The organism is Streptomyces sp. NPDC036815, assembly GCF_055609205.1.
The window spans coordinates 230,687-288,357 of the sequence record NZ_JBVJPW010000009.1 but is presented as its reverse complement, the minus strand read 5'-3'; the positions used below and the strand labels follow the sequence as shown (position 1 = coordinate 288,357).

At 69.3% G+C, this 57,671-nt stretch carries 38 protein-coding genes, 1 tRNA gene and 1 pseudogene (2 of these 40 running past the window's edge); 19 read left to right on the top strand and 21 right to left on the bottom strand.

The window, feature by feature from the left end:
- The 3 genes in view from ACZ69I_RS20670 to ACZ69I_RS20660 are tightly spaced (at most 15 nt apart) and all read right to left on the bottom strand, a layout consistent with a single transcriptional unit that may run on beyond the window.
- Positions 1-164: the 5' end (the start) of an acetate--CoA ligase family protein gene (locus ACZ69I_RS20670; RefSeq protein WP_470833752.1), read on the bottom strand. The gene continues 1,993 nt to the left of window position 1, outside the view; only the first 164 of its 2,157 coding nucleotides appear in the window; it begins with the start codon at positions 162-164; its stop codon lies off the left edge, out of view.
- Complete coding sequence (frc, locus tag ACZ69I_RS20665) at positions 165-1,394, bottom strand: formyl-CoA transferase (protein WP_470833750.1); 1,230 nt, start codon at positions 1,392-1,394, stop codon at positions 165-167.
- 15 nt (positions 1,395-1,409) lie between these two features.
- Positions 1,410-3,110: a thiamine pyrophosphate-binding protein gene (locus tag ACZ69I_RS20660; RefSeq protein WP_470833749.1), complete on the bottom strand. Its 1,701-nt coding sequence runs from the start codon at positions 3,108-3,110 to the stop codon at positions 1,410-1,412.
- Between ACZ69I_RS20660 and ACZ69I_RS20655 the strand changes: the two are divergent.
- The 3 genes and pseudogenes from ACZ69I_RS20655 to ACZ69I_RS20645 all read left to right on the top strand — a co-directional run.
- Positions 3,028-3,867 (top strand): annotated as a pseudogene (locus tag ACZ69I_RS20655) (ATP-grasp domain-containing protein); the annotation flags it as partial. The gene ACZ69I_RS20660 and the pseudogene ACZ69I_RS20655 sit on opposite strands and share 83 nt — an antisense overlap.
- Positions 3,830-4,666, top strand: coding sequence for a succinate--CoA ligase subunit alpha (locus tag ACZ69I_RS20650; RefSeq protein ID WP_470833747.1), 837 nt, complete (start codon positions 3,830-3,832; stop codon positions 4,664-4,666). The pseudogene ACZ69I_RS20655 and the gene ACZ69I_RS20650, both read left to right, overlap by 38 nt.
- Positions 4,667-4,720: 54 nt before the next feature.
- The gene (locus ACZ69I_RS20645) at positions 4,721-6,319 is read left to right on the top strand and encodes an aldehyde dehydrogenase family protein (protein WP_470833745.1); all 1,599 of its coding nucleotides are present in this window, start codon (positions 4,721-4,723) and stop codon (positions 6,317-6,319) included.
- A gap of 136 nt (positions 6,320-6,455) precedes the next feature.
- Here ACZ69I_RS20645 and ACZ69I_RS20640 read toward each other — a convergent pair whose 3' ends face one another.
- Positions 6,456-7,799, bottom strand: a complete 1,344-nt coding sequence (locus ACZ69I_RS20640; protein WP_470833744.1) for a DUF2254 domain-containing protein — start codon at positions 7,797-7,799, stop codon at positions 6,456-6,458.
- Between the two features lie 138 nt (positions 7,800-7,937).
- Here ACZ69I_RS20640 and ACZ69I_RS20635 point away from each other — a divergent pair.
- Positions 7,938-8,025 (top strand) — tRNA-Leu (locus ACZ69I_RS20635).
- Between the two features lie 247 nt (positions 8,026-8,272).
- Here the strand turns inward: ACZ69I_RS20635 and ACZ69I_RS20630 are convergent.
- Positions 8,273-10,168, bottom strand: coding sequence for a hypothetical protein (locus ACZ69I_RS20630; RefSeq protein WP_470833742.1), 1,896 nt, complete (start codon positions 10,166-10,168; stop codon positions 8,273-8,275).
- Positions 10,165-11,169, bottom strand: coding sequence for a hypothetical protein (locus ACZ69I_RS20625; protein WP_470833740.1), 1,005 nt, complete (start codon positions 11,167-11,169; stop codon positions 10,165-10,167). The genes ACZ69I_RS20630 and ACZ69I_RS20625 overlap by 4 nt, the downstream gene beginning before the upstream one ends.
- 21 nt (positions 11,170-11,190) lie before the next feature.
- Here ACZ69I_RS20625 and ACZ69I_RS20620 point away from each other — a divergent pair, with 21 nt between their 5' ends.
- Positions 11,191-11,511: a helix-turn-helix domain-containing protein gene (locus ACZ69I_RS20620; protein WP_364992296.1), complete on the top strand. Its 321-nt coding sequence runs from the start codon at positions 11,191-11,193 to the stop codon at positions 11,509-11,511.
- A 211-nt stretch (positions 11,512-11,722) separates the two neighbouring features.
- On the opposite strand, the gene ACZ69I_RS20615 is transcribed toward ACZ69I_RS20620, so the two are convergent.
- Positions 11,723-12,244 (bottom strand): hypothetical protein, encoded by a 522-nt coding sequence (locus ACZ69I_RS20615; RefSeq protein ID WP_470833739.1) that lies wholly within the window; start codon positions 12,242-12,244, stop codon positions 11,723-11,725.
- A 280-nt stretch (positions 12,245-12,524) separates the two neighbouring features.
- Between ACZ69I_RS20615 and ACZ69I_RS20610 the strand changes: the two genes are divergently transcribed.
- Positions 12,525-13,292: an IclR family transcriptional regulator gene (locus ACZ69I_RS20610; protein ID WP_470833737.1), complete on the top strand. Its 768-nt coding sequence runs from the start codon at positions 12,525-12,527 to the stop codon at positions 13,290-13,292.
- A gap of 24 nt (positions 13,293-13,316) precedes the next feature.
- Here the strand turns inward: ACZ69I_RS20610 and ACZ69I_RS20605 are convergent, their stop codons facing one another.
- Positions 13,317-13,763, bottom strand: a complete 447-nt coding sequence (locus tag ACZ69I_RS20605) for an NUDIX hydrolase (RefSeq protein ID WP_470833859.1) — start codon at positions 13,761-13,763, stop codon at positions 13,317-13,319.
- An 845-nt stretch (positions 13,764-14,608) separates the two neighbouring features.
- On the opposite strand from ACZ69I_RS20605, the gene ACZ69I_RS20600 reads away from it, so the two are divergent.
- The 8 genes from ACZ69I_RS20600 (at position 14,609) to ACZ69I_RS20565 (ending at position 33,954) form a co-directional block, all read left to right on the top strand.
- Entirely contained in the window at positions 14,609-16,729 is a 2,121-nt protein-coding gene (locus ACZ69I_RS20600) for an AIPR family protein (protein WP_470833736.1), read from the top strand.
- Between the two features lie 260 nt (positions 16,730-16,989).
- Positions 16,990-19,131, top strand: coding sequence for a methylation-associated defense system DNA methyltransferase MAD2 (gene mads2, locus ACZ69I_RS20595; protein ID WP_470833734.1), 2,142 nt, complete (start codon positions 16,990-16,992; stop codon positions 19,129-19,131).
- Positions 19,128-20,552, top strand: coding sequence for a methylation-associated defense system restriction endonuclease subunit S MAD5 (gene mads5 / locus ACZ69I_RS20590; protein WP_470833733.1), 1,425 nt, complete (start codon positions 19,128-19,130; stop codon positions 20,550-20,552). Before mads2 ends, mads5 begins: the two co-directional genes overlap by 4 nt.
- A complete protein-coding gene (gene mads6, locus ACZ69I_RS20585; protein WP_470833731.1) occupies positions 20,552-24,871 on the top strand; it encodes a methylation-associated defense system protein kinase MAD6 in 4,320 nt (1,439 codons plus the stop codon). The genes mads5 and mads6 overlap by 1 nt, the downstream gene beginning before the upstream one ends.
- Complete coding sequence (gene mads7, locus ACZ69I_RS20580) at positions 24,862-26,529, top strand: methylation-associated defense system protein MAD7 (RefSeq protein WP_470833730.1); 1,668 nt, start codon at positions 24,862-24,864, stop codon at positions 26,527-26,529. The genes mads6 and mads7 overlap by 10 nt, the downstream gene beginning before the upstream one ends.
- Complete coding sequence (gene mads8, locus ACZ69I_RS20575) at positions 26,526-32,207, top strand: methylation-associated defense system ATP-binding protein MAD8 (RefSeq protein WP_470833728.1); 5,682 nt, start codon at positions 26,526-26,528, stop codon at positions 32,205-32,207. The genes mads7 and mads8 overlap by 4 nt, the downstream gene beginning before the upstream one ends.
- A gap of 108 nt (positions 32,208-32,315) precedes the next feature.
- The gene (locus ACZ69I_RS20570; protein WP_470833726.1) at positions 32,316-32,885 is read left to right on the top strand and encodes a hypothetical protein; all 570 of its coding nucleotides are present in this window, start codon (positions 32,316-32,318) and stop codon (positions 32,883-32,885) included.
- A gap of 178 nt (positions 32,886-33,063) precedes the next feature.
- Positions 33,064-33,954: a DUF429 domain-containing protein gene (locus ACZ69I_RS20565; RefSeq protein WP_470833725.1), complete on the top strand. Its 891-nt coding sequence runs from the start codon at positions 33,064-33,066 to the stop codon at positions 33,952-33,954.
- Positions 33,955-33,970: 16 nt separating this feature from the next.
- Here ACZ69I_RS20565 and ACZ69I_RS20560 read toward each other — a convergent pair whose 3' ends face one another.
- On the bottom strand, positions 33,971-36,628 hold the full coding sequence (locus tag ACZ69I_RS20560) for a phospholipase D-like domain-containing protein (protein WP_470833724.1): 2,658 nt from the start codon (positions 36,626-36,628) through the stop codon (positions 33,971-33,973).
- Positions 36,625-38,115 (bottom strand): hypothetical protein, encoded by a 1,491-nt coding sequence (locus ACZ69I_RS20555; RefSeq protein ID WP_470833723.1) that lies wholly within the window; start codon positions 38,113-38,115, stop codon positions 36,625-36,627. Before ACZ69I_RS20555 ends, ACZ69I_RS20560 begins: the two co-directional genes overlap by 4 nt.
- A gap of 485 nt (positions 38,116-38,600) precedes the next feature.
- Between ACZ69I_RS20555 and ACZ69I_RS20550 the strand changes: the two genes are divergently transcribed.
- Entirely contained in the window at positions 38,601-39,908 is a 1,308-nt protein-coding gene (locus ACZ69I_RS20550; RefSeq protein ID WP_470833858.1) for a hypothetical protein, read from the top strand.
- Between the two features lie 409 nt (positions 39,909-40,317).
- On the opposite strand, the gene ACZ69I_RS20545 is transcribed toward ACZ69I_RS20550, so the two are convergent.
- The 7 genes from ACZ69I_RS20545 to ACZ69I_RS20515 form a co-directional block, all read right to left on the bottom strand.
- Positions 40,318-41,010, bottom strand: a complete 693-nt coding sequence (locus ACZ69I_RS20545) for a GntR family transcriptional regulator (RefSeq protein ID WP_470833721.1) — start codon at positions 41,008-41,010, stop codon at positions 40,318-40,320.
- A gap of 143 nt (positions 41,011-41,153) precedes the next feature.
- A complete protein-coding gene (locus tag ACZ69I_RS20540; RefSeq protein WP_470833719.1) occupies positions 41,154-42,158 on the bottom strand; it encodes a proline racemase family protein in 1,005 nt (334 codons plus the stop codon).
- Positions 42,159-42,273: 115 nt separating this feature from the next.
- Positions 42,274-43,194 carry a dihydrodipicolinate synthase family protein gene (locus ACZ69I_RS20535; protein ID WP_470833717.1) on the bottom strand — a complete coding sequence of 307 codons (921 nt, stop codon included), beginning with the start codon at positions 43,192-43,194 and terminating at the stop codon, positions 42,274-42,276.
- Positions 43,191-44,870, bottom strand: a complete 1,680-nt coding sequence (locus tag ACZ69I_RS20530) for an FAD/NAD(P)-dependent oxidoreductase (protein WP_470833715.1) — start codon at positions 44,868-44,870, stop codon at positions 43,191-43,193. The genes ACZ69I_RS20535 and ACZ69I_RS20530 overlap by 4 nt, the downstream gene beginning before the upstream one ends.
- Positions 44,851-45,174, bottom strand: coding sequence for a (2Fe-2S)-binding protein (locus ACZ69I_RS20525; protein ID WP_470833714.1), 324 nt, complete (start codon positions 45,172-45,174; stop codon positions 44,851-44,853). Before ACZ69I_RS20525 ends, ACZ69I_RS20530 begins: the two co-directional genes overlap by 20 nt.
- 108 nt (positions 45,175-45,282) lie before the next feature.
- Entirely contained in the window at positions 45,283-46,422 is a 1,140-nt protein-coding gene (locus ACZ69I_RS20520) for an NAD(P)/FAD-dependent oxidoreductase (protein WP_470833857.1), read from the bottom strand.
- A 153-nt stretch (positions 46,423-46,575) separates the two neighbouring features.
- Entirely contained in the window at positions 46,576-47,322 is a 747-nt protein-coding gene (locus ACZ69I_RS20515) for a helix-turn-helix domain-containing protein (protein ID WP_470833712.1), read from the bottom strand.
- A 294-nt stretch (positions 47,323-47,616) separates the two neighbouring features.
- On the opposite strand from ACZ69I_RS20515, the gene ACZ69I_RS20510 reads away from it, so the two are divergent.
- Entirely contained in the window at positions 47,617-48,792 is a 1,176-nt protein-coding gene (locus ACZ69I_RS20510) for an MFS transporter (RefSeq protein ID WP_470833856.1), read from the top strand.
- Between the two features lie 160 nt (positions 48,793-48,952).
- On the top strand, positions 48,953-51,286 hold the full coding sequence (locus tag ACZ69I_RS20505; protein ID WP_467673429.1) for a collagenase: 2,334 nt from the start codon (positions 48,953-48,955) through the stop codon (positions 51,284-51,286).
- Positions 51,287-51,355: 69 nt separating this feature from the next.
- Here ACZ69I_RS20505 and ACZ69I_RS20500 read toward each other — a convergent pair whose 3' ends face one another.
- Positions 51,356-52,876 carry a glycoside hydrolase family 3 protein gene (locus ACZ69I_RS20500; protein ID WP_470833711.1) on the bottom strand — a complete coding sequence of 507 codons (1,521 nt, stop codon included), beginning with the start codon at positions 52,874-52,876 and terminating at the stop codon, positions 51,356-51,358.
- 271 nt (positions 52,877-53,147) lie between these two features.
- On the opposite strand from ACZ69I_RS20500, the gene ACZ69I_RS20495 reads away from it, so the two are divergent.
- Together ACZ69I_RS20495 and ACZ69I_RS20490 are read left to right on the top strand one after the other, a co-directional pair.
- Complete coding sequence (locus tag ACZ69I_RS20495) at positions 53,148-54,149, top strand: zinc-dependent alcohol dehydrogenase (protein WP_470833710.1); 1,002 nt, start codon at positions 53,148-53,150, stop codon at positions 54,147-54,149.
- Positions 54,146-55,102, top strand: coding sequence for a Gfo/Idh/MocA family protein (locus tag ACZ69I_RS20490; protein WP_470833854.1), 957 nt, complete (start codon positions 54,146-54,148; stop codon positions 55,100-55,102). The genes ACZ69I_RS20495 and ACZ69I_RS20490 overlap by 4 nt, the downstream gene beginning before the upstream one ends.
- A gap of 12 nt (positions 55,103-55,114) precedes the next feature.
- Here the strand turns inward: ACZ69I_RS20490 and ACZ69I_RS20485 are convergent, their stop codons facing one another.
- The 3 genes in view from ACZ69I_RS20485 to ACZ69I_RS20475 are tightly spaced (at most 24 nt apart) and all read right to left on the bottom strand, a layout consistent with a single transcriptional unit that may run on beyond the window.
- Positions 55,115-55,975, bottom strand: coding sequence for a phytanoyl-CoA dioxygenase family protein (locus ACZ69I_RS20485; RefSeq protein ID WP_467673423.1), 861 nt, complete (start codon positions 55,973-55,975; stop codon positions 55,115-55,117).
- A 24-nt stretch (positions 55,976-55,999) separates the two neighbouring features.
- Positions 56,000-57,115, bottom strand: coding sequence for a hypothetical protein (locus ACZ69I_RS20480; RefSeq protein ID WP_470833709.1), 1,116 nt, complete (start codon positions 57,113-57,115; stop codon positions 56,000-56,002).
- Positions 57,116-57,122: 7 nt separating this feature from the next.
- On the bottom strand, positions 57,123-57,671 hold the final stretch of the coding sequence (locus tag ACZ69I_RS20475) for a hypothetical protein (RefSeq protein ID WP_470833707.1). The gene runs 624 nt beyond the window's last position; 549 of the gene's 1,173 nt are visible here — the last part of the coding sequence; its start codon lies beyond the right edge, outside the window — the gene reads right to left on this strand; it ends in the stop codon at positions 57,123-57,125.

The following is a 57,671-nucleotide window of genomic DNA, read 5'->3' as shown; positions in this document are numbered from 1 at the left end:
GAGACCGCCTCGTCGACGTCGGTGGCGAGTTCCTCGCCCGGTACGGCGATTCCGTACGCGTCAGCGAGCACCTTGCCCTCGGGGGCGGTGAGCGCCGTACGGCCCTCGGCGCGCACCGCGTCGAGGAGGGCGCGCACCGCCCGCAGTCGGTCGTCGGCCCTCACTCAGATCACCCCGTTCGACTTGAGCAGGCGCAGTTCCTCGTCGCCGAGGCCGAGCTCGCCGACGAATACCTCTTCGTTGTGCTCGCCGAGGAGCGGCGAACTGACCATGTCCACGGGCGAGTCGGAGAGCTTCAGCGGCGAGCCGACGGTGGTGAAACTTCCGCGCTCGGGGTGCGGGACCTCGACCACCATCTCGTTGGCCACCAGGGAGGCGTCCTCGATGATCTCCTTCGTGGAGAGGATCGGACCGCAGGGGATGTTGCGGGCGTTGAGCTGCTCCAGGACGTCCCACTTGGGCAGCGCCGAGGACCACTCCTCGATGAGCTGGAACATCTTGCCGAGCTTGGGGAGCCGCGCCTCGGGAGTCGCCCAGTCGGGGTCGTCCGCCAGTTCCGGGCGCCCGATGAGCTCCGTGATCGGCTGCCAGCCCACGGGCTGCACGATGACGTACACGTAGTCGTTCGGGCCGCCGGGCGCGCACCTGACGGCCCACCCGGGCTGGCCGCCGCCGGACGCGTTGCCGGAGCGCGGGACCTCGTCCCCGAAGTCCTCGTTGGGGTACTCCGCGAGCGTCCCGTGCGCCAGCCGCTGCTGGTCGCGGAGTTTGACGCGGCACAGGTTCAGCACGGCGTGCTGCATGGCGACGCTCACGCGCTGGCCCCGGCCGGTGCGCTCCCGCTGGAAGAGGGCGGCGAGGATGCCCGCGACGGCGTGGATGCCGGTTCCGGAGTCCCCGATCTGGGCGCCCGTGGCGAGCGGCGGGCCTTCCTCGAAGCCGGTGGTCGCCATGGAGCCGCCCATGGCCTGGGCGACCACTTCGTAGGCCTTGAAGTTGGTGTAGGGGCCCTCTCCGAAGCCCTTGATCGAGGCGTAGACGATGCGCGGGTTGATCTCCTGGACGCGGTCCCAGGTGAAACCCATGCGGTCCACGGCGCCGGGGCCGAAGTTCTCCACCATCACGTCGGATCGCCGGATCAGCTCCGTCAGGAGCTCCTTGCCGCGCTCGGTCTTGGTGTTGAGGGTAATGCTCCGCTTGTTGCAGTTGAGCATCGTGAAGTACAGCGAGTCGACGCCGGGGAGGTCGCGCAGCTGTTTGCGTGTGATGTCCCCGGAGGGTGCCTCCAGCTTCACCACGTCCGCGCCGAGCCAGGCGAGCAGCTGGGTGGCCGAGGGGCCGGACTGGACGTGCGTCATGTCGAGGACGCGAATGCCTTCAAGAGCCTTGCTCATGGCCGTCGGGGCTCCTCACTTGTACATGGTCTGGTTCATGGTTCCGGGGGCGTACGCGTCGGGGTCGACCCACACGTTGATCAGCGAGGGCTTGCCGGACTCGCGGGCGCGGCGCAGTGCGGGGGCGATGTCGGCGGGGTCGCGGACTTCTTCGCCGTGCCCGCCGAGCATCCGGGCGAACTGGTCGTAGGGGACGTCGCCCAGGGTGTTGCCGACGCGCTCGCGCTCCTGGCCGTACTTGGCCTTCTGGCCGTAACGGATCTGGTTCATCGAGGAGTTGTTGCCGACGATCCCGACGAAGGGGAGGTCGTAGCGCACCAGCGTCTCGAAGTCCCAGCCGGTGAGGCTGAAGGCGCCGTCTCCGAAGAGGGCCACCACTTCCTTGTCGGGTCGGGCCTGCTTGGCGGCGAGTACGAAGGGGATGCCCACGCCGAGCGTGCCGAGGGGGCCCGGGTCCATCCAGTGGCCCGGCGACTTGGGCTGGACGACCTGGCCCGAGAAGGTGACGATGTCGCCGCCGTCGCCGATGTAGACGGAGTCTTCGGTAAGGAAGTCGTTGATCTCGCTCACGAGGCGGTACGGGTGGATGGGGGAGGCGTCGGACTTCAGGCTCGGCAGACGCTTCTCGATCGCGGTCTGTTCGGCGGCGCGCAGCTCGTCGAGCCACTCCTTGCGCCGGGCGGCGCCGCCGTTGCCGTATCCGGGGAACGCGTGCCCGGAGGCGGCCTCGGTGACCGACTTGAGGATGAGTCCGGCGTCTCCGACGATGCCGAGGTCGATGTCGCGGTTCTTGCCGACGGTGCGGTAGTCGAGGTCGATCTGGACGACGGTGGCGTTCGGCGAGAGCCGCTTTCCGTATCCCATGCGGAAGTCGAAGGGAGTGCCCACGATGACGATGAGGTCGGCGTTGGAGAAGGCGTAGCGCCGTGAGAGCTGGAAGTGGTGCGGATCTCCGGGCGGCAGCGTGCCGCGGCCCGCGCCGTTCATGTAGGCGGGCACGTTGAGGGTGCGCACGAGCTCGACGGCGGCCTCGGTGCCCCGGGTCGTCCACACCTGGCTGCCGAGCAGGATCGCGGGCTTCTCGGCGTGCACGAGGAGGTCGGCGAGCTTCTCGACGGCATCGGGGTCGCCGGCCGAGCGGGTCGACGCGCGGTACCGGCCGGCCTCGGGGACCCGCGCCTTGTCGACCGGCACCCGGGCGTCGAGCACATCGCGGGGGATCTCCAGGAAGGAGGGCCCCGGGGCGCCGTGGTAGCACTCGCGGAACGCCATGGACACCATGTCGGCCGCGCGCGCCGTGTCGGGCACCGTCGCGGCGAACTTGGTGATCGGCGTCATCATGTCGACGTGCGGCAGGTCCTGGAGGGAGCCCATCTTGTGCTGTGTGTGGGCCCCTTGGCCGCCGATCAGGAGCATGGGGGACTCCGCGCGGAAGGCGTTCGCGACGCCGGTGACGGCATCGGTCGTGCCGGGGCCCGCGGTCACCACCGCACAGCCCGGCTTGCCCGTGATGCGGGCGTAGCCGTCGGCCGCGTGGGCGGCGACCTGCTCGTGGCGCACGTCGACGACATCGATGCCCTCGTCGACGCAGCCGTCGTAGATGTCGATGATGTGGCCGCCGCAGAGGGTGTAGATGACCTCCACGCCCTCCGCTTTGAGTGCCTTGGCGACCAGGTGTCCACCGGAGATGTCGTTCGGGCTGTTGTCGTCGGGCATGGCGAAGTCCTGTCCCTTCGTAGGGGAGTTGGAGCGCGCTCGCACGCTTTCGGGGCGCCCTCTCGATAGATTGCATACAGTCGACGAATACTGTATGAAGCTTGTTATCCCGCATTCGGTGGGTGGTGTCCAGGGGGCGTGCGGCACTTTCGGGGGTCTGGGGGCCGCATCCGGACAGACACAGTGGTCAGGAGCCGAAATGGATCTTTTCGAGCACCAGGCAAGGCAACTCTTGGCAGAACACGGCGTCTTGGTGCCGCGCGCGGAGATCGCCGGCACGGCCAAGCAGGCACGCGCCTGCGCCGAACGCCTCGGCGGCCCAGTCGTCGTCAAAGCCCAGGTCAAGACCGGAGGTCGCGGCAAAGCGGGCGGCGTGAAGCTCGCCGCGGACCCTGCGGCCGCCGAGATCACGGCACGTCAGATCCTCGGCATGGACATCAAGGGCCACACCGTACGGAGGGTGATGACGGCCGAATCCGTAGACATCACGGACGAGTTCTACGTCTCCTATGTGCTGGACCGCGCGGCCGGATGCTTCCTCGCGATCGCCTCGGCCGAGGGTGGCATGGACATCGAGGAGGTGGCGGCGAGCCGCCCCGAAGCGGTGGTGCGGGTCCCGATCGCCCCGGCGGAAGGGGTCACACGGGCCAAGGCCGCCGAGATCGCCGCCGCCGCGGGGCTCCCTCCCGAAACAGCCGCCACACTGGTCAGACTCTGGTGTGTGCTGGTCCGCGAGGACGCCCTCCTCGTCGAGGTCAACCCGCTCGTCCGCACCGCCCAGGGGGAGATCGTCGCCCTGGACGGAAAGGTCACACTCGACGACAACGCCCGCTTCCGCCAGGAACGGTGGGGCGCCGACCAGGAGAGCCACGACGAGGAACTGGAAGCGGCAGCCGCCGCCAAGGGCCTCACCTACGTGCGCCTTCACCAAGGCAGCCGTCCACGACGCGGCCGACGCCGGCATCGGCCTCGCCGTCGTCATCACCGAAGGCGTCCCCGTCCACGACTCCGTCGGCTTCCTCGCCTACGCGAAGGAACGCGGCACCCGCGTCATCGGCCCCAACTGCCCCGGCCTGATCACCCCCGGACAGTCCAACGCGGGCATCATCCCCGCCGACATCACCAAGCCGGGCCGCCTCGGACTGGTCTCGAAGTCCGGGACGCTCACCTACCAGCTCATGTACGAGCTGCGCGACATCGGCTTCTCCACCTGTGTGGGCATCGGGGGCGACCCCGTCGTCGGCACCACCCACATCGACTGCCTGGGCGCCTTCGAAGACGACCCCGACACCGAACTCGTCGTTCTCATCGGCGAGATCGGCGGTGACGCAGAGGAACGCGCCGCCGCGTACATCAAGGCGTCCGTCACCAAGCCCGTCGTGGCCTACATCGCCGGATTCACCGCGCCCGAAGGCAAGACGATGGGCCACGCCGGCGCGATCGTCTCGGGCCCCTCGGGCACCGCGCAGGCCAAGAAGGCGGCCCTGGAGGCCGTCGGCGTACGCGTGGGCGACACCCCCACCGAGACGGCGCGGCTCGTGCTCGACGTCCTCTGACGCCCCTCCCCGTCCCTCTCGCCCCGACCGTGCACCGTGAGCGGAGACAACCGGATGACACCCCTGAGCCCCACCCCTGACCCGCACACCACTACTGGCCTGCGCACCGCCCCTGACGCTCCCGTCCTCAAGGCAGGCACCGCCTGGACCGACGCCTGGCGCCGCTGCCTCGCCGTCGCCCCCGAGGCCTTCCGCGACGACCGTGTCCTGAACCTGTGGAACGGCACGTGGCAGGCCGACGGACGGACCCTGCCCGCCACCAGCCCCGTCGACGGCACCCCCATCGCGGGCCCGCCCCGGCTCGACGCCACCGCCGCCCGCCGGGCCGTGCGTGCCGCGCTCGACCAGCACCGCGCCTGGCGGCACATCGCTCTGACCGAGAGGCGTGCCCGTGTCGCCGCGACACTCGACTCCCTCACCCGGTACCGGGAGTTGCTCGCGCTGCTCCTCGTCTGGGAGATCGGCAAGCCCTGGCGGCTGGCCACGGCAGACGTCGATCGGGCCATCGAGGGTGTGCGCTGGTACGTCGAGGGCATCGAGCCGATGGTCGAGGGCCGGGCCCCGCTGGACGGCCCGATATCCAACATCGCGAGCTGGAACTACCCGATGAGCGTGCTCGTTCACACCATGCTGGTACAGGTACTGGCAGGGAACGCGGCCGTCGCCAAGACCCCGACCGACGGCGGTGTCGCCTGCCTCACCCTGGCCTGCGCACTCGCCGCCCGCGAGGGACTTCCCGTCACCCTCGTCAGCGGCAGCGGCCGCGAGCTGTCCGAAGCTCTCGTGCGCGCGCCGGAGATCGGCTGCGTCTCCTTCGTCGGCGGCCGAGACACGGGTGCAGCGGTGGCCACGGCGGTCGCCGACCTCGGCAAGCGGCACATCCTCGAACAGGAAGGACTGAACACCTGGGGCATCTGGAACCACAGCGACTGGGACGCACTCGCCGCGCTCGTCCCGAAGCTCTTCGACTACGGCAAGCAGCGCTGCACCGCGTACCCGCGCTTCGTCGTCCAGCGCTCCCTCTTCGACGAGTTCCTCACCGCCTACCTCCCGGCGGTCCGTACCGTACGCGTCGGGCACCCGCTCGCCGTGGCGCACTCCGGAGACCCGTTCCCCGAGCTCGACTTCGGACCGTTGATCAACGCGGCCAAGGCCAAGGAACTCGCCGACCAGGTCGCCGAGGCCGTCGACCGGGGCGCCGTCCCGCTGTACCGCGGCGCGCCTGCCGAGGGACGCTTCTTGCCGGGCCAGGACACGGACGCGTACCTCCACCCCGTCACCCTCCTCAACCCGCCGCCGTCCTCACCGCTGCACCACGCGGAGCCGTTCGGCCCCGTCGACACGATCCTCCTGGTCGACACCGAGGCGGAACTGCTCGCCGCGATGAACGCGTCGAACGGCGCGCTCGTCGCCACGCTCTCCACCGACGACCCCGATACGTACGAACGTCTCGTACCCCAGATCCGCGCCTTCAAGACCGGCCGCGGCAAGCCTCGCTCGCGCGGTGACAGGGAGGAGCTGTTCGGCGGGTTCGGCGGGTCCTGGCGCGGTGCGTTCGTGGGTGGCGAGCTGCTGGTGCGTGCCGTCACCCGCGGCTCGGCGGGAGAAGAGCCGCAGCCGGGAAACTTCCCGAGCGATCACCGCTTGGTGTGACGGCGGTGACGGTCATGGCATCCGGGACACCCATGAGATCTGCGGCATTCAGCTGACGGCCGGCGCACAGCCCGCATCGCCCGCGATGCCGTGCGGAACCGGTCCCTGCGGAACCGAACCCCGCGGAACCCGCGCGTCAGCCGATTCCCTGTCGGTCCGGCGTCAGCGCGAACGTGCGATCCGCCGCTTCCGGCACCGAGCGCTCCACCGACTGCGCGAGGAGCTCCTGGTGCCGCAGCAGCGGCTCGCGCCGTTCCGTGGGAGCGAGGAGGAGGAGATCGTCGAGACCGGCCAGCATGCGCCGGGTCACCTGGGGATTACCGAGTGCACACCCCCTGATCTCGGCGAACCCCAGATCCACCAGAGCGGTCCAGTCCGGCACCGACTGGACGAGCCGCAGTGCCCCGCGCCCGTCGCGGTGGCCGAGCGCGCCCAGCGGGTACGGGGCGATCGAGGCCAGGAACTGCACGATGCGGTCCAGCGCCTGCACGGCGGTCGTGGGGTCGTTCACCGCGGGGGACAGGGCCCGCAGCGCGATGTCGGACAGCTGTCGCAGGCCGAAGCCGAGATCCTGGTGGAAGGTCCGCTCGACGCCCACGTACACGGTGTAGCCGAGCGCCCGGCGCGAGGGCGCGGCGCCACCGTGCACCGTGAACACCGGCGTCCCCGGCACCACGAAGTCGCCGATCCGCGGGATCAGCCGCAGGACGACACCCTGGCGCCGGGCCGCCCGCACGGCCCGCGCGATGTTCACGTCCCGCAGCACCCCGGCCCTGCCCTGATGCGTGATCCGGGCGGTCTCCGGCCCGAGCTGCCCGGTGTCGACCGGCAGCTCCGTGGGCTGTTTCACGGCGACCCGGAACGATTCGCGCGCGATCCTGTCGATCACGAAGCCGATCCGCATCATCCGGACCGTCCCGTTCACGTACGCCACGAACAACAACAGGCTCAGCAGCACCATCGCCATCGCGAGCACGGACTCGATCAGTGGGACGCTCGTCAGGAGCCGGACGTCCTGCTCGCTGTCGAACGACGTGAGGGTCAGCAGGGAGAAGAGGAACGTCGCCATGAACACGGTGAGCGTGAGCTTGGTGATGCGGGACCGGACGTAGAGCCGCACCACGCGGGGGCTGAACTGGCCGCTGGCCATTTGCACGGCCACCAGCGAAATGCTGAAGACGACACCGATGAAGGTCATCATGGCGCTGCCGATGGTGCTGATCACCGCCTTGGCGTCGTCGGCGATGCCCATCAGGTTCTTGATCGCGTCGTAGTCACCGTCGTTCCGCAGCGTCGCGACGATCTCGGCGTCCAGCTCCGACGCCGCCCACCACAGAAGCATGGCTCCTAGCAGTCCCGCGGTCGGCGCGAACCACATGGTGTCCCGCAGGTGCTCGCGCAGCGGGGACAGCATCCGGGGGCGGCGCCGCTTCATCTCGCCGAGCGCCCCAGTGGCACCGGTAATCAACCCGTCACTCATGGTGAGACTCTAGGCGGGCGTGCGCGGGGCACCGTGCATCTCGCGGTCGGCGGGCGGATACGCAGGTGAAAGGCACTCCGAAACCTTGGTATTGTTGTCCATGTCGCCGCGGGGAACACCCCGAGCGACAGACACCTTGTCCGGGTGGCGGAATGGCAGACGCGCTAGCTTGAGGTGCTAGTGCCCTTTATCGGGCGTGGGGGTTCAAGTCCCCCCTCGGACACCAGCAGGGACGTTCACGAGATCGTCCTCGATACGTTCACGAATTACCGGTTGAGTCACATGACTCGCCGGTTTTTCGTCGTTCCTGCGGCCTTCGGGTCGTGTGATCGGCTCGGTGAGGGGTTGGTGCGGTGGCGGTCCGGGTGCTGCACCTCTCACCTGCGGAAACAGGACATGCCTGCGCGACGGCTGGTGGCCGTGGCGTAGGCATGTGGGGTTTTCAAGGGGTGGGGTGGGGCGGCGGGGGTGCGTCACTCACGTGGCGGAGGCTTGTCCTGCCCGGCCGGAAGCGGTTCCGACCGGGGTGGGTCGGCGGGCTGGACGCTTTGGGGTGCGGTACGCGGCGTGCTGATTCGGCGCGGCTGGATGCCTTGGTCGCGGCGGAACCGTTCGATGGCTCTGAGATTCGCCACGAAGATGATCACGGCGTTGAGCAGTGTCTGCGCGACGCGGCCGTGGGGCAGGCGAAACTGGGGGTTGTCGATGCTATCGAGTGCGGACTTCTTGAGGTTGCCGTTGCCGCCCTCGTTCTGGCTGCGCAGCCCGGACCAGGCCTCTTGCCACAGAGGGGTGAACAGGGCGTATTTCTGCCGCCACTTGGCCAACACGGTGCCTGGGACAGTGATGCTCTTCCCAGCGCAGATGTCGGGGTAGGTGCTGGTGTCCCGCTTAGGCTTGGGGATGGTGGGCAGGGCAGCTGGAGTGCGGACAGTGGGGGCGTCGAGGTCGACGATGGTGGACGGTCGCGGTTGGGGACGGCGGTAGCAGGTGACCGTGGCGTGTGGTCCGAGGGCCGGGCACTGTCGACGCTGGTCACCTGCGGGGCCGTACTCCTTGACCTTGGCCTGGAAGTCCTTTCGGGACTGGATCAAATTGGGTGCGTGGGCGCGGTCCTCGTCCGTGCGGCTGTTGATGTAAGTGGTGCCTGCGGTGACGAGCGGAGTGGGCATCATCGGGCAGTAGAACTCGCCGCCGACCAGCTCCATGCCTCGGAACTGTCCTTGCCGGTCGACCTTGTCGTCGTTGTAGTGCTTCACCGCGCTGAGGCCGAGCTTGAGCAGCTGCAGATGCAGGTTGTGGGGCTTGGCCTGGGAGATGCCACGGTCAGCGCAGAAGAGGTCTTTGACCATGCCTCGTTCGAAAGCCGGTTGGATGGCGCGGAGGGCCGCCGGCCCCGGTTCGGTGCCCGGGGTGTGGAGGATCATGCCGAGACAGACCGCAGGGTAGGCGCCGGCAAGGTCGCCGTGGCCGTGGCCGGGGAACGCGGCCATCATGGCGTAGCGGAACTCCTTCTTCTCCGGTGCCTTGGTTGTCTTCCGTGTCGGTTCACTCCGAGTAGCTGGCTTGTTCGCTGTGCCGCGTCGGGTGCCGGTGTTCGTGGGGGCCCCAGCTCCGGCGGGACGCGCCGGTCGCTTCGGTGTTCCTCCCTTCACGTACATCCCGGCGGTGATCTCAAGCGAGGCCCGGTCCTTGCGGTAGTCCGGCTCTTTGCCCCAGACCGGAACCGGAGTGTCGTCGACCGCGATGTGTCCGTGCCAGCGGGCGAAGTCGCCACGCTGGTAGGAGGTCATGACCGGAGCGAGAATCAGGTCCTGGGCGATGGCTTCCAGGTTGCGCACGGCGTCCCTGTTGGCGCGGGCATTCCATTGCCGCCGGATCTTCTTTGCCTCGTGGAGGGTCAGCCGTTTGCGGCGGTCGTGCGGCGCCGGGTCGAGGCGCTTGGTCATCGACATCCAGGACCGGTAGACCCGCTTCGACATCGCGTATTGCTTGTGCGCGATGTCGTCGATCTCTTCGTCGGTGGCACCCTCAGGGATGTTCAGGTCGATGTCGGGAACGTCGAGCAGGGCTTTGGCCCCGGGAGACAGCGCAAAGAAAAGTGTCTCCCAGGCGTCGTCGATGTTTGCGCTCTTGCCCGTGTACTGCGACAGGATCAGGCCGATCAGTACGGTGCGGAAGGGCATGCCCTTGGGTCCCGGCTTGCGGCCGTCCGCGGGGAGGCGTTCCAATGCGCCGCTCTGCCGCACAAGATCGAAGACCTTGTTCACCTCGCGATCGTTGAGGGTACGGCCGGGGGCTTGCGGTGCTGGGCGTAGGGCGAGGCCGGTGCGCCGGCAGGGTTTGTTCTCCGGGTTCTTCCTGCTCATGCTGCCGCTCCCCGCAACAGATCGGATGCCTCTGTTGCTGGTACGTCGTGGAGGAAGACGAGGTAGCGCGAGAGGCTGTGCAGCGTCGCGAGCCCCGACGCTTTGAGAATCACCTTCAGCGGAATGCCCGCATTCAGCAGATCGACGATCCAGGTCGTGCGCAGCCGCTGGGTCTGCAGCACTGCACCGTCGCAACGGCCGATGATCCGTGGGTACTTGGCGAGCCAGTCCGATGCGATGTGCTTGCTGGTGCGGTCCTGCCAGTCCGGCCGGAACACGTATGCGTCTGCCGGGATGTCTGCAGCCTCCGCCAGGAGCAGTTCCTCGTAGGCGTAACGGCACACGACGGTGCGCGACCGGCGCCCGTGAACCTGGACCAGCGCCCGCCCGGTGGAGCCCGCGTGGATGTCCCGCCCCTGAACGTACACAAGATCTTCGACGGCGAGGCCGCACCCGATACCGAGACAGAAGAGCAAGCACGCATTGCGCCGCTGGGTCGCGGTGGGCAGGCTCTGCGCCCAGATCAGCCAGTGGGCGACTTCCGCCTGCGGGTAAGGCGTCACCGGGGTCGCGGCCGCCTTCAGCCGGGTCGGCGGATGCTGCCCGAGCTGATCCAGCAGGAGCGCTTCGGAAGCCCGGCGCAGTTGGCTGCTGCAGGTCCGCCGGCTGTTGGCGCCCATGTCGCGGCAGCCGACGAGGATGAACCGTTCAACGGCGCTCCGGTCAAGGATCACCGAGGGTTCCAGCGGGAGGCCTTGGGCCTCGGTCCAGGCGACCAGCCGCGCGAGCGGCGTCATGATCACATCTGGGCCGTAGGGCCCGGCCGCAACGGCCAGGAATCCCAGCGAGCGGACGACCGGCGCGATGCGGCGCCACTGGGCGGGCGGCACCGTCTCCGGTTTCGGCGAGTACGCCAGCAGGCGATTCGACACAGCGACCTCCAGGCGCAAGGCCCATGACATGCGGCCGGTTAACCGGCCGCCGGTGTCAGTGTCGATCACGATCTGAAGGAGCGCATCTTTATGACCGGAGGCCGAGCGCGCACGGCGCCGCCACGGAATTACGCCGTCGACCCGGATCAGTGGCCGGATGCCCGGATCGTCGGGGAGCCCGCCGCCGCGGTGGTCCAGACGATTGCCCGCCGCCTCGCCGCCGCCCTGGGTGAGCGACCGGAACTCTCGCTGCGCGCATTGGCTGCCCAGAGCGACGTCGGCAGGCAGACCATCGGCGATCTGCTGGCGGGCGCCGGCTGGCCGGATGTCCTGACGGTCTGCCGGCTGGAGCGTGCTCTGGGCCTTGCCCTCTGGCCCGGATCGAATTCGACGCAATGTGCCCATGACTGATCCTCAATTGCCTGATTGGGGTCAGTCGTGCACGGTCCATCGCATGACGGCGCAGATTCTCTCTAGCGCCACTGTCGACGGCGCTAGAGTGAACGTGCACGACGGACCGGAACCCTGGTAGGAGAAGCGTCCGTTCGTGCGTTTGGGCGGCCTCCCTCGACCGATAATCGAGGGAGGCCTGCTTATTGGGTTGGGGTCGCGCTCGGGTGGATCAAGCAACTCGGGATGACAGCACAGCCCGGAACATCCCTGGCGCTACGTTTTCCACCTCACTAAGTTGCTTCATACGGTTGAGGGTTTTCCCTACGGATGAGCGGACCGTCGCGTCCGCTCCCGGGCGCACGGCCGCCGCGATATCGGTGATCGACATCGCCTCTTGGGTGGCGCACAGGAGCGTGAGGATCGCATCACGCATACTTCCGTTGCGCGGCGGCCCCAGGGTCTGGGTACCAGAGCTCGGACGCGCCTCTTCTGCCGACGGATCCTCATAGGCGATAGAATCTTCGGACGGTACCTCCCCGGAGCGCTGGGCGGTTGCCGTGTCCTCCTTGGGGGCCGACCGATCTTCGTGAACATCGGCGGATTCGGCTTCCTGGCACATCATCGCGAGGACCGCCTCCAGCGTGGCCAACTCGCCGCGCAGTGAAGTGATCAGTTCCTCCACGGCATGCCGGGCCAGGCCGACATAGACACCTTTGCTCGACGCAGGCGTACCTGTCCGATATCCCGCCACGGTGAACTCCTCAAGGAAGGCCGCTGCCAGTGTAGGGACGACACACTGTGGCACGCCCACAGTTCCTGTGAGGTGACGCCAAACGGTCAGTAGCGCGCCCAAGTGCGTTAACGCCAGTTGGAGTTATCGCAGAAATCGACCTGCCTTGACGAAGAAGTGTCTCATCGTGATCCTGCGAAGCCGTGCTGGATCCATGAGGCGTGGCACCGCAGAAATCTGGCGGTGTGGATTCTGTCGAAGCTCCCGGTCCATGGGAGCTTGTCGGCGCTACGGTTCCTTCATGGTGGATGCCAATCATCTGTCGGCGACCGAGGCCTTGGCGTCGGTGACAAAGGCTCTGGATGTTCTTGTCCTGGCTCATGACCGGGGAACGATCGGTGTCATGGAGACTGCCCGGGAACTCGGCATGTCCCGTTCCACCGTGCACCGCATCCTGGTCACCCTGACGCACATGGGTTTCCTGCGCCACGATCGGGGGCAGCGCGGATACTCGCTGGGGCCGCAGCTCGTACGCATGGGACTGGACGCCATCGCCCAACTGGATGTCCGACGACAGGCGCGCAGACCCCTGGAGGAGCTCTCCGAGAAGCTGCAGGAGACGGTGTGCCTGTACTCCCTGGATGCGGCCGTCGTCCGACTACTCGACGGAGTCGAGTGCCGGCATGTCCTGCGCGTCAGCGTTCCGCTCGGACAGGAGCTCCCCGCCCACGTCACAGCGGCGGGCAAGGCCCTGCTCGCACTGCGCAACCCGGCAGATGTACGCGCGACACTGCCGGCCGCGCTCCCTGCCACGGCGGCAGGAAGCATCACTGAGTGGCCGCTGCTTGAGGTGGAGTTGGAGGAAGTCAGGGTCCGGGGATGGGCGGCAGACCTCGAGGAAAGTGCACACGACCTGCACGGGGTAAGCGTGGCCATTTGCAACCGCATCGGGGAACCGCTCGCAGCGATCTCCGTGTACGCACCCGCCGTGCGTCTGCGTGAACAGGACATGCCAGCGGTTGCTGCGGCCCTTCAGGAGACCGCCGCCACGATCGCCAGGGCCGAGTGACGGAGGGTGTCGAGGTGCCGGGGTTCAAGGCTCCAAAGTGATCCGCCCGTCCGGGATCCACCCCTCCAGGTACCCCGTCAACAGCACATCCACATTCGGCAGATCACACCGTGCGCGCAACTCCTGCCACTGCTCAGGCCCCGCCCAGCGTGTCGTTCCCCTCCAGGACAGATAATCCGGCGGATCACCAGCTTCAGCGAGACGAAAGACGAACACGTGCGCCTCTCGACGGCTCCGGCCTACGGGCACAGGCACCTGAGCCCAGCGGCATCCTTCAACAGCGCCCCCGCGCACCGGCATCGCGCCGACCGCATCGCGGAGTACGCGCACGGCCGCCTCACGATAGGTCTCTGTGGCTCGGACGGATCCTGAAGGGAGCACCCATCGGGGAGGAGCTCCGGGCAGATCGTCTGCCACCAGGGCAAGCCGCCCGTCCCGGCTCAGCAACGCGACGAACACCACCCGCCGCATCCTGGGAGACGGCACCGCAGGGCGCCCCGAACTCTCGGCAGCATCGAGGAAAAGAGGCACGGTTCGATCCTGACATGTGGCCGCTTAACCGGCCACTTGCGTTCGGTCGGTACAGCGGCGAACACGGAACGGAGCTCGTCGTTGGACTGGTCCGCTCGGAACTCGCGGAGGAACACCTGAACACCCCCATGCAGCATCTGGGTGTAGAGAAGGTCCACCGCGGACTTCGGTGGGTGGCGATACGTCACCCCAAACCGGGCCGAGGGGGACGTTGGCGCCAGGCTGCCCCCGATGATGCCGCCACAGAGCGCCGCGCGCTGACCATGCTCAAGGCCGACCCGAAGCCGGTCGGTTCGGGTGCAGCCGAAAGCGGATGTCTATGGGATCGACGTAGCGGCCAGCTGTCACCCCATCATTTCCACCTCAGCGTCAACTACTGCCGTCAATCCGGCCCAAAGCCCCGCAGGCGGAGTGCCGCCACCTCAGCATCACACCTGATGAAGGGCACACGCCTACATCCCCCGCCCCGGCAGGGCTACAGCATCCCACCAACCGGGAACGGGATCGCCCATCCCTCACCTGTGCAGGCTCGCTACCCGTCACTCAGCGGGAAGAAGCCGGGCAAGCATGGCACTTGACCGGCCCCGCCCCCTTCAGGTAATGCACTCCGCATACGGAGAGCGGGAATCCCGCCCGAGCCGCTTCGACCCGGCATCTGGCGGTCACCGAGACGGCGCAGCAGCGCCGATCACCTTCGTTCCGCTGGCCATGTCTATGGTTCGAGGCGCATTAAAGATTGCCCCTCGATAGGGTGTTGGCGATGTGGTGCATTAGCAGGGGGGTACATGAGCAAGCTGCATGTCAGGTACGTCCGTAAGGCGATCGAGGAGCGGTTCACCGACCTCATCGACATGAAGGACAAGGCGAAGGTCGCGGAGAAGGACTACGTCCAGGCGTTCCTCAGTCGCGGCCTGGCCGCACTAGCTGTTCAGATCGAGCACCCATGCAGTGACCGTATCGCCGCGACCAGGATCTTCGACGGCGACGACGACCGGGGCCTGGACGCCATCGGGGTCGAGGTGCGGTCCGCACAGCCAAGGATCTGCCTGGTGCAGGCCAAGTGGAGCGACAACCTCAAGGGGGGCTTCGGGGAGACCGAGGTCGACCGGATGTTCCGCGGGTTGAACCGGATGCTCGACCTCCAGTACTCCAAGTTCAACAGCCGATTCCAGCAGTTCGTCCCTGAGATCGAGCGGGCCTTCGAGGTCGGCACGCCGAAGATCACACTGGTTCTCGCGCTGATGCGTACTGCTCCACTCGACCAAGGCACCAAGGAGCTCATCGAGGAGAAACTTACGGAGCTGAACCAGGTCGAGGAGATGGTCGACTACAAGCTTCTGGACCTGCGCGACTTCCACCGGGCCATCCTCGGGGACGCGGCTGCCCCAAGGATCGACGCCCGGGTCCGGTTGGACGGTTTCGTTCAGGAGTCGACCCCCTACAAGGCTCTGTACGGCACCATGACCGCGGCGGACCTCGCCGACCTGTACGGCGAGCACCGGCGTGGCCTCTTCGCGCGCAACATCCGCGACAACCTCGACCTGACCGACGTAAACATCAAGATCAGGAACACGCTCCTCGAGGAGCCGGAGCACTTCTGGTATTTCAGCAACGGCATCACCATGCTCTGCGAGACGATCAAGCCGGTCGGCAAGGCGGTCCCGGGCAAGGTCGGAGACTTCCAGCTCACCGGCGCCAGCGTGGTCAACGGTGCGCAGACGGTGAGCGCCATCCACCGTGCGTACACCGCAGACCCGGACACCGCCCAATACGGCAGGGTCATGGTGCGGCTGATCTCCCTGGAGGACTGCCCGCCCGAGTTCGGCGATCACGTCACCACGAACACGAACACGCAGAACCCGATCGAGGAGCGCGACTTCAAGTCCCTGGACAAGGTTCAGGTGCAGCTCCGGGACGACTTCGCCCTGATGCTGCACCTCAGCTATGTGATCAAGCGGGGCGAGGCCCTGCCCGCGCCGGAGCACGGCTGCTCGATGTCGGAGGCTGCCGAGGCCCTGGCCGCCACGCACACGAATGCTCAGCTGGCCGCACTGGCCAAGCGTGATCAGAACCTGGCCGGCCTGTGGGAGGACCAGACCTACCGCGAGATCTTCGGGGAGGCCCCGAACGCCTTCCGTGTCTGGCGCTCGGTGGAGCTCCTCCGCGAGGTGCGGAACCAGCTCCAGATTCTCCGGGACGGGCTGCTCTGGAGGGCGGACGCCGCGGCCTTCTACGGAGACCTCCTGGTCACCCATATCGTCTTCCGGCGCCTGGACACGCGGTTCATCGAGGATCCGTCGTATCACTGGCCGCGAGAGCTCGTTAAGGTTCCTGACCTGGTACGGGACGCGCTTGCCTGGTCGCTCGCCGCGATCGACGAGGAGTACGGAAAGTCCAGCCACATCATCGCCGCGGTGCGCAACACGGAGCGGATCGAGCGAGTTGTTCGGGCCGTTATGCGTGGGCTCGACTCCGACCGAACCGCTCCGGCCCTGGGCGAGGACTACCAGGTGGCCGAGGTTGAAACGCGGGGTCGGCAGGTCAACGCCGTAACCACCCTGATTACGAACAACCGCATCGCGGACGGCACGGTCCTGGAGTTCCGGGCGTACAGCAAGCCCGAGCGGCGCGAGATGGCGGAGTGGCTGGCGGAGGAACCTCGACGTTCGCTGGCCACGTGGAGCAACGGCAACGGAAACAAGCCCCTGCAGTGGCACGCGGACGAGGGATGGTACTCGCCCAGTGGCCTCACCAAGGAGATGCGCCGACTCGCCTCGGGGACGGTGACCTCCGCGCAGGGGACGCTTCGCTGGTTCGTCCCCGGTGAGGGGTCGCTCGACGAGCTGGCGCTGGCGGTCAGGCTGGAAGAGGGCCTGGACGTGGGGAACGAGCCGGACGGTAGTTGACCGTCCATGGTGGTGTGTGCGGCGGTGCCGACGGTGACGCGGCGATCGGCTCTTGGAGTTCCTCCGGGCGGATTGTCAGTGCCTCGCAGTAGGCTCGCGCCGCACCACCGCACAGCGTGATTGCAGCCTGACTGGAAGCGCCGTCCGGCATGCGGTCACGGCCGTAGGATCGCAGGTGGAGGGTGCGATCGAGCACGCCCTGGCCGTCCGGCCGCCAGTACCACCCGTACCACCGAGCACAGGGAAGAAGCAGCACGCCGATGGAGGAACTGACCTTGGACCCGGAGAACCCGCAGCAGCCTGAGAAGGGCGCGGAGCCTTCGGCGGCGGATACCCAACCCCAGGTCACGGCCCTTGAAGAGGGGCAGGTTGTCGACTACATCAGCGGTACGGCGATCAAGGAGACTCCGAGGGAGAAGGTGCGGCAACGCATCGCTCGGGCCCTGGTCCACGAGCACGGCATCGACCCCCACGACATGGCCCGTGACTTCCCCGTCACGGTGAGTGAGGAAGGTGCTTCGCGGAAGCGGACCAAGAAAGCCGACATCGCGATCTTCGAGTCCGGCGCGAAGCACACCACGGCGAACCTGCTCCGAGTCGTCGTCTGCAAGCCGGAGCCCAAGCGCGGCAAGAACGTCGTCAAGATCCGTGAGCCCGAGCAGGCGAAGCAAGACCTCGCCGACCTCCAGGAGCTGATGGGCAACGAGGACCGCCCCAGGTGTGTCGACGGGATGTGGACGGACGGGGTCGACTTCTTCTTCCTCAAGAAGGTAGTTAGAGATTTCGGCGTTACCTTCGAGGACCGCAGCGACTGGGAGGTCGCCGACGGCACCATCGGCAGCCGGACCGTCGCCTCGCACCAGCGGCTGCGCCAGGCCGACCCGGAAATGCTCAAGATCGCATTCCAGCGCTGCCACAACTACATCCACGGCAACGAGGGCATGCCCAAGGACGCCGCCTTCTGGCAGTTCCTCTACCTGCTGTTCGCGAAGATGTACGACGAGCGGGTCACTCGTGGCACTGGGCGCGGCAGGTTCCGGACTGGCCTGAATGAGATGTTCGACGACGATGGGCGGGCCGCCATCAGCACCCGCGTCAAGGGGCTCTTCGAGGACGTCAAGACCGAGTACAAGGGCGTCTTCAAAGCCAGCGACGAGATCACTCTGTCCGACCGGGCGCTCGCCTTCATCGTCAGCGAGATCGCCCCGTACGACCTGACGGGAACCGACGTCGACGCCAAGGGCATCGCGTACCAGGAACTCGTCGGTACCAACCTGCGCGGCGACAGAGGGCAGTACTTCACCCCACGCGGCGCGGTGAACCTGATGGTGGAGATGCTCGACCCGCAGGAGGACGAGACGGTACTCGACCCGACCTGCGGCACTGGCGGTTTCCTCCAGGCCACGCTCAAGCACCTGCGGGACAGCTGGAAGAAGGACGCCGACACCTTTGGCTTCCCCGACACTGCGGAGGAGCGCGTACGCTACGCCGACCGCCTCAAGGAGTACGCGGAGAAGCACCTGATGGGAGCGGACTTCGACCCGTTCCTGGTACGTGCGACCACGATGGCGATCATGACGCTCGCGCAGACCACGGGCAATGTCTTCCACATGGACTCGCTTGCTTTCCCGCGCGGGCACCTTCCCGGCGTGGAGCAGGCGCAGGAGAAGATCAAGCTCGGCGAGAAGGTCGACGTACTGCTGACCAACCCGCCGTTCGGGGCGGACATCCCCGTCAGCGATGAGTCGGTGCTCAGCTCGTTCAGGAACGGCATCGCGAAGTCGTGGGGACGTGACCCCGTCACCGGCGAGCCCAAGGAGAGTCTGACCTCGCGGCCGAGCAGTATGGCGCCCGAGCAGCTGTTCATCCAGCGCGCCATCGAGTGGGTCAAGCCCGGCGGACGGATCGGCATCGTCCTGCCCAACGGCATTCTGTCGAACCCGGGGCCGACCGACGAGGCGATCCGCCGGTACATCCTGGAGAACTGCTGGGTGCTCGCAAGTGTCGAGCTGCCGGTGGAAACGTTCGTCGTCGACGCTAACGTCAACATCCTCACCACCCTCCTGTTCCTGAAGAGGAAGACCGGGCAGGAAGTACAGAACCACCGGATGGGAACCGAGAAGCCGTACCCAGTCTTTATGGCGGTCGCGGAGAAGGTCGGGTTCGACCGGCGTGGCAACGACCTCTTCAAGCGCGAGCCCAACGGGGAGTTCGTGGTGGAGACGGAGGTCGTCATGGAGCGGCTCCGCATCGGGGACAAGGTGGCGACCCGGCCGCTGAAGCGCAGCAAGAAGGTCATCGACAACGACCTGCCTGTGATCGCGGAGAGGTACCGGGAATTCCGAGCCAAGCATCCGGTGCCGGGTGTGGCCCCGCGGAAGGTCGCGGGGGCGAGCGCGTGAAGATCGCCGAGTTTTCCAATCCGGTGATGTCGAGCTGGTTCGCAGAGCAGGGGTACAGGCTCGACGCGTCGCCGTATGTTGCGGGGTCGTTGAAGACGAAGAAGTTGCTGGAGCAGCTGCCGAAGACGGAGCCGCTGGCGGCGGTGACAACGGGGCCCAACGGCGGGCTTTTCTACGGACCGATGTTCCGCCGGGTATACCTCACCGACCCCGAGCATAGTGTGCCTTGGCTTGGCAGCCGGGACATGATGGCCGCCGATCTCACCAACTTGCCTCGCTTGAGGAAGTCGGATGCCGAATCGCCATCCTTGAAAGCCCAGCAGCTCAATCCCGGCATGACCCTAATCTCACGCTCAGGTTTCTACGCCGGTCGACGGTCCTATGTTCGCCCCGACATGGGGAAATGCTGGGCATCAGAGCACATCCTCAAGGTGCAGCCTAATTCCGAGAAGATCAAATCCGGGTATCTGTACGCATTTCTCCTCAGCCGGTTCGGTGAGTCACTGGTGCGCGGTTCGGTATACGGGTCGGCGGTGAAGCACATTGAGCCGCACCACATTGCGGGACTGCCGGTGCCGCGGTTCGATTCGGCTGTTGAGGATCGAATCCACCGTCTGGTGGAGCACAGTGCGCGCCTGCGTGCCACGCACCAAGAGCAGCTGGTCGCTGCAACGAAGGACTTCTTCGAGAGCAACGGGCTGCCTGAGTTGAATAACCTGCGCTGGCACCAGCAGGAGCGAGACCTCGGTTTTGAAGTCGCGAGTGTGGGGTCATCTTCTCTCCGAGCTCTCAATTTCGCTCCGAGGGCACAGCGGCTACTCAACAAACTGACCTCAGCATCCGGCCGCTCACTCGGCGAGATCTGCGAGGGCGGAACGCTCCGGACCGGCGCTCGGTTCAAGCGTATTGACAGCGACCCAGGACATGGCGTCCGGCTCATTGGCCAGCGCCAGGCCTTCTGGCTTCGCCCTGAGGGCCGTTGGATCAATGAAGCGCAAGCTCCTGCTGACATTCGACTCAAGGATGAGACGATCCTCATCGCGGCACGGGGGACCTTCGGCGAGAACGAGGTTTACAGCCGTTCCGTCTTCGTGACTGGGTCATGGCTAGAGCATGCGTACAGCCAGGACTACGTTCGCCTCCTCAGTGGCGACCCCGACGTGTCTGGCGCCTACCTGTTCGCCTTCTTCAGGTCGGAGGCAGCCTTCCGTGCACTGCGTTCCTTGAGCGTCGGCGGCAAGCAGCAGGAGTACCACCCGCAGTTCTTGCGGGCTCTGCACATCCCGCTCGCGCCCCCTGCAGACCGCGCCCGCATCGCCGCCACCGTCCGCTATGCCTACCAGTGCCGCGAGCGCGCCGACATCCTAGAAGACAAAGCCCTCGCGCTGCTCACCACTGCCATCAAGGAGGCCGCTGGCTAATGGGTGCCAGGATCGTTGCAGTTGGGGAGGCCGTCAACGATGCCGAGCGGAGGGTGATCGCGTACCTGCGTGATCACGCCCCCGACGACTGGACGGTCCTGCACTCCGTCGAGATTCCGCGCAACCGGAACGAGCTGTTCGAGGTCGACCTCGTCGTGGTCACCGGGCACGCCGTGTACGTCATCGACGTCAAGGGCACCCGGGGCCGCATCGAGGCCGACGGCCGCAAGTGGCACCCTTCCCGCCGGGCGCCGTTCCGCTCCCCGTTGCCCAAGCTGCGCCATCACGCCCGGCAGCTGAAGTCGATCCTGGAGACGGCCCACCGTCCGCTGTACCGGCTTTACACCGACGCGCTCGTCGTCCTGCCGTATCCGGACGCTCTGCTCGTCGACCGCTCCCCCCGGCAGCAGGACGCCCGGGACACCGTGCCCCTGCCCGATCTGATCGGGCGGCTCGCCGACGTCAGCCGTGTCCCCACCTCCACCAACCGGTTCGACACGGATATCGTCGCCCACCACGACCTGATCGTGAGCACGATCCAGGGCGCCTCCCGGCCCCCGTCCGGGCCGCTGCGGTTCGGCAGCTGGGAGGTGATGGAGCGGCTCGGTGAGACCGCGCCGGAGGAGAGCGGGAACGGTGTCCACCGCGAGTACCGGGCCAAGAACGCCAACGCGCCGCAGGGCTCGGGAACCGTCCGGCTGTCGGTGCGTACGGCCGACCCGTACGCACCGGAGGCCGAACGTCTGCTGCAGCAGAAGCGGATCGGCATCGCCTACGAGGCGCTCGGCAAGCTGCCCTCGCATCCGAACATCGTCGGTGCCCGTGACTTCTTCCCCGATGACGACGAAGGCGTCTTCGTCACCGTCTACGACGACGTTCCCGGACACGCGCTGGCGCTGCACCTGTCCGGGGCCGCCGACCCGCTCACCACGGACGCGAAGCTGCGCACGGTCCGGCACATCCTGATGGGGCTCGCGCACGCGCACCACCGGCACATCGCGCACCGCGAGCTGAACCCGTCCACCGTCCTGATCGCCCAGGACGGGCGGGCGATGCTGACCGGTTTCGAGTACGCGAAGACCGCGCAGCGGCGCACGCACACCGTGGGACCGGAGGCGCACCAGATCGCCGACCGTGCGTATCTCGCGCCCGAGTGCCACGCCGACCCGTCCGCGATGGGTATGAAGGCCGACATCTACGCCGTCGGTGTCATCGGCTACCAGCTTTTCACCGGCGAGCTGCCGTTCTCCTCGGCTACTGAACAGGCGGGAGCCGGCGGCATGCTGCCGGCATCCGGCCTCGAGGCGGCCCAGGTCCGTGTGGAGCTGGCGCACTGGCTGCAGAAGCTGTGTTCGACGGACCCGGCGGACCGGCCCACCGCCGTCGAGGCGCTGCGGCGGCTCGATCTGGTCGTCGGCGCGCAGAATGTCCCGCCCAGGCGCCGGGGTTCGTCCTCTGCCTCCCGGACCCCGGACGGCGCCGCCGATCGGTCGGCACCGGGCTCCCCGCACGGTCCGGAGTTCTTCCGGGACCTGCCGGCCGATTTCCAGCTCGGCACGAAATACCTGGTGCGCAACCGGCTCGGGCGTCCCGGTTCGTTCGGGGTGGCCTACCGGGTCTACGACACGATAAGGAGTGTCGACCGGGCGGTGAAGTTGGTCCTGCGGGACCGGGACTCCGTCCTGGAACGACTGCGCCGCGAGGCGGACGTCCTGCAGCGGCTTCAAGACGCACGGCATCCCAACGTCGTGGAAATGATCGACGCGGACCGGCTGCTGCCGCCGGACGAGTACCCGTACCTGGTCTTCGAGTTCGTCGACGGCAAGGACGTCGCGGAGGTGATCCGTGGCGGTCGGATGGGCGCGGCGGACGTGCTGCGGCTCGCGATCGACACCGCTCGGGGGCTGCGACACATCCACGAGCGCGGGGTGTGGCACTGCGACATCAAACCGAGCAACCTGCTGTGGACCGACGACGGCGTCAAGCTGATCGACTTTGGGATCGCGAAGACCGCCGACTCCTCCGAGGGACACACCTACACCAGCCCCCGCTACACCCCGCCCGACCTGGACCAGGTCCCTGCGGACGGCTCCGGGTACGCCGACCGTGATCTGTTCGGCCTGGGTGTCACCCTGTACGAGGCGCTGACCGGCGGTCAGTACCCGTGGGAGGGTGTCGGACAGCCGTCGCCCGGGGTGCGGCCGGTCGATCCGCGTACCGCGTACAGCGGATTCGGTGACTTGTCGTCGGGGTTCGCCGAGATCATGCTGCGGGCCATCTCGCCCCACCGGGGCGAACGGTTCACCACGGCCGAGGAACTGCTCGCCGCACTGGAAGGACTGGAATCGGCCCGTCTCGCCCCCGTTCCGGTCCCGCCACCCCTCCTCGCCCAGCAGCCACCGTCCCCACCGGTGGTCACCGGCGGAGACGAGGCCCCGCAGCAGCCCAACCACAACCCGTTCGTAGCCCATCTGCAAACGCTCTACAGCCAGAGTCGTCGCAGCAACCGGGGCACCCGTGGCCTCGACCCGCACGCCATGTCCGTGTACATCGAGACCGCCCTGGACCGTGAGCTCGTCCCCGCCCTGCGCAAAGGCCGTCACGCCCTGGTCGTGGTCACTGGCAACGCGGGGGACGGCAAGACCGCGTTCCTGGAGAGGTTCGAGCGCCAGGCCCGAGAGCTCGGTGCCGAGTTCGGACCGCCCCGCTCCAACGGCACCGACTTCACCCTGGCCGGGCACTGGTTCCGCACCAATCACGACGGCAGTCAGGACGAGGGCGAGACCAGCGGCGACGACGTCCTGGAGAAATTCTTTGCGCCGTTCGCCGGAGCCGACGAAACGGCGTGGCCGGTCCAGGGCGAGACCAGGTTGATCGCAATCAACGAGGGCCGTCTGGTGGACTTCCTGAGCCACCGGCACGACCGCTTCCCCCACCTGGCGAAGCTGACCAACCTCGGCCTTGCGGGAAGCGCCACCGGCCAGGCTGTCGCCGTCGTCAACCTCAATGCCCGTGATGTCGCTGCCCGCCCGCTCAGTGCCGATGGTGAACCGCAGGACGGGGAGTCGCTCCTCGAGCGGATGCTCGACCGGATGACACATGAGCGGTTCTGGAGCGACTGCGAGACCTGCGACCTGGCGACTGTCTGCTACGCCCGGCACAATGCCCAGACCTTCCAGCACCCCGCCGCCGGCCCACAGGTCAAACGGCGGCTGCGCCGCGTCTACGAGCTGACACAGCTCCGCGGCAAGCTCCACATCACCCTGCGCGACCTGCGCTCCGCCCTCGCCTACACGCTCGCTTCGGGCCGCGACTGTTCCGAGATCCACCAGCTGTATGCGGCTGGCGACTCTGAGGCGATCCTCGACGGCTTCTACTTCTCTGCGCACCTGGGCACCCCGCCCGCCCCGGACGGCGCCCCGCGGGAACGGGACCGGCTGCTCTCCCTGCTGCGGCAGGCCGACGTGGCCGCCGCCCCGCAGCCGCAGCTCGATCGACGGCTCGACTACGGCGGACTCCTCTCCGCCGGCGCCCTGGTCACCGTCGACGGACGTGGGGACCGTGACCGGATCTTGCTCGGCCAGGAGTTCGCACGGCTCGGCCGGTCGATGACCGACCGAGCCGCCCAGGCCGCTGGCCATCGCCGGTACGTGGACGCGACCCGCCGCCTGCTGTACTTCGAACTTCGCGACGAGGAACGGGCGGAACGGATGCTGCCCTATCCCTCCGTACTGCGGTTCATGGAACTGCTCTCCCGCACCGACGCCGCTGGCGTGGAGGAACGCGACACCATCCTGCGAGCACTCAACCGTGGTGAGGGACTCGTCGCACCGGAGCGCATCGGCGACGCCCTCGCCTTGAAGGTCCGGGACGTTCCGGGCGGAACAGTCCGGAGCTTCCGGCGCTTCCCTGCCGCCGGGTTCCGCCTCGAACCCGGCGCGGCCCCCAACTCGCCCTATATCGAGTCCGGGCGGACCTCGCTGCGGCTCACCTACCAGGACCCCGTCGGCCAGCAGGGCGGCACCGCCGAACTGGACATCCGGCTCGACCTGTTCGAACTGCTCCGGCGCTTCGAGCGCGGCTACCGGCCCTCGGTCACCGACCTGCAAGGACAGCAGCTTGCCCTCGCCGTGTTCAAGAACCGGCTCGCCGCCGTCCCGTACCAGGAGGTCCTTCTCACCACGCACGGACACGACCTGCGGAGGATCCACCGCACCGAGGACTCCGTACTGCACCTGGAAGAACTGACGGCCCGGACCGACGGTGGTGCGCAGCTGGGCGCGGACGCCGCCGTTGCGGAGGAGACGACATGGCGCTGACCGGAGCCCTGGGCACGTTTACCCACCCCGGCGTCAGCCGAATCGACTACAAGGCGCTGGACATGGACCGCGTGCTCACGGCCCTCCTGGCACGGCTCTGGCACGGCGGTATGCCCAGCAAGATCAGCCGGACCTGGAACCTCGAAGTCGACGTGTTCGTGAAGCTGTTCCTTGGGAACCCGGAGGTGTTCGACGGATTCGACCGGGAGACCACCACCCGTTGGGCCTCGACCCATCTCCTCGATCTAGTCAACCGGGGTAAGCCGACGGAGGCTGTGGCCGCACCTCGGCCGCTGCACGGATTCACCTACCGCTTCCGCAACAGCCGGAAGTCCCGCCCGTACGGGGCCGACGAGCAGCTGTACGAGATGCTCGCCGAGGACGAGGGAGCGCTGAAGGGACTGCGGGAGTTCTTCTTCTCCGATGTGGACCGCTCCACCGGTGACATCACGCCCGGCCCGGGGACCGACGTGGAGACCCAGGCACTGCTCCACCTCGTACAGCGGGCAGGCCACCAGATGCAGGACCGGGCAGACACCAGTCGGCCCCGAACGCCCTACACTCCCCTGTGCGCGGAGCCGGCACGGCAGCTCTGCCAGGACGTCATGCGGCTCCTGTACCACCAGGACCACATGCCCAGGACCGTGCTCGTGGACTACTTGAAGATCCTCTTCGCCTTCCATCTGTCTCTGTACCACCTGCGGATGATGAAGCTGCTTCCGGCGGTGATCGAGGCAGGCGCGGGCAATGCCACCTGCCGTGGGGGACATTCCGGCGGGCAGGGCACAGACCGCTGCCCGCACCGGCCCCGGCTCTTCCTCGACGTTGAGGGAGTGCCCGGAACTCCGGCCGCCGAGCTGGCCGAACGCAGCGCGGAGATCTGGTACCGGCGCGTCCCCCGCTTCGTCCAGGCGACCTACCAGGTGAAGAAGCTCGACGAGTTCTCCGCTCACCTGGTCCGCCACACCACCAAGCTGACCTACCCGCCGGGGCGGAACTACTTCACCCCGGAAGAGGTGCTGCAACGGCTCGGAAAGTCGTACGCCAAGGAACGTGACGCCTTCTTCCTCCAGCGGGTCACTCGCGTGCGGGACGAGGAGAAGGACCTTCCCCCGGAGCTGAAGCAGATCACCCAGCTCGGGCTCTCCGCCTTCGACGAGTACATCGAGATGCTGATGCACTACAAGGGGCGCCACTACCGGAACTACTTCATCGAGTGCCTCGACACCATGCTCCTCAAGCACCGGCCAGGCGCACTGATCGCCCAGCCACGCGGCGGGCGCACGGGCGGCAAGAGCGTTGCCCGACGCTTCGTCCTGGACGCCAGACTCCTGGAGGTCCTGTTGCAGGTGTCACTGCTCAGGGAGGGCGACGACGGCACCGGAAACCTGCAGACCTCACCGATGCGCGTCGACGAGTTCCTCACCCTGCTGCGTGAACGGTACGGGCTGCACATCGACCAGCTGCCGGACACCGACGGCTTCTCCGGAGCGCACCTGGACGACCAGGCCGCCCTGCGCGCCAACGCGGCAGCCTTCCTCGACCGGCTTCGCGAGATCGGCTACTACCAGGACATGTCCGACGCCTATCTGACGCAGACCATCACCCCCCGGTACAGCATCGGGACCGAGGCGACGACGGGAGCAGCGCCCCGATGAGCAGCAGCACCACCGGTCTGGTGGAGATCACGGCCAAGGACCTCCGAGAGGCGCTCGAAGGCGTCCTCGTGCCACGGCTGGCGAAACTCGTCGGGGAGCGGGCGGCCGGTCACTGCATGCGGATCACGGAGGTCGACGCCGAGCTGGCGGCGCCTCTGGTACGACGGCTGCGCGGGGCGCTGGGCCCGGCCGCCACCGTCTGCGTCCTCGGCCAGGCCGACGACCTGGACCCGACCCGTCCCTTCCACGACGTGACCGTCACCAGCACCAAGCTGGTCGAACTCCGCAACCGAGCAGAAGGCGAGGGAACGCTCCCTGGGCCGCTCCTCGTGTTCGTTCCGCCCGGCACCCGGGTGAGCGCCGAGGACTCCTTCGGCATCGCGACATTCGAGGAGGTGCCGCTCGGTGACGCATACGCTCAGCTCGCCGACCACCTCCTTCAGCAGGTTCCGGACCGGCTGCGTCAGGGCGTCGACCAACTGCTCGCCGCACTACGCGGCCATGCCGACCGGCGGACGAGCGACCGCGCGGTCGCCGCGTACCTGCTGACGCTGCAGACCAACGGCTACCGGGAGCAGGTGTCCGGGGCGGCCGTCTACCACTTCGGGCTCGTCCCCGACTTTGACCTGTACGCCGACCCCACCGCGGTCAAGGAGCGGGTCGAACGGAACCGGGGGCTGGTCGACAAGTTGACTGCGTCGAACCGCTCCGAGCGCCAGCGCGTCCTGGACCTGGGACTGAGTGACGGCGATTTCGCCGCCAAACTCGCCGGATTCGCGACCCGCTGCGGCTTGGAGGACCCGGTGGTGTGGACCCGCCGTGTGGTCACCGACCGTGAGAACTGGGGACTGTCCTTCGGGAACTGGCGTATTGACGAACGCCGACGTGCCACGGTCGCCATCGAGGTACGTGAGCTGGGGCTTCCCATCGCCGGCGACAACGCCGAGGAACTGAAGAAATACCAAGCACTCCGGGCGATCGTCGGCCAGCCCTACCTGCTCACCGGAGACAACGGTGTACGCGAACTCACCGCCCGATTCACCGTGCAGCCCTCCCCGGCCAGGGTGGACGCGCTCCAGCGCTTCCGGGTGGAGATCGTCTCGGAGAACGGCGGACCGATCGGACGGATCGCGTACAAGGACAAGGGGACACGGGCGGTCCCCGAGTACAAGGTCAAACTGGCCAAACTGAACAAGATCGACTGGGAAGAGGGCTGGCACTACGTCCGGGTGACGCCCCTCGACGCTGTGGGAGACGCGCTCGACGTCGCCCCCAACGCTCACGAGCTGCTGGGCGGCGAGAGCGAGCGCTTCTACGTTGTCCCGAACGCCGAGATCGAGGAACCGCCCGAGCGCAGTGCGGGCCGCTATCCCGGGGTCGCCCAGGCACTGAGGTCACTGCAGTTCGACGCGCTTGCCACGGGGGATGACCCGACCCGAGTCGTACTCAACGACATCCGCTGGAAGCCCAGCACGCGGCGGAGCCCGCAGCGGGCCCTCAACGCCAAAATCCGTCCGGCGGGCAGCGCGGAAATCCGGCTGTCCCCCCTGCTCGTACAGGTCCAGCAGGACCTCCTCGCCTGCCCCGAGGACACTTCGCTGCGCCGCCTGGTCCTCCACCCCGACGGCACCTTCGAGATGCCCTCCGGGGACGAGGAGAACCTGGCCGGCACTCTGACGGGGCGCGCCGCCGAGGCATACGACGCGTTCCTTTCCGCGCGGGGCTTCTACTTCGGAGCCGTACTCGGCGGGAGTAGTCACGGCGACGAACCGGTCGAGGTCGGCGATCTCCTGGTCACCGAGGCCGTCGATTTCGAGACCGTACGCGAGGAACTCGCCGCGTACGCCGAAGCATATGCCGAACTGGTGGAGGCCCAAACCTTCCAGACGGAAAGGGCAGGAGACGACGCCAGGGGCGCGGCACTCGTGGCCCTGGCACGGATCCAGCAGATCGACTGCCTAGCCGTCAGCCTTACCGACGGTCTTGGCGGGCGCGACACCGTGCTGCTCGCCTCGCCCACCCACCCCCTGCGCGCCCTCTGGCTGGCCACCTGGTCCGCGATGGGCAAGGAATGGACCGGCCGCCTCGTCGGGGAGGACAACCGCCGTGCCATCGCGGCCCGCGATTCTCTCCAGGGAGCGCTGTCGCCGCTCGGATTCCCGTTCGTGGTCCCGCGCCAGGACGGGCGCCTCATGGCAGCGGCTGACAACCTCACCCCGTACTGGGGTGCCTACCTCCCCAGCGAGACCGCTGACCCCCGCGGCCTGCTCGGCCGCCTCTCCGCCGGACTGAACCTCTCCACCTCCGGCACCCGCGCGGCGAACGGCGCGAGCGCGCTGTCCGGTACGGCACTCGCCGACCGGATGGAGCGCTACGTACGGCTCCACCCGTACGTCCGCACCCTCGTCATGAACGTCGTCAACGCGGGGCGGGCCGAGGTCATCGCCGATGCCCTCCTCGAACTCCAGCGGCGCCCGGCCACCCGTGATCTCACCTATGACATCCGGCTCTGCGTGACCGACCCCGAGGCCCCGGAGACCGGAACGGCGCTCGGTGAACTGCTCAGCGCCCAGAGCCAGATCGCCACCGCCGAGGCGGAAGCCTTCCTGCACACGGCGGGCGGGGGGCGCCACGCAAAACTCGTCTACTCGGTTCGCTCCATCGAGGAGTTCCGCAGCCCCTCCATAGAGTTCGACGCTCATCTGACTGTGCTCATTGACGCCTTCGGAGGTGAGCAGCACAGCTCCGTCAAGCGGCACGGCATCGCTCACGCACCGGTACACGGACTCGTCCAGGCTACCTTCGCCGCGTATGAGGACTCCGAGCAGCAAATTGTTTGGCGGACCGTCCCGCGCTACGGAGCCGCCCTGCCCACCGCCGAGGGCGCCGAGGACCTCGCCACTCTCCTGAGCCGGCTGCCCGGCCTGCTGGCCGGCGCAGCCGCCAACGTCGCCACGGCAGGACAGGCGCCCCGCAACGTGCCGTGCACCGTCCTCTCCCTCGACAACGACGACCGCGCCCTGCTCTACCAGGCCCATCAGATCGGCGACTGGGTCGTCACAATCGACCGCACACTCGGCCTGGAGTACTTCGACCATGCCGGAGAGCACGGCCGCCCCGAGTACGTCATCGACTACACGCCCGCGCTCGACAGCGGCCTCGGCCACCAGATCATGGTCAGCTCGAACTCGGTCGACGAGCTGCGCAACCTGCTCGGCCCCACCGCACGACAGCACGGCATTGCAGTGGAGGAGCGCCACCTCAACTCCTTTTTCGACCAGCTGCGCCTGCTCTCGGGGAACCTCGCTTTCAAGCTGGCCTCCACTGCCCCCAACCAGCGCACCGAGGTTCTCGGGTTGTCCCTAGCCCGCCTCTACCTGGACTACCAGGACGCACTTCACAACCAGATCGTCGTCCCCCTGGACGCGCACCCCGAGCTCTACGCCGAGGCGCGCCGCCGCGCCGGCGAGCTCGGTGACGTGCTCTCCTTCCAGCGCAGTGACCTCGCTCTGTTCCACGTCGACGCGAGGACACGAACCATCACCTGCCGACTCGTCGAGGTGAAGTGCTACACGGCGCTCGACGACATCAGCGCCTACCAGCGGCTCAAGACCAAGGTGGCCCAGCAATTGGGGCAGAGCGAGCGCATCCTTGCCGAGTCCTTCGACCCGGAATGCACCACACCGGACCGTGTCGACCGGCCGGTCAAGAACCTCGCCCTCGGCTCCCTGCTCCGCTTCTACCTGGAGCGGGCAGCCCGTCACGGAACCATGGGGCGTGGACCCCAAACGTCCGCACATGCCCTTCTCGACTCCCTCGACGACGGTTACCGGCTCGAATTCACCCGTAGCGGACTGATCTTCGACCTGGCGCGGAGCGGTACGGACCGGGAGTCGGAGGGTGGGGTGGAGTACCACCGGATCGGCAGTGACCTGATCACGGAGCTGATCGATGCGATCCCTACCAGGCGGCCGGGCGTCCCAGAGCCGTCCGATGCCGTTGCCGAGGACTCGGCGGATTTCGGCCCGGATGCGGACGGGGCGGCCACCGCTCCCACCCTGGCCCTTCTGCAGCTGTCCGTTCCGCGACTCGCCGACGCGGAGTTCCGTGCTCATGGACGCGAGGAAGCGGATGGGGCGAACACTCCGGCGCAGGAGGAGCTCTACAGGGACGACGGAGAGAACTCGGCCGGAGACTGCTCCGGAGCGGGCGATGCCCCGGCGTTCCCCGCCGACCAGATGCAGCCTCGTCGCTCGGAAGGCAGCATGGACGAATCGATCGAGGATGGCGCACCTGCGCTGCCCGGACCTCAGGCAGAGTCGCCCGTCTCGCACGGCACCCCGCCCGATGCTTCGTCGGCAGTGAACCAGGTTCCACCGCGGACGGAGACCGAGCTGGACAGGCGCGGCTTCCACGAGACGCCGACCATCGACGCCCAGCCCACTCCGGTCACGCTGGATATGTCCTCTGCGGGAAGCGTCCCCGAGATCTTCCTCGGCGTCTCCCGCCCGTCCCTGCAGCACGGCGTGCTTGGTGAGGTTGCCGGACGAAAGGTCGCGGTCGACCTCTACGAGACCCACACCATCAGCCTCTTCGGTGTCCAGGGAGGCGGAAAGAGCTACACCCTGGGCAGCATCGTTGAGATGGCCTCGCTGCCCGCCCCGCCCGTCAACGAACTGCCCCACCCGCTCGCGACCGTGGTGTTCCACTACAGCCGGACCATGGACTATGCCCCGGAGTTCACCTCCATGGTGCGCCCCAACGACGACCAGGCGCAGCTCAAGGTCCTCAAAGAGCGTTACGGGGCCGAACCACGCGCCCTGACCGATGTCCTGCTCCTTACGCCCGAGGCCCAAGTTGCGGAACGCAAGCGAGAATTCCCCGGCATCGATGTCCAGCCACTGGCCTTCTCCTCCGGAGAACTCCAGGCATCCCACTGGCGCTTCCTCATGGGCGCAGTCGGCAACCAGTCCACGTACATCCGCCAGCTCACCCGCATCATGCGGGCGAACCGCGACAACCTGAGCCTCGCCGCCATCCGGCAGGGCGTGGACGACTCGGGCATGCCCGACCACGTCAAGCAGCTCGCCCAGGAACGTCTAAACCTCGCCGAGGAGTACATCGACGACAACGCCAGCCTCACCAGCCTCATCCGCCCAGGCCGACTGATCATCGTGGACCTCCGGGACGAATACATCGAGAAGGACGAGGCCCTTGGCCTTTTCGTCGTCCTGATGCAGCTCTTCGCCGAAGCCCGTGACGAGGAAGGGCACTTCAACAAGCTGGTCGTCTTCGACGAGGCGCACAAGTACATTGACAGCCCCGACCTAGTTGCCGGGCTCGTCGAGACGGTCCGCGAGATGCGGCACAAAGGCATGAGCATCCTGGTCGCCAGCCAGGACCCACCCTCCGTGCCGATCTCGCTGATCGAGCTCTCCGACCACGTCATCCTGCACAAGTTCACCTCCCCAGCCTGGCTGAAGCACCTCCAGAAGGCGAACAGTTCCTTCGCCGGACTGCGCTCGGAGCAGATGGCGCAGCTCCAGCCCGGCGAGGCGTACGTGTGGGCGAGCAAGTCCACCGACCCTGCGTTCACCCACGGCGCGGTGCGTGTGCGGTGCCGGCCTCGGGTGACCCGACACGGCGGAGCGACGAAGACCGCGTCAGGCGGGCAGTAGGGCGACAGTACGTGGTCCGGTTACAGGATCTGGGCCACGCGGTACCGGCGCGCCCGAGCCGCGCTTTGGAAAGATCGGGCCGGGACCGGTTCGAGGAGGGGATGGATTATGGGGTACTCGCTGGTGGTAGGCGCTCCTTACCCGAAGCAGGTCAACTGGCCGAAATCCGCGGCCAATCTCGTACTCAACAACCCGTACGTAGAGATCATCTATGCGTTCGATGGGCTCACGGCTGGTGAAAAGCACGCGTTTAGTACTGGCGCGGCTACGTTCGCCGTTGTCCCTGGGAACAGGCATCTCATGTGGTGCTACCGGTTCGAGACCCCGGACCGACCAGACCGCCAATCGGACTCTCTCGGCTGGGGGGATTCACCCTGGGAAGCCCATCGGCAGCGCGACCGTAGGGTCGGGGTGCCTGGAGGGATCGGAAAACCCTTCATGGCCTACATGGTGCTCGTCGACTCAAGCACAGGAATCGTAGAGGGGCTGCGCGTGGTCGAGCTGGACGCGGAGATCGCCGACTCGCTCAGGGATGCGGTCGCCAGGCAGCTCGCCCGTCCGTCCGACGACGTGGCAGCCTCGGAGGAAATCGATGCCGTTTATCAGCGGCACCCCAGCACCCAGAGCCTCCTTTCCGAAGCCACGAGCGTGCAGATGGTTCCCGCGCCCGCGAAGTGACGACGCCGCTCGATCCTCCTTCCCGCCTCCCGGACGTCCATAAGTCCGCAGGCGGCCCGCCCGAGGCGACGTCGGGCACCGGTGAGAGATCTCCTCGGTCACCACACCATGGGGGCGCTGGCTGAGGAGTACCGCGCCTCACCGGTGGCCGGTTCCGGTTCTCTGGTACTACGAATGCATGCGGATCGAACGGTTCATAGGCATCGACCTCGCCTGGGCGCAGAGCGGAGCCCGCACCCAGCTCAATGAAACAGGCGTGGCCGCCATCGACGCGCACGGCGTGGTGATCGAATGCGGCTGGACCCGTGGCCTCGAGGAGACGATGTCATGGCTGGCCAGGACAGCCGTCGACGGATCGACCCTGGCGTTCGTCGACGCACCGCTGGTCGTCGACGACCCGGCCGGTCAGCGTTTGTGCGAAAAGGAGGTCGGCCGGCGGTACGGCCGGTGGAAGGTGAGCGCGAACAGTACCAACCAGAGTTCTCCCCGACAGGCCGGAGTGCTGCTGCGGGAACGGCTGGAGGAGTCGGGCTGGTCCTACGACGACGGCAGGGGCGGGCCGCCGACCAACGGTCTGGTCTTCTCCGAGTGCTATCCGTACACGACCCTGGTCGGAGCCGCCGAGCTGGGCTGCGACCAGGAACGCCCCACGTACAAGCGCCGACCGGCACGAGTTCCGACGGCGCAGGGGCGAGCGGTACGGGCGGCGGAGTGCGACAGGCTGATCAGGCACATGGCGGGCCTGGCCACTGCCGATCCGCCCCTCCTGCTCTCCTCCCACCCGGTCTCCCGTCAACTGCTCTCCGAGCCCTCACCTCAGAAGGCAGCTGACTACAAGCATCGGGAGGACCTCATCGACGCGCTGCTCTGTGCGTGGACGGCCGCACTGTGGTACCGGCACGGACTGGCGCGCTGCCAAGTGCCCGGGGCGGACGGCTCCCTGCCTCCGGGACAGGCTCTCACCATCATCGCGCCTGCCCGCCTTGAACAGCGGCGTGACGGTGAGACGAGGTCGACCGAGGGGAAACAGCCGCTCGACGGTCCGTCGCCGGTGGTGTCACGGCACTGATCGCTTTCTTTTCCCGTCACGTGTCGAGTGTGAACAGGCGACTGACCAACTCCGGGTAAGTGAGGCCTGCTTCGACGACAATCTTCCTGAGAGCCTCCGGCGGGCCCTTCTGCAGCGGGGTCGGGGAACCGACGCGGCCGGGTACCGCGGAAAGGTCGCCGCCGCTGAACCGTGATTCCGGTGTGGCAGGGAGCCGTACCTGGTAGGTGCGCCAGACGCGTGCCGGGGGATTGAGAAGAACTAAGTAGGGGTCAGCCCACGCCATGAAGGCCCAGCGGTTCTTGCTGCGGGCTCGTACAAGCACGCCGTCGGCGTGGTGCCGCCCGAGTCGTTCGGCGGCCTTGGCCACGACCGGAAGCGGATTGCCGAAGGAGCCCGTGATCTCCCAGAGCCCGTCCTCGCGCACGACCGACCAGCCGGCCGCGGTGAGCCCCTCGATCGCCTCCGCGTAGGGGTCGTCTTCCTGCGCCAGAGCGATGAGTCTGTCCACCTCGCTCCAGGGCGCGACACGGGCGAGCGCCTGCTCCGGCGGGATCATCAGGTCCTCCGCCTCGGCGGGCTCGGCACGCGCGATCATCGCCTTGCCGCCGTGCCAGGCGCGGGCCGCGAGTACGTCGTGCTCACCGCCGCCGGTGAAGGTGGCGTCCTGGACGAGCAGTGTCATCACCACGGCCGCCACCGCATCCAGCCGTCGCCCTGTCTCGGGCGGCGCATCGTGCTCCGCCTCGCCCGCCAGGTCTTCGGAACGGAGTGCTTCGAGGAGGCGGCTGAGTCCGTCGCGCCAGCTCTGGTCCTGCTCGTCCCAGACTCCGGCGGCCAGGAGCTGGACGTACAGGTTGGCCACGAGCAGCCGGACCGGAACCGGTGCTGCGGCCGAATCGTCAGGGCCCGTGAGCGCCGCGACCCAGCGCTGGGCCCAGGCGCGACAACGGGCACGCTGCTCTGGCGCGATGTACGGGGCGAGCAGCTCGCTCGTGGTGGGGAGGTCCACCTCCTCCGTCTCGTCCTCGTGCTCTTCTTCGTCCTCCTCCCGCACTCCAAGAGAGACCGTCGACACGATCCACCGCGACGAGGGTGCCTGCGGCGGGTCGAGCGGCGAGGTGCCGAACGCCAGGTCCGTCAACGGCGCCCCGATCATCCCGCGGCAGTCGGCGAGGTAGGCGTCCCAGCGGTCGACGCCACTCGATGTCACCGAGCCCGTTGTCGTGTCTCCCGCCGGGCTCCCCCGGGAAGCGGACGTTCCGGCGGTGAGCTCGCGCAGGCGCAGCAGATCGGTTTCGAAGCGGCGCGCGGCACGCTCGTCTGCGAACAGGGTCTGCGCCGTGTAGTCGTATCTCAGTCGGGGACCGCTGACGGCGCTGTGGCGCCGTGCGCAGTGCACGGGGCTGTACACGAAGACGACGGCGGATTCGGCGGTGGTGCCGTCTGGACGGGCGCACGTGGCGCGAACGGCCGCACCAGGAACCTCGGGCAGCGGGAAGGAACAGGCCGAGGCCCCCGCCGGAATGGTTCCGGTCCGCGTCCAGGAACCCGGTGAACCATCCAGAGACGTGCTGATCACCACGGGAAGGGGCTGGGAGCGCGCCAGAGAGACGTGCAGGCCTTCGCTGTCCGTCTTCGCGCCCAGCAGGACGAGCGTGTGACCGGTGGACTGGAAGGGCCGGATGGTGCGGCCCGTCAGGCTCGCGAGTGAGGTGATGCGCCCCTGTTCGGGAAGCAGCGGCGCGGTGTCGGCGGCGAGTACGGCGAGCTCGCAGTTACCGCCGTCCCGGGTGCTGGTGCACAGCGCGGCGCGGGTGAGATTCGGGCTCCCGGTGAGAGCGTATCGGCGGCCGCCGGCCTGCCACTCGACGAACTTGCCGTGCCGCATCCGAGCCTCCTCGAGAAAGCGGATCTGCGCGTCGAAGCCGCCGAGTGCCCTCTTGATCGCTCCGGCGTCGTAGCTGGACCAGCGAGGCTGGAGCCCGAGGATGGTGCGGCCGGGGGTCAGACGGCCGATCAGCCCGCTGAGGGCATGACCGGCCTCGTCGACGAACGGGGCGTAGGCGTGCAGTTCGTCGACAGGCCCGAGAGGCAGTTGGTCCAGCAGACTCTCCTGGAGGTTGTGCAGAAGCCGGGCACCTGATTCCGGCCCGGCCGGGGCGTTGACATGCCGCTCGGTCAGAAGGGCAGCCAGTTCCGCCAGATGACTCGCCGACCAGGAGGCCAGTTCCACCGCTGAGGGCAGTGCGTCCAACCAGTCGGCGAGGTCGGCCAGGAGCGCGTGGGAGTCGTCGTCCTCGGTTTCCACCACCGTCCACAGCTCGTCGTTGGCGCCCCAGCCGGACAGCGTCGGGTTCCCCGAACCCACTGCGAGCCGGCAGGCGTGTTCTCCGACCAGGAGGACGAACTTGGGGTGGAATGCACGCTGGCAGGAGGCCAGGCCGTGCAGATAGCTGCGGCCGGCCATGCGCACATCGACCGGGTCGTACACCCCTTGGGCAGCATCACCGATCACCGCAGTGCGAGCACCCAGGCCACGGGCGACGGGTATGGCGACCTTCTCCAGGAAGGGAAGATCAACTGTGAAACCGAGGAAGAGCGCTTCGTGCAGCGCCTGCTGATCACTGCGTTCGCTCCACTCTCTCAGCAGCGTTACGGGAGATGCGAACCGGGTGTGCTGTGCCGCGCTCATGGGTTCGTCTCCAGGATGCGCCGTCCCTCCGAGGTGAGGGTGTGGCAGTTGTCGCGGACGGCGAAGAGCTCCAGCTGCGCCGCCAGGGAGCCCAGTTGGGGGATGCGGGTGCCGATGTCGGAGTCTCCTTCGTCACCGGTCTTGAAATAACGCTCGTTGCGAAGGTGCAGACGGGAGAAGATCTTCAGCCCGCCGGTCGCAGGGTCGGTGCGCAGCTTCGCGAGGGCGACTCTGCGGGACTGAGCGAGCATGTCGTCCACCAGCCGGGCGGCCAGGTCGCGGACAGGCCGGTCAGCGTAGTCGTTGATGAGGCCGTCAACCCACGTCGGGTCGAGGAACTCGGCCCAGCGCCGCTGACGGCCCAGGAAGACGGCCCGTACGTCGTCTGGCAGATGACCCTCTCGGGAGCGCAGCGCCCCCACCAGCAGGAGCAGCACATTGGTCATCGGGGCATCGGCACCCTGCGTCAGGAGTTGCCGTTCGACCGGCAACAACTGACCTGCCGCGTTCTTGAGCGGAGGCAGGTCGTCCAGGACCCGCCGCACATTCGCATCCGGGACCTGTTGTGCCAGCCAGTCGCGCAGTTCCTCGGCCGACCGGTCGGCCTCGCCGTCCTTGGAGCCGACACCGGCCACCAGTGCCGCCCACAGCCGACGCCAGGCGCCGACGGAGTAATGACGCAGCAGCACTCCCCGCCAACCGGCCGTCTCGGGAATCGCCGCCAGAACGGGATCCGTTGTCGCCTCGCCACCGAAGGCCACCGCGGAGCGCAGCGTCTCCTGATACCCGTCGCCCTCATGACCGTGGAGATCGATAGCCCGACCGAGGATACGGAGGGTCGCACGCCGAGTGCGGTCGGACGCCTCCCAGTCCCCCTGCGCCTGGGTTCCTCCACCGCGAGTTGCGGTCAGCACGTCCGTCAGCCATTCCCGCTCGGCGGGACACGGGACACCAAGAGCCGCCTGCCCCGCTGTCTCCAGGTCGGCGAAGGACACGACATCCCGCGCCGCGAGAGACAGCAGAGGGGCGAAGAGCTCCTTGACCGCGGGAGGGCACGCGTGCCGGCCGGGTCTGAGCACTCCGTCCCGGACGTCCACGGTTCCGAGCACCGCGGCGGGTCCGCCGTACTGGTCCCAAAAGCCCCAGCGGCGGGGTGAGTACGACTGGCTCAGCTGCTCCTCGTCGGCGGCTCGCGCGAGTTCCAGTTCGCCCGTGCAGAAGCGCCGCACCCGGTCGACCCCGTGGGCAAGCCACGCCGGATCAGTCTCCGTGTGGTGCTGAAGCGCCGCCAGCAGGACCTCGCTGCGGCGGACAGCCCGGCGGCACGCGGTGATGTCCCACGCGTTCCGTTCCGCATGCGCCGCGATCGCCGCATACAGCGAGTGGTATCGGATGTAGCGGGTCACCGTGGACACTCCGGGAACCAACCGGTCCACCGCCCGCATCACCGGGCCCTCCACCGCCAGGGGATAGCGCCCGGACCGCACGCCCAATCCCTCGAGTGCCCATGCCGGCCCACGGACATCCGCTGTCACTTGCCACCCCTTGTCGGCTGCCGGAGCGTTGCCTCGGCAGGAGCTACCTGACTCCGCCTCAGGGTAGATGCTGACTTCGGGCGAGAGGCCAACGGAGTCCGCGAATTGGGTATTTGCAACGCCACGCCCGAGTTGAGTTCGATGCTGACGCAGGCGATCGATTGGGAACGCTGTGGTCAGGGCGACTCTGAGGCTGCTACGCGGCCGTCGGCGGTCCGCGATCTTTCGCAGCGTGCGATTCCCGCGTGCTCAATGGGTCTCGTCGGCCCGCACCACGAGCCGCCGGTCCCGGCCAGATCATTGCAGGTGGGCGCCGTGCCTACGTTGCGAGATCGTCAATTCACCGGGAGACAGAGCCCGTAGCTGCATACACGAGGTTCATGCCGTTCTTGTCGGACGTCAGCCGTACGCTGTTGCTGGAAAACAAGGGGGAGACGATGACTGACCATCGCAAGGCAGCGGTTCCGGTGTGGACGCTGGCGACCGATGACGTCCGGGTGCCAGCTTTGGCCGGAGACGGGCTGATGACGGCTGAGCGCCTGGCTGAACTGCGCGGCGTGCTGGCCGCCCTGGCCGACGCGCCGATCGCCACACTTGAGGTGCATCCGCTGCCCGACAAGCTCGACCGCAGCCGAGGTATCCCGCTCGATGCCGCGAGTCCCCTGGCGCAGCACCTGTCACAGTTCATCACGCAATCGACGCGAAGTTCCCTTACGGCGGCCAGGGCGACCGCTGCAGGCGAAAACCTGTATCGCATGGTGGTTCCGGCGAAGGTTGCCGCCCAGTTCGGCCAGGGCATCGTTCGCCCGATGGCGTCGAAGGCGGCGGCCGGTGGCATCCACAGTGCACTCATGAACTCGACGGGCATCGCCGCCAATGCGACGTTCGTGCCAGTCGGTAAAGCGGCGGCAGCAGGCGCGGTCGGCGGAGCCGGTGCGACAGCTGGCGTCGCGGCCGCCGGCAGCGCGGCGCTCACCGTGGCCGCGCCGCTCGTGCTCATGGCCGTAGCGGTGGGTGTGAGCGCGCATGCCGACTACAAGCGCCAGCAGGCTATCGAACACATCACAGAACTGCTGGAGCAGCTGCACGAACAGAAGCTCGAAGAGGAGCACAGCGAACTCGACGGCTGCCGCGATGCCATCGACAAAGCCACCGCCATTCTGCTCGACCAGGGCAAGCTCGGAGTCTCCCTGGGACTGGACTCGGCAGTGCACGCCATCAACACGGCGCTGGGCGCCGCTGACCGCCGCCTTGCCCGGTGGCAGAGCGCACTCGACAAGCTGCCCGAGGGCAAGTCCGTCGAGATCAGCACGCTGGCCAAGTCATTCCCCGGCGTCGACGAGCATGGCGGCATGTTCCGCGCCCACCTCGAACTCGCTGCCCTGGCCATTGCGCTGAAGCGGCGGGTCGTCGTCCTGCAGGTTGTCGAGCATGCCCAGGACCACCCTGACAACTTGTTCGAGAACTTCGCCCGCGAGCTCAAGCGCGACCAGCAGCGCCTCGACGAACTGGAGTCGAGCATTGCCGGTGTCCTGGATCGCTTGTCGGCGCTGGAGCTGGCAGGTCCGCAAGGTCTGCGGCCCGTCTTCACGACCGGTGAAGTCGATCGCCTGATGCGCGCGGCAAACCGGATTCGCAAGCTGGGCGACGGCGTCATGGTCGACAGCCGCACGACAGACGTGGCGATTGAGATTGCCCGCAACAAGGACGGCTCGGTGGTCGTGTTCCCTGCGCTGTCCGCGTAGGCGTAGGCGCGCTCGCACACGCGGTGCGTGGTACGGGGTTACCCAAAACCTCGAGCGCGATGGTGGCTCTACGGCCATGCGGTCGTAACCGAGGGTGATGCTGGCCTTTTGTGACCGGCCTAGCTTGGTCCAGGTGCAGTCGAGCATGGGACCCTCCAGCTCATGCTGCCTGTGCGAGCTGTGAGACGCAGAGAGTGCCTGCATGAAGTTGCGCGGGACGAGCTACCTCAGGGGCCAGCGCATCCCATCGAATAATTGCGTGTGCATATTCTTGGGGGATGATCTTGCGACTCGCGGGAACCTCAACATCAATTGACCCCGTTACGCCTGGTCAAGGGATCTCGTGAACGTCCCACCAGCAGGAACCCCAGTTCATCTGGGGTTCTTTTGCGTTGCGGCGCGCGTCGTATCAGGAGTGCGCGTCGCCCGGGAGTGTGGTGCGGCCCTCGGCCCACAGGGAGCGCACGTGTCCCAGGTGGCGCGCCATGCAGCGCTCCGCGGCCTTCGCGTCGCCGGACAGCATCAGGTCGAGCAGCTCGATGTGCTCCTCGGCCGACGGACTCAGCTGATCGCGTTCGTCCAGGGTCGTCAGCCCGTAGAGGCGGGAGCGCTTGCGGAGGTCGCCGACCGTCTCGACCAGCCGGTCGTTGCCCGACAGGGCGAGGAGCGAGAGGTGGAAGCGGCGGTCGGCCTCCAGGTAGCCGATGAGGTCGTGGTCGCGGGCGGCGCGGACGATCTCCTCTGCGACCGGACGCAGCACCTCCAGATCCTCCCGCGCAGCGGTACGGGTGATCCGGCCGATCATGGGGACCTCGATCAGGCCGCGGATCTCCGTGTACTGGTCGAGGTCGCGCTCATTCACCTCGGTGACCCGGAAGCCCTTGTTGCGGACGGGCTCGACAAGCCCCTCCCTGGCCAGGTCGAGCATCGCCTCGCGGACCGGCGTCGCCGAGATGCCGAAGTCCTCGGCGAGGCCGGGCGCGGAGTAGATCTCGCCGGGGCGCAGTTCGCCGGAGATCAGGGCGGCTCGCAGGGCGTGGCCGACCTGGTCGCGCAGCCGCTCCCTGGTGGTGATGAGGTTCTTCTGCTTCAGGTGCCCCATGGTGTCCCCTCCGGTGGTTCCCGCGCCCGTGGTCCCCGTGCCCGTGGTGCCCGTGCTCGCGCGGATCACCAAAGTACAATGTCACGTTGCCAGTTGGGAGCTGGGCGAGGACCTTGGGCGGCTTCGGGGCGATGGTGGCGGACTCAGAGGAGGAAGCCCGCGGGGAAGGGGTCGTCGGGGTCCAGGAAGTACTGCGCCGTGCCCGTGATCCAGGCGCGGCCGGTGATCCGGGGGACGACCGCGGGCAGGCCCGCCACCTCCGTCCGCGCGATCAGCCGCCCGGTGAACTCCGTGCCGATGAACGACTCGTTCACGAAGTCCCGGTCCAGCGGGAGTTCGCCGCGGGCGTGCAGCTGCGCCATCCGCGCCGACGTGCCCGTCCCGCACGGCGAGCGGTCGAACCAGCCCGGGTGGATCGCCATCGCGTGCCGCGAACGGTGGGCGTCCGAACCCGGGGCGGCCAGATAGACGTGCTTGACCCCGGTGATGTCCGGCTGTTCGGGGTGGGTCGGGCGGTCCGGCGACGCGTTGATCGCGTCCATGACGGCGAGGCCCGCCGCGAGAAGCTCGTCCTTGCGCGCCCGGTCGAACGGGAGCCCCAGGGCGTCGAGCGGGACGAACGCGTAGAAGTTCCCGCCGTACGCCAGGTCGTACGTGATCGTGCCGTGCCCCGCCACCTCCACCTTGCGGTCCAGTGCGACGCAGAACGCGGGGACGTTGGTCAGGGTGGCCGAGGTGGCCGCGCCGTCGGACACGTGTACGTCGACGGAGACCAGGCCCGCCGGAGTGTCCAGGCGGACCGTCGTGACCGGCTCGGTGACCTGGACCATGCCGGCCTCGACCAGGACGGTGGCCACGCCGATGGTCCCGTGGCCGCACATGGGAAGCAGTCCGGAGACCTCGATGTAGAGGACGCCGTAGTCGGCGTCGGGGCGGGTCGGGGGCTGGAGGATCGCGCCGCTCATCGCGGAGTGGCCGCGCGGCTCGTACATCAGCAGGGTGCGCAGGTGGTCCAGGTGCTCGATGAAGTGGAGCCTGCGCTCGGCCATGGTGGCGCCGGGGAGCACCCCGACGCCCCCGGTGATCACACGCGTGGGCATGCCCTCGGTGTGCGAGTCGACGGCGTGGAAGACGTGACAGGTGCGCATGGAACCCTTCCGGTTGTCGGTCTCGGCGCGGCGGCGGTGGGTCTCGGTGGCGGTGAGCTTCAGAGAGGCGGGCCACGGGATGCGAGCCTCGGAGGCGGGACTCGGAGGGGCGGGCTCAGCGGTGGCCGGCCGCCATCGCCTTCTCGGTGGCCGACCGCACGAACGCCTCCGTGGGGCCGGACAGCGGTGCGCGCGGCGGGCGGGTCGGCCCGCCGCGACGGCCCACGATGTCCATCGAGACCTTGATGGCCTGCACGAACTCCGTCTTGGAGTCCTGGCGCAGCAGCGGGTGCAGCGAGCGGTAGAGGGGCAGCGCCGTGGTGAGGTCGTGGGCGCGGGCGGCGTCGTAGAGTTCCGCGCAGGCGGCGGGGAAGGCGTTCGGGTAGCCCGCGATCCAGCCGACCGCGCCCGCGAGGACGAGTTCGAGCAGGACGTCGTCCGCTCCGACCAACAGGTCGAGGTCGGGGACGAGTTCAGCGATCTCATACGCCCTGCGGACGTCCCCGGAGAACTCCTTCACGGCCACGACGCTGCCGTCGCCGTGCAGTCGGGCCAGCAGGTCCGGCGTCAGGTCGATCCTGGTGTCGAGGGGGTTGTTGTAGGCGACCACGGGCAGGCCGGCCCTGGCGGCCTCGGCGTAGTGGTCGCGCACGGAACGCGCGTCGGCGCGGTAGGCGTTCGGCGGCAGCAGAAGCACCGAGCCGCAGCCCTCCGCCGCGGCTTGCTCGGCCCAGCGGCGGGACTCGGCGCTGCCGTACGCGGACACGCCGGGCATCACGCGGGCCCCGTCGCCCGCGGCCTCGACGGCGGTACGGACGACGCGGGCGCGCTCGTCGTCGGTGAGGGTCTGGTACTCGCCGAGGGAGCCGTTGGGGACGACGCCGTCGCAGCCGTTGCCGATGAGGTGGCGGACGTGCTCGGCGTAGGCGTCGTAGTCGACGGACAAGTCCTCGCGCAGGGGGAGCGCGGTGGCGACCATGATGCCGCGCCAGGGGCGTTCGGCGGTCCAGGTGGCGGAGGTCGTGGCGGCGGTCATGAGGGGTGCCCTTCTGTCGGGTGCGGCGAGCTGGTGGGAGTGCTGGTGCTGTCAGGGCTGGGTACGTCGTTGGCGTCAGGGTGGGGGGACTCCGGTGGTTCCGGGAGCGCGGCGAGGGCGGCGAGGGCGGCGAGCGGTACGGGCGTGGCCAGGGGGCGGCGGTCCGGGGGCTCGGGGGCCTGCGCGGGGCAGGGGCGGGAGGCGTCGTCGGAGGAAGAGAGGGAGGGGGAGGGGGAGGGAGAGGGGGAGGGCGAGGAAGAAGGGGGCGTCGAGGACGCGGCGAGGCAGGTCACGGCCGGTCCGCACATCCGGCCCTGACACCAGCCCATGCCCGCCCGGGTGAGCAGCTTCACGGTGCGCGCGTCACGGGCCCCGTACTCCGTGACGGCCTCGCGGACGCGGCCCGCCGGGACTTCCTCGCAGCGGCACACGTCCGTGTCGTCGGAGAGCCACCGCGTCCAGCCGGGACCCGGCGCGTGCGCGGCGGCCATGACGTCCGCGAAGGCGCGCATCCGGTCGCGGCCGCGCCGCAGCGTGCGCAGGTGCGCGACGGGGGCGGGGCGTCGCCCGGTCAGTCGGGCGGCGATGGCAAGGGCGGCCAACTCGCCCTCGTACATGGCTAGTTGTGCGCCTCCCACCCCCGAGGTCTCGCCTGCCGCCCACATTCCACGTAGGGACGTCTCCTGCAGCGGCCCGAGTGCCAGCGCGTGCGTGCCGTCGGCCGTGCGGCGGGTGGTGCAGCCGAGGCCGGTCGCCAGGTCGATCTGCGGGACCAGGCCGTGGCCGACGGCCAGCGCGTCGCAGGCGATGCGGCGGCCCGAACCCGGCACCGGCCGCCAGTCGTGGTCGAGGCGGGACACGGTCACCGCCGTCACTCGATCCGTTCCGTGCGCCTCGGTCACCGCGTGCCGGGTGCGCAGGCGCACTCTGTGGCGCAGAAGCGCCGAGCCGTGGAGCGCGGCCTCCGTCAACTTCCGTGGCTGGGCGGCGAGTACGGCCGGGTGGCGGGCGTAGCCGAGATAGCCGGCGGCCTCGATGAGTTCGGGCACCTCGGCCCCGGCCGCGGTGAGGGAAGCGGCCACGGCGAGCAGGAGGGGGCCGCTGCCCGCGACGACCACGCGCCTGCCGGGCAGGGCGAGACCGGATTTGAGCATGGCCTGGGCGCCGCCCGCTCCCACCACGCCCGGCAACGTCCAGCCGGGGAAAGGGAGATGACGTTCGTACGAGCCGGTCGCGAGGAGGACGGTTCGGGCGCGCACGACGACAGGGGCCCGGCCCTGTCCGTCCTCGCCGGTGAGGGCGTGGACGGACCAGTGGTCCTCGGCCTCGCGCGTGACCGTCCACACGTGGTGGCCGAAGAGCGGCGTGGCGTCACTTGCCTCCAAGCGGTCGCGCAGGTCGGCGAAGAGGGGCCAATCGTGGTGGAGGGCCTCGGGGCGCGTGGCGCGCGCGGCTGGGTCCGGGTGCCGGTAGAACTGTCCGCCGGGCTGGGCTGCGGAGTCCAACAGCGCTACGGACAAACCGAGTTCCGCCGCCCGTACGGCACCGGCGAGACCCGCCGGTCCGGCGCCGAGCACCACGACGTCGTACCGCTCGTCGCGGCCGGTGCGCGCCCCTGGCCTCTCGGGTGACGTGGGTGAGGGCCCCTGTGGGGTCTCAGCTGCCGAGCCCGGCATGACCGTGTCCTTCCTGGGTGGTGACCGTGTCGCCGGGGCGGGCGGTGACCAGGCAGGCGCGCCGGTTGGGCTGCCCGTTGACGGTCGCGAGACAGTCGTGGCACTGGCCGATCCCGCAGAACGCCCCGCGCGGCCGCCCGCCGTCGCGCGTGGTCCGCCAGGCGAGGATCCCCGCCGACCAGAGCGCGGCGGCGACGGACTGGCCCGGCCGCGCGTCGATGCGGCGCCCGTCGAAGGTGATCGGGAAGGTGGCGTCGGTGGCGGCACCCACGAGATCGGCGGGGGTCCGGTCGTCACGTGCCATGGGGCCGGTTCCTCTCGGCGGGGGGCGTGGACGTGGGTATGACGTCGGGCGCGGGTGTGGCGCCGTGGGAGAAAGGAGGGCTGTGCACGGTGAAGGATCGGCGGCAGCTCATCGTGCGGCACCTTCCCGAGCGAAGCGGTCCGGGGCGAACGGGCCTACTGGCAGGGGCGGTTCGCGGCCCGTCAGCATCGCGGCGATCAGCGCCCCCGTGGCCGGGGCGAGGCCGATGCCCGCCCCCTCGTGGCCGCAGGCGTGCAGCAGGCCGGGGACACGCGGGTCGGGGCCGATCGCCGGGAGGTGGTCGGGGAGGTAGGGCCGGAACCCCGCGTACGTGCGGATCGCCCGCACCTCGGCGAGCACGGGGAACAGCCCCAGGGCCTGGGCCCCGAGGCGCCGCAGGACCTCGACGGACAGCGTGCGGTCGAAGCCCACCCGCTCCCGGCTCGCCCCGATCAGTACCGGGCCCGCCGGAGTGCCCTCCACCACGGCGGAGGTCTGCAGCGCCGCGGAGCTGCTCGCGACGTCGGCGACGTATTCCGCGGAGTACACCTTGTGGCGCACCACGCGCGACAGCGGTTCGGTGACGAGGACGAAGCCGCGCCGGGGGAGTACGGGCAGGTCCACGCCGGCCAGGCGGGCGATTTGACCGCCCCAGGTGCCCGCCGCGTTGAGCACGTGCGGGGCCCGCGCCTCGCCCCGGTGCGTCCGTACGCCCCGCACTTCGCCTCTCGTGCCGGTGAGGAACCCGGTCACTTCCTCGCCGAGTCGCAGTGTGAGGCGTCCGGCGTCGGCGGCCGCCCGCAGCAGATGGGCGGCGGCGAGGGCGGGCTGCACCTGCGCGTCCTGCGGGTAGTGGAAACCGCCGGCGAGGCCGGGTGCGAGGTGCGGTTCGAGGTCGGTGAGGCGGTCGGCAGGGACCTCGACGGCCTCCACGCCCGCGGCCCTCTGCCGCGCGGCGAAGTCGCGCAGTGCGGCGAGGCCCGGTTCGGTGGAGGCGACGACCAGGCCGCCCTTCGTCTCGTACTCGATGCGCGCGGGCAGCTCGGCGGCGAGTTCCCGCCACAACCGGGCGGAAAACAGGGCGAGTTCGAGCTCTGGTCCAGGCTCCTTGTCGGATACGAGGAGGTTGCCCTCGCCCGCTCCGGTGGTGCCGCCGGCGACGGGGCCGCGGTCGATGACGGTGACGTGGAGTCCGGCGCGGGCGGCGTAGTAGGCGCAGGCCGCGCCGACCACGCCCGCCCCGACGATGACGAGGTCCGTGCGGTACGAGGGGTCTGAAGGGTCCGAGAGGTCCGGTGGTCCGGACGGGTGTCCCGTGAGCACGGCAGTAATATTTCACATGGCACTGGTGCTGCCAAGGGTCCGTGCACACGCGGTAGTTGAGGACGCGTGCGCCGAAGATCAGTCGCGGCGGTGGTGGGTGCCGGGCGTGTATCCGTAGGCCCGGCGGAACACGTCGATGAACGCGCTGGTGGAGGACCATCCGCAGCGGTGCGCGACCGTGGTGACCGCTGTGCCGTCGGCCAGCATGCGCAGTGCGTGGTAGAGGCGGAGCTGGGTGCGCCACTGGGGGAACGTCATGCCGAGCTCGCGCCGGAAGAGCCGGCTGAGGGTGCGTTCGCCCGCGCCCGCCGCGAGGGCCAGCTGGCCCAGCCCGCGTGGGTCGGCGGGGTCGCGGCGCAGCAGATCGCAGACGGCCGTGAGGCGGGGGTCCGAAGGGGCGGGCAACTGCACGGGTTCCTGTGGCGAAGCGCGTAGCTGGTCGAGGAGTACGGCGCGCAGGCGGCGGCGCTCCGGTGACGCGTCGAGCGGGGTCCGGGTGCAGGCCAGGATCAGTTCGCGCAGCAGGGGGCTGACGGCGAGGACGGTCGGGGCGGCGAGGCCGAGGGGGTTTGTGGTGGCGGGCAGCCCGACCAGATGCAGGGCGAGATGGCCGTGAGCACGGTGTGCGTGCGTGCATCCGGCGGGGACCCAGATGGCACGGGTGCCCGGCGCGAACCAGGTGCCCGCGTCGGTGGTGACGGCCACGACGCCGGAGCCCGCGTAGACGATCTGGTGGTCGTCGTGGCGGTGTGCGTCGATGCGCTCGCCGGGGGCCAGCGTGCGGGTGGCGGTGGGTGCGGCGGGGGTGTGGCGGATGTTCGGCACAGATTGGCACCTTATCGGAAGCGGGCCAAGGCGGCTGGTGACGACGATGAGCCGATGTCGATGAATCGGACGCCGGATGCGGCGAAGCGCTCCGCGAAGAAGGCCACCGCGAAGAACGGGGCGGAGGCCACCGCGGAGAACGCCGCGGAGGCCACCGCGAAGAACGTGGCGATGAGCAGGCCGATGAGCGCGGCCGAAAGCGCGCCGACGAGCGCGGCGCACCAGGCCACGGACGCGAGCCGCACCCGACGCGGCCGCGCCCCCACCCGCCCCGCCTCCCGCCGCCCGCGCCCCATCACCCTGCTCTCCCTCGGCCACGCCTGCGTGGACGTCTATCAGGGAGCTGTCGCCGCCCTGGTGCCGTTCTTCGTCTCGGAGCGTGCCTACACCTACGCCGCCGCCTCCGGCATCGTGCTCGCCGCCTCGTTGCTCTCCTCCGTGGTGCAGCCGCTGTTCGGCGCGCTCACCGACAGGTGGGCGATGCCGTGGTTGCTTCCGGTGAGCACGCTGGTGGGCGGGGCCGGGGTGGCCCTCGCCGGGGTGGGCGGGAGCTATGCGCTGACCCTGCTGGCCGTCGCTGTGTCCGGCATCGGCGTCGCCGCGTACCACCCGGAGGCCGCGCGGGTGGCGCGGCAGGCGAGCCGGGGCAGCCACACCGCCATGAGCTGTTTCTCGCTGGGCGGCAACGCCGGCTTCGCAACCGCGCCGCTGCTGGTCTCCGCCGTCGTCGCCACGGGTGGCCTGCGCGCGTCGCCGCTCCTGGTCGTGCCCGCCCTCGTGGGTGCGGTGCTGTGCGTGGCCGCGCTGCGGAGCGTCAGGGCGCGGGAGGCGACGGCCTCCGAGGAGGCGCGTCCGGTAGTGGTCGCCGAGGACGATTGGCCGTCCTTCGTCAGGCTGTCCGGTGCGATCGTCTGCCGTTCGATCGTCTTCACCGGGCTGAGCACGTTCATCGCGCTGTACGTGCGCGAGCGCACCGGTGGGGGTGAAGTCTCCGGCACGGCCGCGCTGTTCGTGCTCTACGTCGGCGGGGCGGTCGGCACCGTCGCGGGTGGTCGGCTCGCCGCCCGGCACGGACGCCTCCCGGTCGTCCGGTGGTCGTACGCCCTGACGGTCCTCGCGGTGGCCGGGGTCGTCCTCGTGCCGGGGCCGCTCCTGTACGGCTTCGTCGCGCTCGCCTCGGCCGGTCTGTACGTGCCGTTCTCCCTGCACATCACCCTCGGCCAGGACTACCTGCCCCGGCGGATGGGGACAGCGAGCGGCGTCACCCTGGGGTTGACCGTGAGCATCGGCGGCCTCGTCAGCCCGCTGATCGGGGCCGTCGCCGACACCGCCTCGCTGCGGGTCGCTCTCGCGCCCCTCATCGCGCTGCCCGCGCTCGGCTGGCTCCTCCTGCGCACGCTGCGCGAGCCGGGGGCGGGGCCCGCAGTGTCCCTCGGAGTTCTGAAGTCCGGAGCGGTTGACGGTGTCTGAGGGGTTGTCAGTGCAATATCACATTACTACGTTACGCATCACATGACGCAGCGGTGGCCATGAGGCAACCGGTCAAACTCCGCTGCGTGAAAGTCAGTTGATGCTGACCGCACTGCATGGACAGCACCACACGCCCCCACCTCCCACACAGGAGCACTCGGTGTCCCAGATACGTCTACGCACCCTGCGCAGATCCGTGCTCGCCGGCGCGACAGCGGCGGCCCTCTGCGTCCCGGCCGCCCAGTTCGCCTTCGCGGCCGAGACCTCCCCCGCGGCAGCGAAGCCCCCCGCCGCCGCGGCGCCGCCCGCGCCCGCCGCCCCGAACCCCTTGGACGTCGTCGACCGCAGGGCGAAGGCGCCCAAGCAAGGCGCCTACGAGATCCCGGCGCCCGGCGGGCTCAACGGCGGCCGCACCCCGGGCGCGCGCACGGCGAAACCGAAGGAGCGGCGGACGGCGAAGGCCGATGTCGCGCCGTGCACGCTCGACGGCGTCACCGGACTCTCGCCCGAACGGTTCGCCGACTTCCTGGCCGACCCGGCCGTCACCGCCGACGGCTGTCTGCGCACCCTCGTGTGGACCTGGGACCGCCGGCTCGCCCCCGTCATGTCGGACGCGCACGTCCAGGCGGTCTCCAGTCGCATCGCCCGGCTGGCCCCCGCCCACGACGGCAAAAATGGCAGCAACCTCCTGGAGATGCTCACCTATCTGCACGCCGTCGCCTACCAGGACTTCTCGCACGACGAGATCGACGTCACCGACGCCCCGACCGTGGACGCCATGCGTCGCGCCGTCGCCGCGTTCGGCGCGGCGGGCCGCACCTTCGACGTGACCAGGACCAACGCCGACTCGCTGCGCGAGGCGCTCTACGCGGCGAGCGCCCCGGGGCTTCGGCAGCATCAACTACCGCTCATCAAGCGGATATTGGTAACCATGGACGCCGCGCACCCGGAGACGGCGAAGGACGCCGCCTGGGGCGGTTCCGCGCTCGCCGCGCTCTCCCTGAGCTACCTCGGCGTCTACCCCGGCAACCAGGATGCGGCCTTCCACGCGGCGGTCAAGGCAGACTCCTCGTACCGGGCCGCCTTCAAGGCCTTCGGTACCTACACGCACCTCAAGGGCACCGGCAACGCCTGGGTGGTGCGGGACGCGCTGAGCGAGTACGGACGGTTCGGCCAGATCGACGGGCTCACGAGCGAGATCGTCTCCGGACTAGGCGGCCTGGTGGCCGTCACCGCCCGCAACTTCGGTGAGGGCAGCGCCCCTTGGGCGAAGGTCGCCACCTGGCTGAACGAGTTCGGTGCCTGCGCGCCGTACAAGGTGTGCAAGGCCGACATCGAGCGCCGCCTCTTCCCGCAGACCTACACGTACGACAAGGGCGGCATGAAGGTGCGCACGGCGCTCGACCGGGGCACCGTCGACCAGCTCTACTACGCGAGCAAGCAGGTCAAGGCGCATTTCCACCGGGTCGTCGGCACCGAGGAGCCGCTCGCCGGTGACCCCAACACCGGCCTGACGACGGTTCTCTACGCCTCTCGCGCCGACTACGAGAACTACCACCCGCTCCTGACCGGGATGGACACCAACAACGGCGGCGTCTACATCGAGCGCGGCGCGACCTTCTACACCTACCAGCGGCGCGTCCCGCAGGACTCCACGCTGACGCTGGAGGAGCTCTTCCGCCACGAGTACACGCACTACCTCAACGGCCGCTGGGCGGTGCCCGGCTCCTTCGGTGAGGGCCCCTGGTACCAGGGCGACCGGACGACCGCGATGGACGAGGGGACGGCCGAGTTCTTCGACGGAGCCACCCGCGACGACGGGATCAAGGTCCGCAAGTCGCTGGTCCGGGGCATCATCGACGACACGGCGAACGGCGGCCCGCGGATGACCGTGGACCAGCTGCTGCACGCCACGTACGACGGGGACGGCTTCCGCTTCTACGACTACGCGGGCACGTTCTTCGAGTTCCTGTGGACCGAACGCCCCGCGCTGCTCCGGGAGATGTACCGCCTGCTGCGGGCCGACGACCCGGCGGGCTTCGACGCCTGGCGCACCCGGCTCGGCAGGGACGGCGGGCTGCAAAGCGCCTACGACGCCTTCCTCGACAAGCAGATCGCGCACGTCGACGACCTCTTCGTGCCGGACACGGCGTACGTGCCGGTCGGCGAGTTGCGCGACACCACCGCCGAGCAGGTGCGCGCCTCCTTCACGGCCACCACGGGCATCGCGCCCGCCTGCCGCTCCAACGGGGCGCCGGAGCGGCCGCGGTACACCTGCACGGGCCGGATCACCGCGAACCTCCGCGCGTCCGGCGACCCGGACGCCGTCTTCGAGGACATGTCGGAGACGGTCGACTACTTCGTTCTCGACCGGTCCGCCGCGGGTGACAACAACCTGGCCGACATGAACTGCTCGTTCGGCACGGTGGACATCTGGTCCGACGGACGCGCGGGCAGCGCGGACTTCAGCTGCGACGGGCCGCTGAAGGGGTGAGCGTGCGGGCCTCCGGACCGCCGTCGGGCAGACGGGGCTCCGGAGGCCTCCCGGAAGGGGCGGGCGGGGTCAGCCCGCGGCGCCGGCGAGCAGCTCCGCCGCCGCGATGCCCGACACCCGGGTGGCGCCGTGCGTGACCAGGTGGGTGGCGCCGAACGCGTTGCCGACCGGGACGCCCATCTCCACGACCAGGGCGTCGGGGCGGCAGCGCAGGATGCGGTTGAGGGTGTCGGTCATCCAGCGGTGCCGGGCCGCGTCGCGGACCACCACGACCAGGGCCCGGCCCGTCGCCGGGGTCAGGACCTCCCGGTCCAGGAGGTCCTCCGCACGGGCGAGTTCGGGCTCTGTGAGGCGGACGGACGTGGTGCCCGGGCGCAGGTCGCGCAGCGGGACGGCGACGCCCCAGGGGGTGTGGCCGTCGACGGCGAGGTTCATCGTGGGGGACAGCTCCACGACGTGCGGCGTCCCGGCGACCGGGAGCGCGGCGTTCGCGGTGCCGGGGCGGTGGCGCACCCGGACGGCGCGCCGCGCCGCGACCAGGCCGATGTCGGAGGGCCCGGCGTCACGGGTCACGGCCCGGGACCGCTCGCCGGACCAGGCCGCGAACTCCCGTACGCGCCCGCTGGCCTCGACCAGCCTGCCCTCGGGGAGCGAGCCGTCGAGCACCGCCTTCACCAGGGCCGTGGAGAGCAGCTCGAACGTGGCCTCATCGGCGCTCTCGCCGCCCACGCAGACCGCGTCCACGCCCCCGGCGACCGCCTTCACCGTCGCCCCGTCGATGCCGTAGCGGTCGGTGACCGCACCCATCTCGATGCCGTCGGTGACCAGCAGACCGTCGAAGTCGAGCTCCCCGCGCAGGAGTTCCACCAGAATGCGGTGGCTGAGGGTCGCGGGCAGGTCCGGGTCGTAGGCGGGGGCGAGCAGGTGCGCGGTCATGACCGCGCGGACGCCAGCCTCCATCGCGGCGATGAACGGCGGCAGCGCGGTGAGCGCGATCTCCTCGGCGGAGCCCTTCACCTGCGGCAGGCCGTAGTGCGAGTCGACGACCGTGTCGCCGTGGCCGGGGAAGTGCTTGGCGCAGGCGGCGACGCCGGCCTGCTGCAGGCCGCGGATCCAGGCGGCGGTGTGCCGGGAGACGACGTCGGTGCGGGACCCGAAGGAGCGCACGCCGATCACCGGGTTGAGCGGGTTGGAGTTGACGTCGGCGCTGGGCGCGAAGTTGAGGGAGACGCCCGCGGCGTGCAGGTCGCGGCCGATGTCGTGGGCGACGCGCTCGGTCAGGTCGATGTCGTCGACGGCGCCGAGGGCGAGGTTGCCGGGCCGGGACGAGCCGGTCCAGGCCTCCAGGCGGGTCACGTCGCCCGCCTCCTCGTCGATGGCGACGATCAGGTCCGGGTTCTCCGCGCGCAGGGTCGAGGTGAGCCGCGCGACCTGCTCGGGCGTCTCGATGTTCCGCGCGAACAGCACGACGGAGCCCAGGCCCTCGGCGATCCTGCGGCGCAGCCAGTCGGGGGCCGTGGTGCCCTCGAAACCGGGCTGCAGCACGGAGTTGGCGAGGTGCTCCAGAGTCGGGTCACTGCTCGATGCCATGGCGCGACCTCCGAAGTTGCGGGTACGGGCTGATGCGGGTGCGTGGCTCGTGATGGAGCGCAGGCGGTGCGTGGGGCGTACGGTGCACGGGATGAGCGATGGGGCTCCTGCCGATTGGTCCAGGCCAATCGGATAGTGGATATTGGCTCGTACCGAACAGGGCTGTCAAGGCGTCCGAACCGGTCGAGCCGGGCGATTCCGCCATGACGGGAGGCGAGTTGGGGAATCCTTGGGACTTCCGCTGGTCGCATCCGGTGAAGGGGAGAGGCTCATGCGCAGGTACGAGCTCGTCGGCAGGCGCGACATCAGGCTGGTGACCGACGTCGCGGTGCCGGAACCAGGACCGCTGGAGGTACTCGTGAAGGTGCGGGCCTGCACGGTCTGCAACCGCAGCGACCTCGCCTACTTCCACTACCACGGGCTGCGGGAGCACTGCTCGCAGGGCTGTTTCGGCCATGAGGTCGCCGGGGTCGTCGAGGCGACCGGGGCGGGTGTGCGCCGGGTCGTGCCCGGCCAGCGGGTCTTCGTGCGGACGCCGCTCACCACCGGGTACGCCGACTTCGCGCTCGCCCGTGAGGTGGCCGTGGGCGCGCTCCCCGACTCCGTCCCCTTCGAACAGGGCGCGATCCTGCAGCTCCTGCCGCTCGCCGTGCACGCCACCCGGGGCGTCCGGCTCGGCGACCGGGTCGCGATCGTGGGACAGGGGCCGGTGGGGCAGCTGGCGCTGCGGGTCGCCGTGGCGCGCGGCGCCGCCGAGGTCGTCGCCGTCGACCTCGACGACTGGCGACTGGAGCGGTCCGTCGCCGCGGGCGCCGACGCGGTGCGCCGCGTGGACGGCGGAGCGGAACAACTCGCCGCCGTCGGCGCCGACTTCGACGTGGCCGTCGACGCCGTCGGCACCCCCACGACCCTCAACGCCTGCGTCGGACTCGTACGGCAGAACGGTCTCGTCGTCCTCCTCGGCACGCACCACGTGGACACGCACGTCACCCTCGACCTGGTCACCTGGGAGCGCAAGGGCCTGCGCGTGCACAGCTCGGCCGAACCCCTGGACACCGCCCGCGCCGAGGCGCTCGCCGTCGCCGAACGCCTCGCCCACCGCCGCACCGACGCCCTGCGCCTGCCCGATCTGCACACGCACACCTACCCCCTCGACGAACTCCCCAAGGCCATGGAGCAGCTCTCCGCCAGCCGCTCCCTCTACCCGGACGCCGATCAGGCCCCCTACGACGGCCCCCCGCCCGAGACGCTGAAGGTGGCGATCGTCCCCTGAAGTGGAGCATCGCCGGATACGGCGACATCGTGACCCGCCGCGTGCTGCCCGCCCTGCACGCGCTCGGCGAGGAGCCGGTGGCCCTCTGGGGCCGTGACCCGCGCCGCGCCGCGCGCACCGCCGAGCGGTTCTCCGTCGCGCGCTCGGGCGGCGACCCCGACGTGCTCCTCGCCGACGTCGACGCCGTGTACGTCGCGACCCCGGTCGTCGGCCATGTGCCACTCGCCCGGGCCGTGTTGGCGGCCGGACTGCCCGTACTGATCGAGAAGCCGCTCGCCGGCGGCCTCGGCACCGGAGCGGCCCTCGGCACGGCGGGGCCCCGCGCGGGCGTCGCCTACTACCGCAGGCTCGCCCCCGCCGTTCGACGGTTGCGGGACGAACTCGGCGGGTGGACGCCCGAGCGGGTGGAGGTGCGCTTCCGGTGTGCCTTCGCGCCGGGGCCCGACGACCCGATGCGCTGGCGCACCGACCCCGCCGTGTCGGGCGGCGGCGTCCTCGCCGACGCCGGAAGCCACCGGATTGACCTGCTGCTCCATCTGTTCGGACGGCCGTACGAGATCGCCGCGCGGCTCGGCGGGCGCTTCCCCCGCGGAGCCGAGCGGCAGGCCGAACTCGCCCTGCGCTGGCGGTCTGGGCTGCGGGCGCACTGTCTCGTGGAGTGGGGGGACGGGCCGCCCGTGGACCGGATGCGGCTCACCGGCGGCGGCCGCACCGTGACGCTGGATCCGCTCGACTCGGGGCGCCTGGAAGGCGCCGCGGGGACACCGGCGCCGCTCCTCCTGCCACCCGCGGCCAACCCGCACCTGCCGCTGCTCGCCGACTTCGCGGCCGCCGTCGCGACCGGCGCCGACCCGGTCTGTCCGGCGGCCGAGGCCCTGCTGGTCGACGACGTGATCGTCGCGGCGGAGCGCTCGGACGCGGCGGGCGGACGGGCGGTGCGGCCCTGGGGCTGAGAGCCTGGGCGGTCAGGCCCCGTCGTCCGCCGACCAGGGCCGCAGCCAGCGGGGGTCCGGGGTGTCGTCCGAGCGTATGAAGCGGGCGTCGACGGACAGCCGCATGGCGTCCGTCGTCGTGTCCAGGGACGCGTGGATGACGCGCGGCACGTGCACCATCACGTCTCCCGCGCGGAAGTCGGCGTACAGCCAGCGGCGGCCGAGCGTGCGGGCGGTCAGCTCCAGGTCGTGGCAGATCTGCCGTCGGTCGCAGGGCCGGTCGGTGACGTCGCGCAGCGGCGCGTACTCCTCGGGCGGCAGCCGGTGGGAGCCCTCCAGATAGACCAGGGCGCCGGTCTGTGGCGGGCAGTCCCCGACGGGGATCCAGAAGGTGACGACGCGCGGTGAGCCCTCGTCCATGTAGTCGTGGTCGACATGGGCGCGGGAGGCGCGCCGCGTGCCCCGGTGGAAGTGGCGCAGGATGCGGCGCGGCAGCATCTCCGCCTTGCCGTCGAGGAGTTGGCAGGCGAGGTCGGTGAGTACGGGGTTGCTGACGAAGTGGGCGAAGGAGGCCGAGCGCACGAACGCGTATGCGGGGTGCCCCGCCACGCCGTACTCGGGAATCCCCACGGGCACCCGGCCCGAGAAGACGCCGTCCGCCGGGCCGGTGCCGGGGGCCAGCAGGCCCGGCGGGAAGAGCGAGAAGTATCGTCCGCGCAGCCGCAGCACCTCCGCACGGTCGAGCAGCCCCGGCAGATACAGATAGCCGTCCGCGTGCAGCCGCTCCCGCAGCGCGCCGGGATCCCCCTGTGACAGCAGCCGCGCGCTGGGGCGCAGGGGGCCGAAGAGCTCCGGCGTGAAGGGTATGGGTAAGCCGTTCGATGACAGATTCACGATGGGTGTCCCTCGATCCTTCGGTCAGTAGACGCCTTCCACCGCCTCCTCGGCGTCCGCGGACTCCTGGAAGGGCCGCACCGCGGCGACCCCGTCCCAGGGGAACCACGGGTGCGGCCCGGTCCTCACCGCGCTGTCCCGCTCCAGGAGATTGGGCAGGAAGAGGTCTTCGAGGAGGGTCGTGGCCCGGACGCGGCCCCGCCGGCCGACCTCGACCTCGCGCCACGGGTCCGCCGGGTCGACGACCTTCAACACCGCGAAGGGCGGCGGCAGATGATAGGAGTGGCCGGTTCCGCCGGGCCCGACGGGCGCGCCCGGCACGGCGTCGGCCTGCAGAGCGTGGCCGACCAGGGTGTTGCCGTAGGTGTCGATCCACTGCACGCCCGGCAGGTGCTCCTCGTGCAGGAACTCCGCCTCGGCGGCGGTGCACGAGGTGCCGCCGGTGCAGACCGCCCGGATGCCGTACGTGTGCAGGGGGCGCGGCAGCCGCATCGCGAGTTCCACGAGCAGCCGCGAGGTGGTGAAGAGCAGCGTGGGCCGCTCGGCCGCGAGCAGCGCGAGCGTCTGGTCGATCAGGTGCCCGGTGTACGCGTCGGCCGCGCCGCCCGAGCGCAGCGCGGCCTTCACCCAGCGCGGATCGAAGTCGATGGCGTGCACGGCGCCGCGCCAGCTGTCCGCGAGCCCCTCCACGAAGTGCCCGTACGCGTGCGGGCCGCCCGGCGTCATCGCGAGCACGTCGCCGCCCGCCACTCCGCGCGCCTCCAGCACCGTGCGGTAGATCTTCACGTCGTACGCGAGGCGCGTGACGTTCACGATCCGGCACGGCGCGCCCGTGGTGCCGCCGGTCTCGAAGACCCGGAAGGGCCGGTCGCGGTAGCCGCGGGGGTACAGGTCGCGGGCCTTCGCGGCGCGCAACTCGGCCTTGTCGAAGAGGCCGAAGCGATCGAGGGAGGCGAAGGTGTCGATGTCCCGGATCGGGTCGAAGCCGAGCTTGTCGCGGCGGTTCAGCCAGAAGCGGCTGCCGGTCTCCGGGCCGAAGTGCCAGCGCATCATGCGGCGCGTCCAGGCGTCGAGATCGACGGCCAGCTCCGGGACGCGTGCGCGCAGCGTGTCGGACAGCGCGCCGAGGGCGGTGGTCATGCGGGCCTCACTTCGCTGGGCGGTACACGAACAGGGACTCGGCGGTGATGGCCCGCACGGCCTCGGGCGATGCGCTCAGGACGGCGGCGAAGGGGAAGGGGACTTCGTGTCCGATGAGGGGGTGGGAGGCGCCCGCGATCGAGAAGTGTCCTTCCAGCAGCGCCAGTTGTGGCCTGGCGTACACGTCGTTCGTTGTGCTGTGCGTGACGGGCGGCAGACGGGTGAGGATACGGTCGCCGGGGCGCAGGCGGTCGCTGACGGTGCGCGCCGCGCTCTCGGCCGCGCCCGGCTCGCGGAAGGCGGAGAGCGGCCACTCCCCGTCGGGCGGGAGGGCGTCGAGGGCGGCGGCCAGGGCCAGTGCGAGGGGTCTCGCCGCGCCGGGTTCCTCGCAGACGACGGTGCGTACGTTGCTGCAGAACCGTCCGGAGTCCGCCGCGACCAGCGGCAGCAGCCAGGACACGGCCTCGTCGGCCGGCATGCCCGGGGGCACCAGGGCGCAACCCCGGCCGGGGCCGTGCAGGGTGAGCCCGGGCGAGTCGCGGACCGACGCGGCGAG

Bases quoted from the DNA above. Each gene is read 5' to 3' on its own strand.
- frc (WP_470833750.1), bottom strand. From the start codon at position 1,394: ATGAGCAAGGCTCTTGAAGGCATTCGCGTCCTCGACATGACGCACGTC.
- ACZ69I_RS20660 (WP_470833749.1), bottom strand. From the start codon at position 3,110: ATGCCCGACGACAACAGCCCGAACGACATCTCCGGTGGACACCTGGTC.
- ACZ69I_RS20645 (WP_470833745.1), top strand. From the start codon at position 4,721: ATGACACCCCTGAGCCCCACCCCTGACCCGCACACCACTACTGGCCTG.
- ACZ69I_RS20640 (WP_470833744.1), bottom strand. From the start codon at position 7,799: ATGAGTGACGGGTTGATTACCGGTGCCACTGGGGCGCTCGGCGAGATG.
- ACZ69I_RS20630 (WP_470833742.1), bottom strand. From the start codon at position 10,168: ATGAGCAGGAAGAACCCGGAGAACAAACCCTGCCGGCGCACCGGCCTC.
- ACZ69I_RS20620 (WP_364992296.1), top strand. From the start codon at position 11,191: ATGACCGGAGGCCGAGCGCGCACGGCGCCGCCACGGAATTACGCCGTC.
- ACZ69I_RS20610 (WP_470833737.1), top strand. From the start codon at position 12,525: ATGGTGGATGCCAATCATCTGTCGGCGACCGAGGCCTTGGCGTCGGTG.
- ACZ69I_RS20605 (WP_470833859.1), bottom strand. From the start codon at position 13,763: ATGCGGCGGGTGGTGTTCGTCGCGTTGCTGAGCCGGGACGGGCGGCTT.
- ACZ69I_RS20600 (WP_470833736.1), top strand. From the start codon at position 14,609: ATGAGCAAGCTGCATGTCAGGTACGTCCGTAAGGCGATCGAGGAGCGG.
- mads2 (WP_470833734.1), top strand. From the start codon at position 16,990: ATGGAGGAACTGACCTTGGACCCGGAGAACCCGCAGCAGCCTGAGAAG.
- mads6 (WP_470833731.1), top strand. From the start codon at position 20,552: ATGGGTGCCAGGATCGTTGCAGTTGGGGAGGCCGTCAACGATGCCGAG.
- mads7 (WP_470833730.1), top strand. From the start codon at position 24,862: ATGGCGCTGACCGGAGCCCTGGGCACGTTTACCCACCCCGGCGTCAGC.
- mads8 (WP_470833728.1), top strand. From the start codon at position 26,526: ATGAGCAGCAGCACCACCGGTCTGGTGGAGATCACGGCCAAGGACCTC.
- ACZ69I_RS20570 (WP_470833726.1), top strand. From the start codon at position 32,316: ATGGGGTACTCGCTGGTGGTAGGCGCTCCTTACCCGAAGCAGGTCAAC.
- ACZ69I_RS20565 (WP_470833725.1), top strand. From the start codon at position 33,064: ATGCGGATCGAACGGTTCATAGGCATCGACCTCGCCTGGGCGCAGAGC.
- ACZ69I_RS20560 (WP_470833724.1), bottom strand. From the start codon at position 36,628: ATGAGCGCGGCACAGCACACCCGGTTCGCATCTCCCGTAACGCTGCTG.
- ACZ69I_RS20550 (WP_470833858.1), top strand. From the start codon at position 38,601: ATGACTGACCATCGCAAGGCAGCGGTTCCGGTGTGGACGCTGGCGACC.
- ACZ69I_RS20545 (WP_470833721.1), bottom strand. From the start codon at position 41,010: ATGGGGCACCTGAAGCAGAAGAACCTCATCACCACCAGGGAGCGGCTG.
- ACZ69I_RS20540 (WP_470833719.1), bottom strand. From the start codon at position 42,158: ATGCGCACCTGTCACGTCTTCCACGCCGTCGACTCGCACACCGAGGGC.
- ACZ69I_RS20535 (WP_470833717.1), bottom strand. From the start codon at position 43,194: ATGACCGCCGCCACGACCTCCGCCACCTGGACCGCCGAACGCCCCTGG.
- ACZ69I_RS20530 (WP_470833715.1), bottom strand. From the start codon at position 44,870: ATGCCGGGCTCGGCAGCTGAGACCCCACAGGGGCCCTCACCCACGTCA.
- ACZ69I_RS20525 (WP_470833714.1), bottom strand. From the start codon at position 45,174: ATGGCACGTGACGACCGGACCCCCGCCGATCTCGTGGGTGCCGCCACC.
- ACZ69I_RS20500 (WP_470833711.1), bottom strand. From the start codon at position 52,876: ATGGCATCGAGCAGTGACCCGACTCTGGAGCACCTCGCCAACTCCGTG.
- ACZ69I_RS20495 (WP_470833710.1), top strand. From the start codon at position 53,148: ATGCGCAGGTACGAGCTCGTCGGCAGGCGCGACATCAGGCTGGTGACC.
- ACZ69I_RS20480 (WP_470833709.1), bottom strand. From the start codon at position 57,115: ATGACCACCGCCCTCGGCGCGCTGTCCGACACGCTGCGCGCACGCGTC.